At 64.0% G+C, this 56555-nt stretch carries 56 protein-coding genes and 1 pseudogene (1 of these 57 only partly in view); 25 read left to right on the forward strand and 32 right to left on the reverse strand.

Annotated features, from left to right (window positions below; genetic code table 11):
• Positions 1–1965: the 3' portion of an arylsulfatase gene (locus tag NLN62_RS34765; protein ID WP_254111777.1), read on the forward strand. Its footprint begins 534 nt before the window's first position; only the last 1965 of its 2499 coding nucleotides appear in the window; its start codon lies beyond the left edge, outside the window; it ends in the stop codon at positions 1963–1965.
• Between the two features lie 299 nt (positions 1966–2264).
• Here the strand turns inward: NLN62_RS34765 and NLN62_RS34770 are convergent, their stop codons facing one another.
• Positions 2265–2819, reverse strand: a complete 555-nt coding sequence (locus NLN62_RS34770) for a transposase (protein WP_254111778.1) — start codon at positions 2817–2819, stop codon at positions 2265–2267.
• Positions 2820–3094: 275 nt separating this feature from the next.
• On the reverse strand, positions 3095–3808 hold the full coding sequence (locus NLN62_RS34775; protein WP_254111779.1) for a hypothetical protein: 714 nt from the start codon (positions 3806–3808) through the stop codon (positions 3095–3097).
• Between the two features lie 204 nt (positions 3809–4012).
• On the opposite strand from NLN62_RS34775, the gene NLN62_RS34780 reads away from it, so the two are divergent.
• Together NLN62_RS34780 and NLN62_RS34785 are read left to right on the forward strand one after the other, a co-directional pair.
• Positions 4013–4342 (forward strand): hypothetical protein, encoded by a 330-nt coding sequence (locus tag NLN62_RS34780; protein WP_254111780.1) that lies wholly within the window; start codon positions 4013–4015, stop codon positions 4340–4342.
• Between the two features lie 71 nt (positions 4343–4413).
• On the forward strand, positions 4414–4944 hold the full coding sequence (locus NLN62_RS34785) for a gamma carbonic anhydrase family protein (RefSeq protein ID WP_254111781.1): 531 nt from the start codon (positions 4414–4416) through the stop codon (positions 4942–4944).
• 9 nt (positions 4945–4953) lie between these two features.
• Here the strand turns inward: NLN62_RS34785 and NLN62_RS34790 are convergent, their stop codons facing one another.
• Both NLN62_RS34790 and NLN62_RS34795 read right to left on the reverse strand, forming a co-directional pair.
• Positions 4954–5124, reverse strand: coding sequence for a hypothetical protein (locus tag NLN62_RS34790; protein WP_254113889.1), 171 nt, complete (start codon positions 5122–5124; stop codon positions 4954–4956).
• Positions 5121–5345 (reverse strand): hypothetical protein, encoded by a 225-nt coding sequence (locus NLN62_RS34795; protein ID WP_254111782.1) that lies wholly within the window; start codon positions 5343–5345, stop codon positions 5121–5123. Before NLN62_RS34795 ends, NLN62_RS34790 begins: the two co-directional genes overlap by 4 nt.
• 258 nt (positions 5346–5603) lie before the next feature.
• On the opposite strand from NLN62_RS34795, the gene NLN62_RS53690 reads away from it, so the two are divergent.
• The gene (locus NLN62_RS53690; protein WP_371933057.1) at positions 5604–5828 is read left to right on the forward strand and encodes a hypothetical protein; all 225 of its coding nucleotides are present in this window, start codon (positions 5604–5606) and stop codon (positions 5826–5828) included.
• Between the two features lie 224 nt (positions 5829–6052).
• Here the strand turns inward: NLN62_RS53690 and NLN62_RS34805 are convergent, their stop codons facing one another.
• The 6 genes from NLN62_RS34805 to NLN62_RS34830 all read right to left on the reverse strand — a co-directional run bounded on the left by NLN62_RS34805 (position 6053) and on the right by NLN62_RS34830 (position 11604).
• Positions 6053–6550, reverse strand: a complete 498-nt coding sequence (locus NLN62_RS34805) for a hypothetical protein (protein WP_027526453.1) — start codon at positions 6548–6550, stop codon at positions 6053–6055.
• Positions 6551–6713: 163 nt separating this feature from the next.
• Positions 6714–7445, reverse strand: coding sequence for an aspartate/glutamate racemase family protein (locus NLN62_RS34810; RefSeq protein ID WP_254111783.1), 732 nt, complete (start codon positions 7443–7445; stop codon positions 6714–6716).
• 4 nt (positions 7446–7449) lie between these two features.
• Positions 7450–8328 carry an ABC transporter permease gene (locus NLN62_RS34815; RefSeq protein ID WP_254111784.1) on the reverse strand — a complete coding sequence of 293 codons (879 nt, stop codon included), beginning with the start codon at positions 8326–8328 and terminating at the stop codon, positions 7450–7452.
• Positions 8328–9284 (reverse strand): ABC transporter permease, encoded by a 957-nt coding sequence (locus NLN62_RS34820; protein ID WP_254113796.1) that lies wholly within the window; start codon positions 9282–9284, stop codon positions 8328–8330. Before NLN62_RS34820 ends, NLN62_RS34815 begins: the two co-directional genes overlap by 1 nt.
• The gene (locus NLN62_RS34825) at positions 9284–10573 is read right to left on the reverse strand and encodes a PotD/PotF family extracellular solute-binding protein (RefSeq protein WP_254111785.1); all 1290 of its coding nucleotides are present in this window, start codon (positions 10571–10573) and stop codon (positions 9284–9286) included. Before NLN62_RS34825 ends, NLN62_RS34820 begins: the two co-directional genes overlap by 1 nt.
• 44 nt (positions 10574–10617) lie before the next feature.
• Positions 10618–11604, reverse strand: a complete 987-nt coding sequence (locus NLN62_RS34830) for an ABC transporter ATP-binding protein (protein WP_254111786.1) — start codon at positions 11602–11604, stop codon at positions 10618–10620.
• Between the two features lie 288 nt (positions 11605–11892).
• Here NLN62_RS34830 and NLN62_RS34835 point away from each other — a divergent pair, with 288 nt between their 5' ends.
• Positions 11893–12612 (forward strand): GntR family transcriptional regulator, encoded by a 720-nt coding sequence (locus NLN62_RS34835; protein WP_027526459.1) that lies wholly within the window; start codon positions 11893–11895, stop codon positions 12610–12612.
• Positions 12613–12889: 277 nt separating this feature from the next.
• Here NLN62_RS34835 and NLN62_RS34840 read toward each other — a convergent pair whose 3' ends face one another.
• The 7 genes from NLN62_RS34840 to NLN62_RS34870 all read right to left on the reverse strand — a co-directional run bounded on the left by NLN62_RS34840 (position 12890) and on the right by NLN62_RS34870 (position 20119).
• The gene (locus NLN62_RS34840; RefSeq protein WP_156944662.1) at positions 12890–13174 is read right to left on the reverse strand and encodes a hypothetical protein; all 285 of its coding nucleotides are present in this window, start codon (positions 13172–13174) and stop codon (positions 12890–12892) included.
• 356 nt (positions 13175–13530) lie between these two features.
• Entirely contained in the window at positions 13531–14160 is a 630-nt protein-coding gene (locus NLN62_RS34845) for an FMN-binding negative transcriptional regulator (RefSeq protein ID WP_027527898.1), read from the reverse strand.
• Positions 14161–14219: 59 nt separating this feature from the next.
• Positions 14220–15713, reverse strand: a complete 1494-nt coding sequence (locus tag NLN62_RS34850; protein WP_254111787.1) for a PLP-dependent aminotransferase family protein — start codon at positions 15711–15713, stop codon at positions 14220–14222.
• Positions 15714–15979: 266 nt separating this feature from the next.
• The gene (locus NLN62_RS34855) at positions 15980–16606 is read right to left on the reverse strand and encodes a transglutaminase-like cysteine peptidase (protein WP_027527897.1); all 627 of its coding nucleotides are present in this window, start codon (positions 16604–16606) and stop codon (positions 15980–15982) included.
• A 330-nt stretch (positions 16607–16936) separates the two neighbouring features.
• Positions 16937–17548: a PilZ domain-containing protein gene (locus NLN62_RS34860; RefSeq protein WP_027527896.1), complete on the reverse strand. Its 612-nt coding sequence runs from the start codon at positions 17546–17548 to the stop codon at positions 16937–16939.
• Positions 17549–17641: 93 nt separating this feature from the next.
• The gene (locus tag NLN62_RS34865) at positions 17642–18802 is read right to left on the reverse strand and encodes a CynX/NimT family MFS transporter (RefSeq protein WP_254111788.1); all 1161 of its coding nucleotides are present in this window, start codon (positions 18800–18802) and stop codon (positions 17642–17644) included.
• Between the two features lie 72 nt (positions 18803–18874).
• Complete coding sequence (locus NLN62_RS34870) at positions 18875–20119, reverse strand: MFS transporter (protein WP_371933058.1); 1245 nt, start codon at positions 20117–20119, stop codon at positions 18875–18877.
• A gap of 137 nt (positions 20120–20256) precedes the next feature.
• On the opposite strand from NLN62_RS34870, the gene NLN62_RS34875 reads away from it, so the two are divergent.
• Complete coding sequence (locus NLN62_RS34875; RefSeq protein WP_254111789.1) at positions 20257–21408, forward strand: zinc-binding dehydrogenase; 1152 nt, start codon at positions 20257–20259, stop codon at positions 21406–21408.
• 108 nt (positions 21409–21516) lie between these two features.
• A complete protein-coding gene (locus NLN62_RS34880; protein ID WP_027527893.1) occupies positions 21517–22029 on the forward strand; it encodes a hypothetical protein in 513 nt (170 codons plus the stop codon).
• Between the two features lie 23 nt (positions 22030–22052).
• Here the strand turns inward: NLN62_RS34880 and NLN62_RS34885 are convergent, their stop codons facing one another.
• A complete protein-coding gene (locus NLN62_RS34885) occupies positions 22053–22406 on the reverse strand; it encodes a cupin domain-containing protein (RefSeq protein ID WP_254111790.1) in 354 nt (117 codons plus the stop codon).
• A 716-nt stretch (positions 22407–23122) separates the two neighbouring features.
• Between NLN62_RS34885 and NLN62_RS34895 the strand changes: the two genes are divergently transcribed.
• From NLN62_RS34895 to NLN62_RS34920, 6 genes are all read left to right on the forward strand, one after another.
• Positions 23123–23314, forward strand: a complete 192-nt coding sequence (locus tag NLN62_RS34895) for a hypothetical protein (RefSeq protein ID WP_035665056.1) — start codon at positions 23123–23125, stop codon at positions 23312–23314.
• Positions 23315–23328: 14 nt separating this feature from the next.
• Positions 23329–23583: a hypothetical protein gene (locus NLN62_RS34900; RefSeq protein WP_254111791.1), complete on the forward strand. Its 255-nt coding sequence runs from the start codon at positions 23329–23331 to the stop codon at positions 23581–23583.
• A gap of 1314 nt (positions 23584–24897) precedes the next feature.
• Entirely contained in the window at positions 24898–25299 is a 402-nt protein-coding gene (locus tag NLN62_RS34905) for a helix-turn-helix domain-containing protein (RefSeq protein WP_254108196.1), read from the forward strand.
• Entirely contained in the window at positions 25296–26153 is an 858-nt protein-coding gene (locus NLN62_RS34910) for an IS3 family transposase (RefSeq protein WP_254108197.1), read from the forward strand. Before NLN62_RS34905 ends, NLN62_RS34910 begins: the two co-directional genes overlap by 4 nt.
• Before the next feature lie 64 nt (positions 26154–26217).
• Positions 26218–26739 carry a DUF5680 domain-containing protein gene (locus tag NLN62_RS34915; RefSeq protein WP_254111792.1) on the forward strand — a complete coding sequence of 174 codons (522 nt, stop codon included), beginning with the start codon at positions 26218–26220 and terminating at the stop codon, positions 26737–26739.
• Positions 26740–26841: 102 nt separating this feature from the next.
• Complete coding sequence (locus tag NLN62_RS34920; protein WP_254111793.1) at positions 26842–27261, forward strand: VOC family protein; 420 nt, start codon at positions 26842–26844, stop codon at positions 27259–27261.
• Positions 27262–27309: 48 nt separating this feature from the next.
• On the opposite strand, the gene NLN62_RS34925 is transcribed toward NLN62_RS34920, so the two are convergent.
• The 4 genes from NLN62_RS34925 to NLN62_RS34940 form a co-directional block, all read right to left on the reverse strand.
• A complete protein-coding gene (locus NLN62_RS34925) occupies positions 27310–27807 on the reverse strand; it encodes a hypothetical protein (protein WP_254111794.1) in 498 nt (165 codons plus the stop codon).
• A gap of 135 nt (positions 27808–27942) precedes the next feature.
• Entirely contained in the window at positions 27943–28269 is a 327-nt protein-coding gene (locus NLN62_RS34930; RefSeq protein WP_254111795.1) for a hypothetical protein, read from the reverse strand.
• Positions 28270–28421: 152 nt separating this feature from the next.
• The gene (locus NLN62_RS34935) at positions 28422–28931 is read right to left on the reverse strand and encodes a GNAT family N-acetyltransferase (RefSeq protein WP_254111796.1); all 510 of its coding nucleotides are present in this window, start codon (positions 28929–28931) and stop codon (positions 28422–28424) included.
• Between the two features lie 29 nt (positions 28932–28960).
• Positions 28961–29515: a PAS domain-containing protein gene (locus tag NLN62_RS34940; RefSeq protein ID WP_027525656.1), complete on the reverse strand. Its 555-nt coding sequence runs from the start codon at positions 29513–29515 to the stop codon at positions 28961–28963.
• Positions 29516–29972: 457 nt separating this feature from the next.
• Here NLN62_RS34940 and NLN62_RS34945 point away from each other — a divergent pair, with 457 nt between their 5' ends.
• Both NLN62_RS34945 and NLN62_RS34950 read left to right on the forward strand, forming a co-directional pair.
• Positions 29973–30779, forward strand: coding sequence for a rhomboid family intramembrane serine protease (locus NLN62_RS34945; protein WP_027525655.1), 807 nt, complete (start codon positions 29973–29975; stop codon positions 30777–30779).
• A 190-nt stretch (positions 30780–30969) separates the two neighbouring features.
• A complete protein-coding gene (locus NLN62_RS34950; protein ID WP_027525654.1) occupies positions 30970–31398 on the forward strand; it encodes a CBS domain-containing protein in 429 nt (142 codons plus the stop codon).
• Between the two features lie 3 nt (positions 31399–31401).
• Here NLN62_RS34950 and NLN62_RS34955 read toward each other — a convergent pair whose 3' ends face one another.
• Positions 31402–32505: a patatin-like phospholipase family protein gene (locus NLN62_RS34955; RefSeq protein ID WP_254111797.1), complete on the reverse strand. Its 1104-nt coding sequence runs from the start codon at positions 32503–32505 to the stop codon at positions 31402–31404.
• 234 nt (positions 32506–32739) lie between these two features.
• On the opposite strand from NLN62_RS34955, the gene NLN62_RS34960 reads away from it, so the two are divergent.
• Both NLN62_RS34960 and NLN62_RS34965 read left to right on the forward strand, forming a co-directional pair.
• Complete coding sequence (locus NLN62_RS34960; RefSeq protein ID WP_027525652.1) at positions 32740–33801, forward strand: hypothetical protein; 1062 nt, start codon at positions 32740–32742, stop codon at positions 33799–33801.
• A gap of 447 nt (positions 33802–34248) precedes the next feature.
• Positions 34249–34443, forward strand: coding sequence for a hypothetical protein (locus tag NLN62_RS34965; protein WP_027525651.1), 195 nt, complete (start codon positions 34249–34251; stop codon positions 34441–34443).
• A gap of 71 nt (positions 34444–34514) precedes the next feature.
• Here NLN62_RS34965 and NLN62_RS34970 read toward each other — a convergent pair.
• Positions 34515–35262, reverse strand: a pseudogene (locus NLN62_RS34970) (zinc-binding dehydrogenase); the annotation flags it as partial.
• 146 nt (positions 35263–35408) lie between these two features.
• Here NLN62_RS34970 and NLN62_RS34975 point away from each other — a divergent pair.
• On the forward strand, positions 35409–37871 hold the full coding sequence (locus NLN62_RS34975) for a bifunctional diguanylate cyclase/phosphodiesterase (RefSeq protein WP_254111798.1): 2463 nt from the start codon (positions 35409–35411) through the stop codon (positions 37869–37871).
• On the opposite strand, the gene NLN62_RS34980 is transcribed toward NLN62_RS34975, so the two are convergent.
• From NLN62_RS34980 to NLN62_RS34990, 3 genes are all read right to left on the reverse strand, one after another.
• Positions 37857–39131 (reverse strand): serine hydrolase domain-containing protein, encoded by a 1275-nt coding sequence (locus tag NLN62_RS34980; protein ID WP_371933141.1) that lies wholly within the window; start codon positions 39129–39131, stop codon positions 37857–37859. The genes NLN62_RS34975 and NLN62_RS34980 overlap by 15 nt on opposite strands.
• Before the next feature lie 126 nt (positions 39132–39257).
• Positions 39258–39821, reverse strand: coding sequence for a nitroreductase (locus tag NLN62_RS34985; RefSeq protein ID WP_027525648.1), 564 nt, complete (start codon positions 39819–39821; stop codon positions 39258–39260).
• 112 nt (positions 39822–39933) lie between these two features.
• Entirely contained in the window at positions 39934–43293 is a 3360-nt protein-coding gene (locus NLN62_RS34990; RefSeq protein WP_254111799.1) for an autotransporter domain-containing protein, read from the reverse strand.
• 267 nt (positions 43294–43560) lie between these two features.
• On the opposite strand from NLN62_RS34990, the gene NLN62_RS34995 reads away from it, so the two are divergent.
• Positions 43561–44475, forward strand: a complete 915-nt coding sequence (locus NLN62_RS34995) for a hypothetical protein (protein ID WP_027525646.1) — start codon at positions 43561–43563, stop codon at positions 44473–44475.
• Here NLN62_RS34995 and thrS read toward each other — a convergent pair.
• A complete protein-coding gene (thrS, locus tag NLN62_RS35000) occupies positions 44472–46514 on the reverse strand; it encodes a threonine--tRNA ligase (protein WP_254111800.1) in 2043 nt (680 codons plus the stop codon). The two genes, NLN62_RS34995 and thrS, sit on opposite strands and share 4 nt — an antisense overlap.
• A 224-nt stretch (positions 46515–46738) precedes the next feature.
• Here thrS and NLN62_RS35005 point away from each other — a divergent pair, with 224 nt between their 5' ends.
• From NLN62_RS35005 to NLN62_RS35015, 3 genes are all read left to right on the forward strand, one after another.
• Positions 46739–48088 (forward strand): hypothetical protein, encoded by a 1350-nt coding sequence (locus tag NLN62_RS35005; RefSeq protein WP_254111801.1) that lies wholly within the window; start codon positions 46739–46741, stop codon positions 48086–48088.
• 49 nt (positions 48089–48137) lie between these two features.
• The gene (locus tag NLN62_RS35010; RefSeq protein ID WP_254111802.1) at positions 48138–49316 is read left to right on the forward strand and encodes an MFS transporter; all 1179 of its coding nucleotides are present in this window, start codon (positions 48138–48140) and stop codon (positions 49314–49316) included.
• Between the two features lie 104 nt (positions 49317–49420).
• Positions 49421–49816, forward strand: coding sequence for a hypothetical protein (locus tag NLN62_RS35015; protein WP_254111803.1), 396 nt, complete (start codon positions 49421–49423; stop codon positions 49814–49816).
• A 35-nt stretch (positions 49817–49851) separates the two neighbouring features.
• Here the strand turns inward: NLN62_RS35015 and NLN62_RS35020 are convergent, their stop codons facing one another.
• Both NLN62_RS35020 and NLN62_RS35025 read right to left on the reverse strand, forming a co-directional pair.
• A complete protein-coding gene (locus NLN62_RS35020; protein WP_254111804.1) occupies positions 49852–50244 on the reverse strand; it encodes a GrlR family regulatory protein in 393 nt (130 codons plus the stop codon).
• Positions 50245–50340: 96 nt separating this feature from the next.
• A complete protein-coding gene (locus NLN62_RS35025) occupies positions 50341–51651 on the reverse strand; it encodes an alpha/beta hydrolase (protein ID WP_254111805.1) in 1311 nt (436 codons plus the stop codon).
• Positions 51652–52004: 353 nt separating this feature from the next.
• On the opposite strand from NLN62_RS35025, the gene NLN62_RS35030 reads away from it, so the two are divergent.
• Positions 52005–53372 (forward strand): APC family permease, encoded by a 1368-nt coding sequence (locus tag NLN62_RS35030; RefSeq protein WP_254111806.1) that lies wholly within the window; start codon positions 52005–52007, stop codon positions 53370–53372.
• Between the two features lie 2 nt (positions 53373–53374).
• Positions 53375–54589, forward strand: a complete 1215-nt coding sequence (locus NLN62_RS35035; RefSeq protein WP_254111807.1) for a hypothetical protein — start codon at positions 53375–53377, stop codon at positions 54587–54589.
• Between the two features lie 111 nt (positions 54590–54700).
• On the opposite strand, the gene NLN62_RS35040 is transcribed toward NLN62_RS35035, so the two are convergent.
• Positions 54701–54871 (reverse strand): hypothetical protein, encoded by a 171-nt coding sequence (locus NLN62_RS35040; RefSeq protein ID WP_198031851.1) that lies wholly within the window; start codon positions 54869–54871, stop codon positions 54701–54703.
• 104 nt (positions 54872–54975) lie between these two features.
• Positions 54976–55314 (reverse strand): membrane protein insertion efficiency factor YidD, encoded by a 339-nt coding sequence (gene yidD / locus NLN62_RS35045; protein WP_027525638.1) that lies wholly within the window; start codon positions 55312–55314, stop codon positions 54976–54978.
• Between the two features lie 228 nt (positions 55315–55542).
• Between yidD and NLN62_RS35050 the strand changes: the two genes are divergently transcribed.
• Positions 55543–56442 (forward strand): hypothetical protein, encoded by a 900-nt coding sequence (locus NLN62_RS35050; protein ID WP_254111808.1) that lies wholly within the window; start codon positions 55543–55545, stop codon positions 56440–56442.
• Positions 56443–56555 lie beyond the last annotated feature (113 nt).

The raw sequence follows: 56555 nt of genomic DNA on the forward strand, positions 1-56555 counted from the left end.
TTCGGCAAGAACCACAACACGCCAAGCTATCAGTACGGCGCGGCGGGACCGTTCGATCAGTGGCCAACCGGGATGGGCTTCGACTACTTCTATGGCTTTATGGGCGGCGAAACAGACCAGTGGACGCCCTACCTGTTCCAGAACACCACGCAGATTTCCCCGTGGGTCGGAAAGCAGAACTACAACCTGACGACTGATATGGCGGATGAGGCTATCGCCCATATGCGACGGCTCAATGCTGCCGCGCCCGACCAGCCGTTCTTCGTCTACTACGTGCCCGGCGGCACCCATTCGCCGCACCAGCCGACCAAGGAGTGGGTCGACAAGATCCACGACATGCACCTATTTGACGACGGCTGGAACGCCCTGCGCGAGAAAATCTTCGCCAATCAGAAGCGGCTCGGCGTGATCCCCGCGAACACCCAACTTACCCCTTGGCCAGACGACCTGCAAAAATGGGATGCGCTAACGGCTGATGAGAAGAAGCTGTTCGCGCGCCAAGCGGAAGTGTTCGGCGCTTATGCCGCTTACACCGACCACGAGATCGGTCGCGTGATCCAAGAGGTTCAGGACGAAGGCAAGCTCGACAACACCCTGATCATCTATATCTGCGGCGATAACGGCACCAGCCCGGAAGGCACCACGCGCGGCACGCCGAACCAATACACTGCTTATAACGGCATTCTGGATTTGCCCATCGCTGAACAGTTGAAGGCCTACGATGTTTGGGGGTCAGCCGCGACCTATCCGCATATGGCGGTGGCGTGGTCGTGGGCGTTTGACACTCCGTTCAAGTGGACGAAGGAGGTGGCGTCGCACTTCGGTGGCACTCGGCAGGGCATGGCAATCGCTTGGCCCAACCGTATCAAGGATGCCGGTGGTATTCGCACCCAGTTCCACCACATGATCGACATTGTGCCGACCATCCTTGAAGCAATCGGCATTCCGGCGCCGGTGATGGTCAACGGGATCGCGCAGAAACCGATTGAAGGCGTCAGCATGGCGTACACTTTCGACAAGGCGAACGCCAACGCGCCGTCCACGCGCACCGCGCAGTATTTTGAGATGTGGGGCAACCGCGCAATCTATCACGACGGCTGGTTGGCTGCGACAACGCCACCTGCGCCGCCGTGGCTTCTTGGTACAGCCAAGCTGCCTACGGACCTTGTGAATGGGTACAAGTGGGAGCTCTACAACATCGCGGAGGATTATTCGGAGAATAACGACCTCGCGGCCAAGATGCCGGACAAGCTGCGAGAGATGCAGGAACTGTTCATGGTGGAAGCGGCGAAGTACAACGTCTTTCCGCTGGACAACTCGGTCCTTCAGCGCATCATCGCGCCACGGCCAAGCGCGACCGCAGGGCGGGACACTTTCACGTACTCGGGCGAGATGTCAGGTCTGCCCGAGAGCGATGCGCCCAGCATCCTGAACAGGTCCTATACGATCACTGCCGAGGTGGACATTCCAGGCAGTGCCTCCACCGTTGGCCGCGCGGGCACGCAGGACGGCAACGAAGGGATGATCGTCACCCTCGGTGGCCGTTTCGGCGGCTACGGCCTGTATTTGCTCAAAGGCAAGCCCGTGTTTCTCTATAACCTCGTTGACCTCGAACGCTTCCGTTGGGAAGGCAAGGACGCGCTCGCGCCGGGCAAGCACACTATCGTGTTTGACTTCAAATATGATGGAGCCGGCTTCGGCAAGGGTGGCACGGGCGTCCTGAAGGTGGACGACAAGGAAGTTGCGACCAGCAAGGTCCCGCACACCACCCCATTCCTCATGACCATTGACGAAACCTTCGACGTGGGTGTCGATACCCGCACCCCTGTTGAAGACAAGGATTATCAAGTCCCGTTCCGCTTCTCCGGGAAGATTGACAAGGTCACCGTCAAGCTCGGGCCGGTGCAGCTAACCAGTGATGAACATCGGGTCATTCGGCACGCCCGCGCTGATGCGAATAACTAACTTTCGGCGGAGCCCCGAAGTCCACGGACCGCGGGGCTCTCGACGATGTTTTGCACGTTGGTGAGCTGGTAGGATGGGTGGAGCGCAGCGATACCCATCATCTCGCCATCCGCTCCGGCAGAACGTTCATCGAATGCATCGTCGAGACCGAAGCAGTCGCCGGCCCGGTCTTCGGGATGGACTCCGAGTCTGACGAGATCAGCACAGCGTGGCGTGATGGGTATCGCTGCGCTCCACCCATCCTACCGGGCTCTACTCCAACGCGACTCGTAGGATGGGTGGAGCGGCAGCGATACCCATCATCTCGCCCGCGGCTCCGGCGCTCGTTCGCCGAACGCATCGTCGTGACCTGAGGCGTTGCCGGCCCAATCCTCGGGATAGATTCCGAGCTTCACCATGCGATGAAAGGATGAATACGGCCAATCCCGCACCCGTGTCACCAGCCCATGCTTGACCGGATTGATGTGGACGTAATCGACGTGACTCGAGAAATCGTTTTCGTCCTGAATCGTGTGCTCCCAATAGCGCCGCTGCCAGATGCCGCGTTCGCCTTTGCTCGCGCGGCCACCCGAGATTCGTTCTCCGTTGGGCAGGCGCCGCGAAAAGCCGGTTTTGATCAAGCGCCAGCGCGTGGCGAAATCGGCATCGCCCTCGGGCATTGTCCAGACGGAGTGGAGGTGATCGGGCAGGACGACCATCGCCTCGATCGTGAATGGATGGTTTTGACGCGTCTCCCTGAACGCGATCCGCAATACCTCAATGTGCTCCGTCAACAGCCGCAGGCGGCGCTCCGCCAGGTTGACGGTGAAGAAGAAGTTGCCTCCGGCGACGAAGTTGCGGCGGTAGTCGGTCATGGCGGGAGGTTAGCATAACCTGGCTTGATGGGTATCGCTGCGCTCCACCCATCCTACCGGACTCCCGCCCCAGCAACTGGGCGCCGGGTGGGAGATGTGTTGCCGCATCATTCAAATCGATCACCGCGATGATGCCAACTTGCACCTGATTTGCCCGACGCGTCAAGTGTTATTCGCATAATACGAAATTCGGTATCGCGGCTCCGGCTACTTTGCATGGGGTTGTTTTCGACGTTTTTAGAGGGAGGCTCCCCGCCAGGGCAGTGCGGCCGCGCTCAGCCCTTTGGCCCGCGCAGCTGCGCCGCCAGCCTCTCCATCGCTTCCGCCACGTCGCGCCACTGCGACAGCCAGCTTCGGGGAAATCGGAAGGTGAGGTCGGCGCCGTCGACGCGGCGCTCCGAAAGGCACATGCCGGGGGTGGCCGCATCGCGCGTGCAGCGCGCGGTCAGCGCGGGGCTCGTTGCGGAGAACAGGTCCTCGCTGCCGTAGGGCGTCTCGGTGCGGAACATCCGCATCGTCAGCCCGTCCTCCGGCGAGGTCGCGGCCTGATCGAGATAGCGCGGATAGATGGTGCTGACCCGCAGCTCCGGCGCGAGCGCGTCGTGATGGGCCGCGATCGACAGGAAGATGCGGTCGATCGGCTGCAGCGTCGCGTCCTCCACCGCATCGGCGGTGACATGCTTTGGGGCGCCCGGCACTTCGAGCGAGGGGAAGAGGAAATCGATGTCGATGCGCTCCTGCGGTCCGGAGTGCCGCTGGATCTTCATCCGGATCGCCGCCGTCGGCACGTTGAACAGCGTGCCGCCGACGCTGACCGGCAACCTGTCCGGCGCGCTCGCGCCGACCACCGGCCCCCAGGTCGGCCACAGGAGATAGGCGACCACCGCCACAGCGCCGGCCGCGAACACGCCGCCGAGCACGAGCGGGGCGAGGTGCGCCCTGGTCCGGCCCTGACGGCCGCGGGAAGAGGTTGCCGAGAACACGCTCATTAATGGGTCGCCACAAAGTCGGCCGCTGGCCGACGAATCAACGGCGAATATGCCACGCGGCGGCGGTTCCGCGCATCCGGCCGCTCCCCATGGGGGGATGACTCAGGCGGGGCGCTCCGTTAACCTTTTCTTAAGGCTAATGTAGCGTTAAGCGGCACTTTTTGTCAGAGGAAGGGGCCAGCGTGCGTATGGACGGAACTTCCGATGACTCCTGAGACCTTGAATTCCTTCTTCTCCATCTGCATCGGCTTCGCGCTCGCGGGCGCGCTGGTGAATGGGTACCAGGCCCTTTCGCAGCGGCCCGCCGGCTTCGGGCTGTTGCAGGAGGGTGTGGCGCCGAAGGCCTTTGCGGCCGTGCCATTCCTGGTGTTCGCGGCGCCCTTCATCATCATGCGCAACACGCTGCGCGGAGCACGGCTGGAAAGCCGCCGCATGGAATTCGTGATGATGGCAACCATCATCGCGGGCTTCTGGAGCATGATGAGCGGCACGTTCTTCCTGATGACGTTGCGCGCCGCCGGCGTGCTGGCCTGAGCGCGCGCCTCGCGCCCTTTGCCTGAACGTCGCAGCTCCGCTATGCCAAGGTTTCCTGACAGGAGACCTTCATGGCGATCTACGAGCTTGACGGGCAGGCGCCCGACCTTCCCGCCGACGGAAACTACTTCATCGCCGACACCGCAACCGTGATCGGTCGCGTGCGCCTCAAGCCCGGTGCCAGCGTCTGGTTCGGCGCGGTGCTGCGCGGCGACAACGAGTGGATCGAGATCGGCGAGGGCTCCAACGTGCAGGATGGCTCGACCTGTCACACCGATCTCGGCTTTCCGCTTCAGATCGGCAGGAACTGCACCGTCGGCCACAACGTGATCCTGCACGGCTGCACCGTCGAGGACGGCGCGCTCGTCGGCATGGGCGCGATCGTGATGAATGGCGCGAAGATCGGCCGCAACAGCATCGTCGGCGCGGGCTCCGTCATCACCGAGGGCAAGGAATTTCCCGAGCGCTCGCTGATCATCGGCTCGCCGGCGCGCGTCATCCGCACGCTCGACGATGCGCAAGTCTCAAGGATGGGCAGCGCGGCGAAGTTCTACGTCGCCAACGGCCCGCGCTTCAAGAAAGGCTTGAAGCGGATCGGCTGACGTCGCTCGTCAGCTTCCTTCGGATTCCCGGGCCTCGCGGGATCCGGCGATCTTCTCATGACCCGCGGCCCACAGTGCGTGTTCATCGCTGCCGTCCTGATAGGGATTGGCCTCTGCCGGGATGTTCTCGCGCGCGGCGCGCTCGCCTTCGGCGAAGGGATCAGGATCCGTCGTCATCATTTTGCCTTTCCGGCTCTTGAACGCGCGGTCCGCTGGGCGTTTGCCTGATCGAGCTTGGCACTCTTGCGCAGTGCGTCCTTCAGGTCGGCCGGTATGCCGTGCTTTTCCAGGAGGTCTGCGAAGGCCTCGTCTGCCAGATCCTGAAGGGTCTCCATGCGATCGCGCGCAAGCTGCTTGAGCTTGCCGAACGTGTCCTCGTCGAATGCGATCAGCTTGCGCATGATCGTCGCTGCCTCCCTTTTCAAATCGTACGTGACGGAATTTGTTCCGGAACGCGCCTGTGCGCCCATCGTTGGTGGCGAAAGGGAGAGTTTCCGATGATGAGATTGCCTGCAACAGTTTCGGCATCGATAGCTGCATCGGTCCTTGGTCTGGCGGTCCTTGCGATGTCGACGACGTCATTCGCGCAAACGAGTGGAGGCGGCACGGGCGGAAGCAGCAGCAGCAGCGCAACGTCCGGTGCGACGGGGAGTGGCTCCGTGACTTCAGGTACGGCGGCGGGAACGTCCGCTACCGGTCCCGGCAGCGCCGGGTCGACGGGGCAGGCCACTCTGCCGCGGGGGACGAACAGCCTGGGCACCGCACAGTCCTCCGGCGGGACCGTCGGTATGGGATCCGGTGGAGACAAGTCAGTCGACTCGGCGGTCGATGCGGAGAACAAGCAGATGGACAAGACGGTGAAGAGCATCTGCCGCGGCTGCTGAGCCGGGAGGGAGGCCGATCCCTTAAGTGCTTGAAAAGCAGCCGCAAAAAACAAGGCCGTTGACGCAATATACCGCCAACGACCTTGCCAGCCCCGGATATTGAAATTGGCTCACGCCATCCGGTAACCGGGAGCATGGCGCGGAATCATACGGGGGAATGTGATCTAGTTCACATGCCACAAAATTTTGGCGCGTCAGGCGGGAACGAATCGCTGCCGGCCGGATCAGCTTCGCGATTTGCTTCGCCTGCGCAGGCTGGCGTGGCGGCGGGCCGGCTTCCGGCGGGTAACCGACGGCGTCTCGGTCTCCGCGGCCTGCGCGCTGGCGTAGGACTGTTTGAGCCCGTCGATGGATTCGGTCAGGGTCGCGACCTGCTCCGACAGGCGCTTGGTGTCGGCCTGCTGCGAGGCGAGCAGGCGTTTGACCGTCGAAAGCTGGTCCTGCACCACCTGGAGCTGGTCGATCGATTCCTGCTGGGTGGCTTCCAGCCCCTTGGTTTTCTCCACGAGCTGCTCGGAGGCCTGCGCGGTGCGGGCCTGCAGCAGCCGGGCGGTGACCACCCGGTCGGACTCCGGGGCTGTGCCGGTATAGACGCGCCAGATCGCGATCGAGGTGACCCCGGTGATGAGCAGGAGCAAGGTCGCAGCCGCGAGCGCGATCGGCTGGCTGCCGAGGCGGGTGAAGGCGCTGGTTCGCGTATCGCGCGGTGCGAGATCGATCATCGCTGACAAAGCCCAAAAAATGAACTGAAGTGGCGAAGACCAGCGGCAACGGCCGCCGGGGCGTCCCGAAAACGTTACGTTTCGGCAGGAAATGGGACCAAAAAGAGGCTGAGGGCTGAAAAAGGGCCGTTGCGGCCGCAGAAGGCCGCTTGGGCAACGGGATTCAGGGCTGAAAGCCGCCAAATGGCCCCGAATACGTCTTCGCCCGCGGCGCCGCATAGGGCCCGAGTCGCGACGTCGTCAGCCCGAGTCGCACCAGAGCCTCGGCGAGTGGCACTGCGGCGGCGACGCCGTCGACGACGGGGAGGCCATGCTTGGTCGCGAGCTCGCCGGCGAGGTCGGCCATGCCCGCGCAGCCGAGCACGATGGCTTCCGTGCGGTCCTCGCGGATCGCGGCCGTGATCTCGCTGGAGATCTTGCCGAGCGCATCGGCATTGCGCTCCTCGAGCGCGAGCACGGGGACCTCGGCGGCGCGGACGCGCGCGCAGCGCTCGGCGAGGCCGTATTTCCGCAAATTATGCTCGATCGGCACGATGGAGACACCGAGTGTCGTCACCACCGAGAAGCGCACCGCAATCAGGCTCGCCATATGGAAGGCGGCTTCGCCGATGCCGATCACCGGTGCCTTTGCGATCGCACGCGCCGCATCGAGGCCGGTGTCGTCGAAACAGGCGATGATGTGGGCGTCCGCGCCATCGCGGTCGGCGTCGCGGATGCAGCCGAGCATGCCGGGCACCGCAAAGGCCTCGTCGTAGAAGCCCTCAATCGAGACCGGGCCCATCGTGGGCTGGCGGGCATCGATCAATGTGTCCGGCAAGGCGACGGCACGCGCTGCCGCGGCGATCTTCGCCGTCATCGCAGCCGTGGTGTTGGGATTGACGATGTGGAGCCGCATCAGGTCACACCAGCCCTTTGCCGGCATCCGAGCCCTTTGCGGCCTGCCGCTTGTTCAGCACGTGGATGGCACCGAGCGAAAGGGTGATCACCGCGAAGGATACAGCGGAGATGATGGTGCCGAGCGCGTAGATGTCGGGCTTGGTCACCGTGGTGGTGAGGCCCTGGAGATCCAGCGGCAGCGTGTTCACCGAACCGATCGCCTGGCTTGAGCGGGCGAGCTCGTCCCAGGACAGCGTGAAGCCGAACAGCCCGATGCCGATCACCGAGGGCAGGATGATCGGCAGCACGACGTGACGGAAGGTCTGCCAGGGCGTTGCCCCGAGATCGCGCGCGGCTTCCTCGAGCCTGGGGTCGAAGCGGTTGAAGATCGCGAACATGATGAGCAGGCCGAACGGCAGCGTCCAGGTCAGATGCGCGCCTAAGCCCGAGGTGAGCAGGCCCATCGAGGTCTCGAAATTCTCGTTCCAGTGCGCCTTAATGAGGTCGTCGATGATGCGGAATTCCAGGGAGATGCCGAGCGAGGTGATGATGGAGGGAACGATGAGGCTCGCGATCGCCGAATAGAACAGGATGCTCTGCGCCTTGAACTTGCGGCGGAAGGCCATCCCGGCGGCAACCGACAGCACGACGGTGATCGCCATCACGACGAGCCCGAGCAGCAGCGAGCGGCGGAAGGCGGCACCGAGATCGACGATGCCGGTGCCCTGGAACAGCTTCGACAGCCAGTAGGTCGAGACCCCGTTCATCGGGAAGGTGAGGCCGCCCTGCGGCCCCTGGAACGACAGGATGTAGATCGCGATCATCGGGCCGTAGAGGAACAGCACATAGGCCGCGAAGAACACGGCGAGCACATAGAAGCTGCGCGGGCGTCCATCTCGCATCACAGCTCCTTCCTGATGTCGACGATGCGCGACATCATGGTGATGATCAGGAAGGTGATCGCGAGCAGGATCACGGCGTTCGCCGCGGCCGCCGGGAATTGCAGCGCGTTGAGCCGGGTCTCGATGATCTTGCCGGCGGCGGCGATCTGCTGGCCGCCCATCACGCCGATGGTGATGAAATCGCCCATCACGATGGTGATGACGAAGATCGAGCCGATCACGATGCCGGGCTTTGCCAGGGGAATGATGACGTTGACGAGGGTCTGGAACCCGGTGGCGCCGGCGTCATAGGCGGCCTCGATCAGCGACTTGTCGATGCGCACCATCGAGTTGAAGATCGGCACCACCATGAAGAACGTAAAGAGGTGCACCAGCGCCAGCACCACGGAGAATTCGGAATAAAGCAGCCATTCGACCGGCTGGTCGATCACGCCGATCTTGAGCAGCCCCGAATTGACGAGGCCGTTGCGGCCGAGCAGCGGAATCCAGGCGATCATGCGGATCACGTTCGAAGTCCAGAACGGTATCGTGCAGAGCAGCGACAGGCCCATCTGCCAGGTTTTGGATCTGATGTGGAAGGCGAGGAAGTAGGCGACCCAGAAGCCGATGAACAGGGTGATCGCCCAGACCATGAAGCACAGCTTCAAAGTCTTCACATAGGTCTTGCCGATCGTGCAGAGATCGGGGAGCTGCGCGATGCAGCCTTCGAACGTGTCGGTGTAGCCGCGCCCGGAGAAGGTCGGCAGCAACTGGTATTCGTTGTAATCCCAGAACGAGACGATGACCACGAACACCAGCGGGATCAGGAAGAAGGCGAGAAAGACGAGCATCATCGGCCCGGCCTGGAGCCAGGAGATGAAGGAGGGCGACAGACGCGCCGCGTTCTGGCGCGTCAGTCCCAATCCCCGGGCGAGGCCCGGGGATGCCTGTTGCAGGAGCTCGTCGGACGTGTCCATCACGCTGCGATGAACTCGTTCCACTTGCGGACCATGTAGTCGTTCTCGTCCATGACCGCGTTCCAGCAGGCGACGCCGCCCATGCGGTCCTCGTACGAGCCGCCGTCGCGCACTGCACCGGCCTTCTCGAGCAGCGAGCCGTCGGGCGCCTTGATGTCCTTCTCGGCGGGCTTGCCTTCCATCCAGTAGGCCCACTCGTAAGGCTCCATGTGCGCCTTCGCGGTCGAGAGCACCGCCGAGTAGTAGCCCTGGCGGTTGAGGTACGCGCCGGCGTAGCCGGACAGGAACCAGTTGACGAACTCGTAGGCCCAATCGAGCTTCGCACCCGACACGCCCTTGGAGACGCAGAAGCCCGAGGCCCAGGAGCGGTAGCCTTCCTTCAGCGGCTGGAAGGTGCAGGGGATACCCATCGAGCGCACCTTGGTGACCGCCGGCGACCACATCGACTGGATGACGGTTTCGCCCGAGGCCATCAGGTTGACGCTCTCGTTGAAGTCCTTCCAGAAGGCGCGGAACTGACCGGCCTTCTTGGCTTCGGTCATCACCTTCATGGTGAGATCGATCTCTTCCTTGGTCATGTTGCCCTTGTCGGCATATTTGTACTTGCCGGTGGCTTCCACGACCATCGCCGCATCCATGATGCCGATCGAGGGAATGTTGAGGATCGAGGCCTTGCCCTTGAACTCGGGATTGAGCAGCTCGGCCCAGGAGCTGATCGGCCGCTTGATGAGATCGGGGCGGATGCCGAGCGTGTCGGCATTGTAGACGGTCGGGATCAGCGTCACGAATTCGGTCGCCGACTTGGCGAAGGTCTTGGAGTCCTTGCCTTCGAGATAGAGCACCTTCCAGGGTGCGGTGCCCTGATTGCCGATCTTCTTGCCGCCGGGCGTCTCGCCCTTGGTGAAGACGGGCGTGATGTTGTCGAATTCCTTGATCTTCTTGGCGTCGAGGGCAAGGATGTTGCCGGACGGCACGAGCTTCTTCAGCGAGAAATACTCGGTGTCGAGCACGTCGAAGGAGTTCGGCTGGGTCATCACGCGCTTGGTGACGTCGTCGGTCGTCGCGGTGATGTATTCGATCTTGATGCCGGTGTCCTTCAGGCACTGCTTCGAGATGTCATCGCCCTCGTTCACGGCGGTGCCGAGATAGCGCAGCACTTTCGGCTCGGCCGACATCACGTAGGGAAAGCCGGTGATGGCGCCGGAGCCGGCGGCGAAACCGGCGAGGCCCGCGGTCCCCTTCAACAATGTGCGGCGGCTGACGCCGGTCTTCCTCGTCGTCTCTGTCATATCAGTCACTCCTCTGTGTTGCGCATTTTCTGGACTGGATGGCGCTATTGCAGACGCTGCGCCTTGGCGGGATCCCAGGTGGCCAGCACGCGATCACCCGGACGGAAGGGGTGGGCGTCGAAGGTGGCCTCGGGAACGTGGGAGAACAGGGCGGTCCCGTCGTCGAGCGTGAGCGAGACGGCGACATAGGAGCCCTGGTACTCGGTTTCCGTCAAAAACGCCGGCGCGCCGAAGGCGCCATCCGCGATCGGCTTGATGCAAAGCTGATCGGCGCGCACCGCGATCATCTGGCCGGCATCGGAGAGCACGTTGTGTCCGCCGATGAAGCGCGCGACGAACTCGGTGCGCGGATGATGGAAGATGTCGCGGGCGCTGCCCTGCTGCTCGATGCGTCCCTGGTTCATCACCACGATGTGGTCGGCGAGCGCCATCGCTTCCTCCTGGCCGTGCGTGACCTGGATGAAGCTGATGCCGAGCTCGCGCTGCAGCCGCTTCAACTCCCCGCGCATCCTGACCCGCAGGAACGGGTCGAGCGCGGAGAGCGGCTCGTCGAGCAGCAGGATTTGCGGCTCGGTGATCAGAGCGCGAGCCAGCGCCACGCGCTGCTGCTGGCCGCCGGAGAGCTGCGCCGGCAGGCGCCCGGCATAGGGCGTCATTGCCACCAGTTCGAGCAGCTCGCCGGCGCGCTTGTAGCGCGTCGCCCGATCGATGCCTCGCATCTTCAGCGCGAAGGCGACGTTGTCGATCACGGTGAGGTGCGGAAACAGCGCGTAGGACTGGAACATCATCGCGGTGCCGCGCTTGGCTGGCGGCAGGCCGGTGACGTTGTGGGGGCCGAGGATGATGTCGCCCGCGCTGACCGCCTCGTGCCCGGCGATCATGCGCAGCGTCGAGGTCTTGCCGCAGCCGGAGGGGCCGAGCAGGCAGCAATAGGTGCCGGCCGGGATCTTGAGATTGACGCTGTCGACCGCCAGCGTCGTGTCATAGCGCTTGGTGACCGAGACCAGTTCGAGGGCGGCGGGAAGGGCCATGGGGCTCCCAGGGAAAGAGCGATTTACCGCTTTCCTCGGCAAGGCCCGTGCCAAGCGGAAGTCCGCGGCATTTTTTCGGAACTGCGTAGCAATGTCAGATCGTTAGCCCGGAGACGGCAAATCCGGGCGTCGCGGCGGTGGCCGCCATGGAGCATTATGCACACAAAATGGTCAGGGATTGTATAAAGTTTCGCCTGTTATTGGATACGGCTGGTCGACTAACCTTTGGAGCCTGCTTTGACGATCGAGCCCCAAATCAACGAGCCCACATCCAACGAGCCAAAGTCCATGGCCGCCAAAGCGCAACCGAAGTCTGACACGTCGCTCGCTGCCGACAATGGCAGCGACCGCGTCAGCCGTATCCGGGAGGGTGTGACGACTGCGATTCTCGAGCACCGGCTGCTGCCGGGGACGAAGCTCGGCGAGGACGAAATCGGTGAGATCTACGGCGCGAGCCGCACCCTGGTCCGCACCGCACTCCACCAGCTCGCGCATGAGGGGATCGTCAGCATCGAGAAGAATCGCGGCGCTTTCGTTGCGCGGCCGACGCCGGCCGATGCGCGCGAGGTGTTCGAGGCGCGGCGGCTGATCGAGCCGTCGATCGTCGATCACGCCATCGACGCAGTGTCGCCGGATTGGCTCGAGCGCCTGCAGCAACATCTCGCCGAAGAGCATGCGGCAGAGACCCGCGGCGACGCCAGGGCCTCGATCCGGCTGTCCGGCGAGTTTCACCGGCTGGTCGCCGAGATGTCGGGTCACAGCATCTTTGCCGGCTTTCTCAAGGAGCTGATCGCGCGCTCCTCGCTGATCATCCTGCTCTATCGCCGCCACGACACACCCGCCTGCGGCACCAGCCATCATGCCGAGATCGTCACTGCGATCCGCAGGCAGGACAAGTCGCGGGCACGCGAGCTGATGCTCTCACATCTCACGGAAATCGAGGCCGAGCTGTTTCTGAAAGAGCCGGCGGCTGACGAGCCGCGGCTCTCCGACGTGCTTGGCGCCTGAGGCGCGGATCGCAGCCTCCGCCGGACGGGTAGGACTGGCCTGGGGCTCGCGCGTCAATGCAAGCTTTCACTTTCGACGGCGAGCTGTCCGTCTTGTGTGATCTCGTATTCGTCGTCTCGCTTCCTCATCCACCCGGACCTGACCATCTCCCGCGCGGTCTGAACGGAGCAAATCGGATGGTTGCCTCCGGGGTGATACAGCCTGTCATTTCGGACGATCAGATGCCCGTAGAGCTGAGCCTGACGCAGTGCCCTGCGCATTCCGGGCGAAGGATTCTTCATATCGCCTCAAGCTCGTGCGCGATTTGCGTGGGCTCAAAGCGAGCGACGCGTCGAAAACCCTGCCAAAGCTCTATCACCTCGTGATCTGCCAATAGCTCCGCTCTCAATTTCGCGGTTGCGTCATCTGCGCATGTGAGATCGATGCGGCCGGCGATATGTTCGCCAGGCTCCATCACATAGGCACGATAGTCGATCCACCCCCATGTCCTCGGCACTTTGTGCTTCAGGAGGTCCAACGAGATGCGCAACTGCTTGAGCGACAGGGCGATGTGCTCGTCCACGATGCGGCTGCGAGGCTCAGTCGGACTGCGAGGCGGCACGCAATCGATTACGCGCATGGTGGAGATCCTCCAGCCGCAATTGAACGATCTCGGAGGTCGGCTGTTCCATTCTTCGGAACAGTTTTCGAACTGGCGTCAAATGATGCCAAACAGGATGAAAAAGCCGACCTCGACCAAGAAAACGAGACCGGTGATCATCGACATCAGAAACACGTCACCCGGCGACAGGAACTGCATGGCTCGCCCTCACACCACTCGCGAGCCCCCATTGGCAATTCACCTATGTTAAAAAAGTTTCGGTTCCAAGGTGCATAACGAACGCGAAAGCGCGGCGACCTTTCGCCGCCGTCCGCGCCCTAGGTCTCTACCCGAATAAGGGAAGCCACTTCCCGATCCCGCGGATTTTCGCTTGCTGCAAGGCCGGCAGCAACGCCGGTGCGGTCGGCGGCGGGACGGTTCTGGCTCATCTTGCGTTTGCCTTCGAACCGGCTGACGGGAATGCGCACACCGACGATCCCGCGCAGCTGCGCGGCGATGAAATCGGCAGGCGCCTCGCCGACAGCCCAGGGATTGGTACGCGGCGCCTCGTGCAGGTTCGTCAGCCGCGTGACCACCTCGAGCAGACGTTCGCTCTCCTCGAAGAACTCAACCGGGCCATAGGCGTGGACTGCGATGTAATTCCACGTCGGCACCACCTTTCCGGTTTCCTGCTTGGTGGCGTACCAGGAGGGCGTCACATAGGCTTGCGGGCCCATGAAAATCGCGAGAGCTGCGCCGATGGGCGCGGCACACCATTGCGGATTGGCCCTCGCCAAGTGCCCGTACAGCACGCCGCGCTCGCCTTCGGTCTCATCCAGGAAGAGCGGCAGCGGTGTCGCGACCGGCCCCTCCGCAGTGGCCGTCACCAGATTGGCGAGGCGGGCGGAGCGGATAGTGGCGCGGATGCTCTCGATATCGTCGTCCCTGAAGGCAGGGGGCACATACATGGCGTTTCTCCGTTGTCGGCCGAGAGATGCCCCCAAACTGGTAGGCTGGAAACTGCCAGTTATCGAAGATTTTGGTGGTCCAGTTGCCGCGACCTGCGCCGATTTGCGGCGCGCATCGAGCGCAGCTGATCCACCACTTGGGCCAGGAGCTCACAGCCCCGCTCGATCTGGCGGGCCTCCAGCGCGGCGTAGCCCATGACGAGGCCGACGACATCCGGCCGATGCTGGCGAGCCTGGCGCCGCTGATCGAACAGGGACGAAACGGGGTAGATGCCGACGCCTTTGGCGAGGGCAGCATCGATCAATGTCGCTTCCGACGTTGCGGGCAGATCACGAAACCAGACCACGACATGCAAGCCGGCCGCGGCGCCATCGATCCGGATCCGGTCGCCAAATCGGCGGTGCAAGGCATCGAGCAGAGCCTGCCTGCGCTCGCCGTTGCGCCGTCGGACGCGTCTGACGTGGCTGTCATAGACGCCGGTCTCGATCATCGTTGCGAGCGCGTCCTGCTCGGCCAGCGGCGTGTGCCTGTCCATGATCTGCTTGGCTGCGGCGAATACCGACTGAAGCTCTGGAGGTACGACAAGATAGCCGATCCGCAGCGTGGGCGAGAGCGTCTTGGATACCGTCCCGAGATAGATGACGTTCTCGCTGCCTTCGAGAGCGTGCAGTGGGGGAACAGGCTTGATGTCATAACGGTGCTCGCTGTCGTAATCGTCCTCGATCACGTAGGCGTCGAACTTTCGCGCCCAGGTGAGCAATTGGTGCCGACGCCCGATCGGCATGACGCCGCCGAGCGGATACTGATGCGATGGCGTCACGTAAGCGAGTCGTGCTTCGGAATTTGCAAGCTGCCCGGTATCCAGTCCGTCCACGTCGACTGGAATTGGGATCGCGAGCGCCCCCGTGGCCGAGAAGACGTGACGCGCCATCAGGTAGCCGGGATCTTCAATCACGAACCGATCGCCGCGGTCGAGCAGGAGGCGCGCGCACAGATCGAGCCCTTGCTGCGAACCGTTCACGACGATGATTTGATCGACCTCGCAGCGGACGGTCCGCGTGCGCCAGAGATAGGCTTGCAGTGCCGTCCGCAGCCGCCGTGAGCCGGATGGATCATCGTAGCTCAGTTTTGTAGGCCTCCGCGTCATCGCGGCGACCACCGCTCTTTTCCACGCGAGCACGGGAAAGTCCGCTGGCGAGAGATCACCGTAGCGAAAGTTTGCAATGAGGTTGCGAGATTGTTCGCGCGGACGCGGCGCGACTTGGCTCAATCGCTGACCGTACGCCGACAGGCGTGCCTTCCGCGACGACGGGCGTGACTTGGTGTCGGGGGCCGGCGCTTCGGCAACAGCCTTTGCGACGCGTGGCCTTGCCCCATGTCGAACGTCGATGAAGCCTTCCGCAGCGAGTTGCTCGTAAGCGACGGTCACTGTCGAACGCGATACGCCGAGTTCGCCGGCGAGCGCGCGCGAGGACGGTAGCAGACCATCGGTGCCATACACGCGTTTCAGGATCTGGTCCCTGAGCGTTTCGTAGATCTGCCGAGCGCCCATTTTCCGGCCCCGCTTCTGAGAAGACGCCTTGATCTGGACCATTGAAAATTCACAAAACCGGCTATTTGGCGATGCCAGTCTGCGGCCATCCGATCCCAATGCCAAGCGGTTCCGATGCACGACGGAGCTGCGGGAGCTCTCATCGCTTCCGGGGGCCCCAAAAAAGATTGCGGCCAGCCATTGGGGGATGGCTGGCCGCGCGCGAACCGGTCTGGGACGGGGAGGGGTGGGGATGTGACCGGGTCGCGTAACTCGTTCCTTGCTAACTACTGATCCTTGGCGCTGGCGGTGGAGACCGCCGGCTTGGTATCGCCGAGCGAGACCCAGACGTTGGGATCGCTCTGCGACTGGCGCTTGACGAAGCGGTAGCCGGTCTCGGTCCAGGCGACGACATTCTCGTTCTGATTGTCGAGAATGAACTCGCCCTTGTCGGTCTTGACCGTCAGCACCGCGTGTCCTTCACCCTTCTTGTCACGCACGACGGTGATCAGCAGGGCCTCGCGGGGCCATCCGGCATCGATCAGCATCTTGCGCTTCAACAGCACATAGTCCTCGCAGTCGCCGTAGCCGTCGGTCGGCAACGACCACTTCTCGATCACGCCCCAGTGCTCCATGTCGGTCAAAGGCTTGACGGTCTCGTTGACCCAGCGATTGACCTTGAGCAGATCGCGCCATGCCGTCTGCGACATCACGATGTCGCGCGGCTGCGACGGACCGCCCTGGCATTGGGCAGCATTGTCGGCACAGAACTCGACCCAGCCGATCGGCGCACGCGTGTTGTCGCCGAGGCTCGCGTAGAGCAGGCGGCCTTCGCCGGCCTGCACCGTCGCACTGATCCCGAAGAGCATGGCGGCAATCGCCAGCCCTTTCCCCTGTCCCCTGAAGTCGAACATCGCGGCCCCCGTTTCTTGTTGGGACCACAATTCGCACGAAGCTTTTGCGTTGCCGCTAAGTGAGCCAAGTCAAGTCGAGACGAATACAAGTAAAACGAGCGCTGAATTCGATTTATACTTGAGTAGAGTTCGACTAAAATTTGAGAATACTGCAATTGAATAAAATTGTAGGCATTAACGCGCGAGCCTCGGGGAACTCAGCGTTTTCGCGCCGCGCGGCGGCCCGCGTTAACCGGCAGGCGCTTGCGCGCGAGATACGAAAAAGGCGGCGTCCGCGTTGCGGAGGCCGCCTTTTCGGCTCAATTGCTGGATTTTTCAGGCGGTTGCGCTTTACCGCGCGGTAACGCTCTCTTCGAGAGTCTCGACCGGCTGCTCGTGGACGAACTCGAGCGCGAAGCCGTCTTCGAGATTTCTGACCACGCGGCCCTGGACGCGGCCGAGCATGACCTGCGATTTCAGCGGCGGCCGGTTCTCTGCGGCAATGGCGGCGCCGGACAGCGACAGGTCGATGATCCGGCAGGTCATCTTGGTGCCGTCCTCGAGCGTGAGCACGGCGATCGGGTTGCGCGGCACGATACGGTCGTGGCGGCGATCCTCCGGCAGATTGAGGATGTCGCGGTTGGCGAGCCAGGTGAGCTGGGCGGCCAGCTTGTCGCGCTTGCGCGGCGTTGCCCCGATCGTCATGGCGAAGCCGTTGTCGATGATCCGGGTGATCTTGCCCTCGACGCGGCCGATATGGTCGAGATAGGCGACCACGCGGTCGCCGACATTGCCGATGCCGGGGGCGAGCAAAGCGAGGCCGCCCGGCGACATGTTGATCACCTGGCAGGGGAATTCACGGCGGTCCGGCAGCATATAGCGGCCGAGCAGATGTACTTTCACCCGCTGGAAACGCCGACGTTCCTCGGCGGCAGGAAGAAATTTTTTGTTCGCCAACGCCATTTTCACTACCCGACCCCCGGGCGGAGTCCCAGCGACCCTAAGGCGCACAGGGTTAACGCGCCGTTAGCGGGACGTGCGAGAGTTACGGATAGGTCAGGCGGGTTGTGGGCGGTTTTCTGCAATGCGCTCAAACAGCCACACCAGCAGCGGGCAGACGAGGACCACGAGCGCGCCGAGATCGAGCGCTGCGGCCGCACTTCCGGTCCAGCTCGCAAGGCGCCCCGCGATCACCGGTCCGAGCATCATGGCGGCATAGAACACGGTGAGGAAGATCCCCATGCCGATCGCGCGCGTTTGCGGTGCCAGCACCCGCGCCGGCAGGCTCATGATCGGGCCGGCCGGCTGGCCGGAGACGAGCCCAAGGGAAACGACGATCGTGATCACGGCGCTGGACCGCGTCAGCAGCGCCAGCAGCAAGGCGAGGAGGAAGCTGCCGACGACGACAAGGGTGAGCGGTCGCCGGGTTCGATCGGCGAGCACGCCGCCGAGTGGGACAGAGACCGCCGAGATCCACAGCGCGAGGCTGATCGCGGAGCCCGCCGCTGCCACGGTCCATCCGCGCTCGACCAGCAGCGACGGCCCGAACGACAGGATCATGGCAAAGCCTACGTTGAACAGGCCCCAGATCGCACCAGCGATCATCACCGCTGTCACCGTCTGCCGATCGAGGCGAGCGGACGCCGACGCCACTGTTCCGCTCGCTGGGGGCGGCCGGTAAAGGAACATCAGCACGATGCCGGCGGCGACGACCGCGCAGACGGCGAAGAACACGGCAGGCGCACCGCCCGCCGTGCCGATCGCAGGCAATGTCAACAGCGAGAGCGCGATCCCGGCCGGCCAGGAGTTGATGACGATGCCCATGGCGGTTGCGATTTCCTTGCCGGCGAACCAGTCCGTCGTCATCTTGGTGAGCTGCACGCTCAACAGCACGCCGCCGATCCCGGCAACAAGCCGTCCGGCGATCTGAGAGCTCCACCCATCCGTGAGCGCCATCGTCATGCTGCCGCTCATCATCAAGGCGAGCGCAGCGAGTGCCGTGGCCTTGTCGCCGAATCGCGCGCCGATCGCGCCGCCCGGCAGCGCCAGAAACACGCCCGGCGTGAAGTAGAGGCCGATCAGGAGTCCTATGTCCGCAAGGCCCACACCAAACGTCTTTTCCAGGAGGGGCGCGACCGCCGCCACGCTCTGAAACTGGAACGCCATGGTGAGGCGCACGAAAAACAGGATCGCAAGAACGCCCCAGCGATTGCGCAAGGTCTCACCTCCCGGTCTTGCCGAGCGTGCGGTGGCGAGACGTCAGTGTCAACCGACGGCTTCTGCGGCCAGCTATGCCTTCTTCGTCGTGCGGTGATGCAACAGGAGCAGCAGCGCGGCCAGGACAGCGGCCGAGAGGCCGAGCGACCAGTGGATGCCGATCGCGGCGCCGAACAGGCCGACGGTGATGCCGCTGAAGGCCCGCATCCCGAGCCCGGCCATGTTGAAGAGGCCGACGACGCGGCCGCGGATGTCGGCCGGCGCGTTGAGCTGCACCAGCGCCTGCGCCATGGTGTTGAACGACAGTTCGAAGAAGCCCGCGGCAAACAGCAGCACGATCGCCAGGGGATAGATCCGCACCGATGCGAAGGCGAGCAGCGAGACGCTCCACAGCATGGCCAGCGTGATCGCGGTCCGCGGTGTGCCCTTGAGCCGTCCCCACGATTCAAGCGCGATACCGGCGAGCAGCGCGCCAGCGGCGTCGGCCGCCAGAAGGACGCTGTAGGACACGCCGGGATCGCCATGGCAGAGATCGCCGGCAAAGCCCGGCATCTGCGCGTGGTAGGCGTTGCCGATCATGAAGGAGGTGAGCCCGGCCAGCCACGTCATCGCAGTCAGCACCGGCTGCGTACCGATGGAGCGGATCGTCAGCACGATATCGGCAAGGCCGCGGACGGCGAAGCGTCGCGCGGCGACGCTTTTGTCCCGCGCCGGCGCCCGGAACAGCCAGAGCAGCATGGGCAGGTAGAACAGCGTGTTGAAGATGATGCCGTGCGAGGTGCCCAGCGTCAGCATGATGACGCCGCCCACGGCAGGGCCGACCAGGATGCCGAGATAGCGCGCCATCGCGTTCAGCCGCACCGCGCTCGGCAGATCGGCAGGTCCGACGAGGTCGTAGAGCAGGAGCTGGTTCGGCGTCTGCCATAGGACGCCCGCGCAGCCATGGATGACCAGCAGCAGCATCGCGTGCCACATCTGGATCGTATCGGTGATGAAGAAGATACCCCAGCCGGTGGAGGCGACGATGAACAGCAGCATCCCGCACTGGATGATGCGCCGCGGATCGACGCGGTCGGCGAGGCTGCCGACCGCGACGGAGAACAGCAGGAACGGCAGCCAGTGCGACAGCACCGCAAAGCCCGCGAGCGCCGGCGAGTGGAATTTCTGGAACACCACCCAATAGCTGATCACGTGCTCGATATTGTCGGCCATCATGGCCAGTACGTAGGCCGCGAACTGCGCGCGATAGGGTCGCGACTGCATCGCTGCGAACGAGCTCGGTGCGGCCGCCGGTTTCGTCGACGTGTGGATGTTCAATCGATGACCTGGGTAAGAACTCGGCCGGCTCGGGGTTACGCCCTGACGTCGTTCGTGGTTGGCATCACGCCCGACCTCACATAGGCTCGGCCGCAGCCCGCGACATTCAACACAAGACGGGCAGTGAGGAAATAGCCATGGAGTCAATCCGCGTATGCACACACGCTGGGCCGGGCGCTGAACCCGTCATCCGCACAGTGCCGTGGCCGATGGTCGGGAGGAAGGCGGCGCTGATCAAGGTCGGCGCCTGCGGCGTCTGCGGCACCGACCTCCACATTCTCAGGGGACATTGGCCGAAACCGCTGCCCTGGCCATTCACGCTCGGACACGAGCTCGGCGGCGTCATCGTCGAATGCGGTGACGAGTTCACCGAAGATTTCATGAGCAAGCCGCTTCACGTCGGATCGAAGGTGATGATCCCGCCGCTGATGCCCTGCGGCCGCTGCTACTACTGCATCCATTATCCGGCAACGGCCAACAAGTGCCTGACGCCGGTCTATTACGGCCGCTATCTCGGTTTCGACAAGGCGCCTCATCTGTGGGGCGGCTGGGCCGAATATGTCTATGTCGATCTCGACATGCTGCCGGGCACCAAGATCTACAAGCTGCCCGACGAAATGTCGCTGCGGCTGGGCGCGCTGTCCGAGCCGCTGACGTCCTGCATCCGCGCCTTCAACCGCGCGAGTCGCGCCGGCGGCTTCACCTGGGGCGACACGGTCGTGATCCAGGGTTCGGGTCCGATCGGCATTCTTGCGGTCGCGGCTGCACGGGAGATGGGGGCGGGGCGCGTGATCTGCGTCGGCGCGCCGGAAGAGCCGCGGCTGAAGCTCGCGCGTGAGTTCGGTGCGGAGGCGACGGTCAATATCGAGGCGCTGAAGATGCCGCAGGATCGCATCAAGGCCGTGCGCGACATCGTCGGCGGTTTCGGCGCCGATCTCGTGATGGACTGCTCGGGCCATCCCTCCGCCGGCCCCGAAGGCATCGAGATGCTGCGCGACGGTGGCACCTATGTCGAGATGGGCCAGTTCACCGATGCCGGATCGATCGAGACCTCATGGCACCGCATCTGCACCAAGGATCTCAACGTGCTCGGCTCCTGGGGATTTACCGGCAACGATCTGCCGCTCGGCGTCGACATGCTCTACCGCACGGCCGGCAAATATCCGTGGCTGAAGATGCAGACGATCTATCCGTTCACGGAACAGGGCGTCGCGCAGGCGGTGGCGGATGCGATGGCGATGAAGACGGTGAAGTCGACCATCGTGCCGTGGCCGGAATTGGTAGAGTAGGGCAGGAGCGACCTGTCGCCCAAAAAGTTCCATCAGGAATCCGCGAGATATCCACGCTGAGGTGAAACTTAGGTCCAAGTTCCGGCTTTAACTTTGCGGGAGATGACTGTGAAGCGAATCCTGGAACCCGTTACTTACATCCTGGCCGCCGTCTACTTCCTGGTGGACGCGGTTTTCATGGCCGTGGCGAGGCCCATATCGCGCTGGCTGGGCCGGCATCTGGAATTCAAGCGGTTGCGCGCCTGGATCAGATCGCTGCCGCCTTATCCTTCGCTCGCCCTGTTTTCCGTGCCCGTGATCATCCTGGAGCCAGTCAAGCCCATCGCAGCCTACCTCGCCGCAACGGGCCAGATTGTCAGCGGCGCGGTGGCTTTCATCATCGGCGAACTGCTCAAGCTCGTGCTGGTCGAGCGTCTGTTCCATCTTACGCGTGACAAGCTGATGAGGATTCCGGCTTTCGCCTGGGCTTATGGGAAGTTCGCCGAGGTGAGGGCATGGCTGCAAGCAACCGAGGCGTGGCGGGTCGTCCGCGCATTGAGCCGCGCGGCGCGGGACTATGTCGCGCAGGCCAAAGCAAGGCTGGTCGGCAGCTTCAGCAAGCTGGCGACCTTTCGGGATTAGCGTCAGATAGAACAATCTGCCGTTCAGGCGAGCTTGCGCGGGGCCGCGGTCGCCTTGTCACCGGTGTTCGGCGTGCCGGTCGGTTCCATCAGCAGAAGATGCACCTCTTCGCGCGCCACGGGCCGATGTTCGACGCCCTTGGGGACGATGTAGAGCTCGCCCGGCTTGAGCGTCACCGTGCGATCGCGCAATTCGATGTCGAGGCTGCCTTTCAGGACGAGAAAGAAATCATCGGTGTCATCGTGCTTGTGCCAGGTGAACTCTCCCTTCACCTTCACCACCATCACGTCGCAGTCATTGAAGGTGGCGACAGTGCGCGGAGACCAGAATTCCTGGAATGTCGCGAGCTTGTCGGCAAGGGATATCTTGTCGGCCATAGGTCACCCGTGTTGCGTTGATTTCTTGCAGCCCAACAGGTTCGTTGACCTAGGTCAACATTCTCAGAACCGGAAGCATCCCAATCTGCCCCACCATAATCTTGCCAGCGGATCGGCATCACATTCGTCGAGCGAGCAACATGAGACTTCCGGCAGGGGTCGTCGCGGGAATGCTCTTACTCACTGGCACGGGGACGAGCCATGCCGTGGTTCGCATTACGAATGATCGAGGCGGGCAGATTGGCTACTATATCGAACGATACGAGAAATTGCGCGCCTCGCGTCAATCGGTCGTCATCGACGGCCTTTGCGCTTCCGCCTGCACGATCGTCCTTGCAACCATTGCTCCGGATAACATCTGCGTAACCTCCAGAGCGAGACTTGCCTTTCATGCTGCATGGGACTTCGGCAGGAACGGGCGCACATTCACAGATCGTGGGGCGACCCGGATGCTTTATTCGATGTATCCCTCGCCAATTCAACAGTGGCTCGATAGTCGCGGAGGTCTAACTCCCCGCACAGTTTTCCTCGAAGGCAAACGGCTGCATGGGATGTATCGGGGGTGCGATCTTGGTTCCCGGCCATCCGCCACACGATGAGCGACGCGATTCCCTCTGTATCCTCTCCCTGTACCAAAGGCCGATGGCACAAAGTACACTTGCCGCACGTGGGGGTTGTGTTCTGAAATGACGACTCAATACCGGCAGGATTGAGTGATGGTGGAGAAGACACAGGATTTGCCCCCCGACATCGCAGAATTGTTTGCGGCTGCAGAAAAGCTGCCGTTGGGCAAAGAACGCGACAGCTTGCTTTGGAAGGCGCTGGAACTGGAAGCCAGATTGAACGTCGAGCGCTGGGTCGGTGCGCCCGGGCTGCGGTCGCCGCGCGGAACGGCAGGCAAGGACTGATTGGCTGCATTGCCATGTCCCTGCAGTTCCACCGTGCCGTCGAGCACATCGAAATATGGAGCGCAAGCAGCGACGGCTTTTCGTTCGTCATCAGCTTCGAAAGTCGCAATGGGACCGGCTTTCACGGAAGGCCCGGCTATGTCGCGTCATGGCGTCCAGTTTACCAGAATCGTGGCGCGATCAGGATTTTCGGCTCGCCGTTCCAGACATTCAATGAGGCCGAGGCTGCCTGCGATGCCATGCTGGACCAACTGACGAATGAAAATTGAGCGCCTTTTGGGGCCGCCGACCAAGACGCGCGGGATTGCTCCACCTCATCCGGGCACAGGCGGCTATGTCGGCGCGAATTCTCACCAACCGGGTTTCACAACAATGACGCGCCGTTGCCGCATCCTGCACAAGATCAAATGCGGTCATTGCCAGGTCTAGGATCGTAGCGAGGGCTGGCGGATGTACCCAACCTCACAGGTCCGAAACGCCCCCGGAGTTCCAACTCCGGGGGCTTTTTCCTGGTCGGCCGGCTCGCCCAGTTGGAGCGTAGAGCAACAGTTGGTTCCTTGTCAGGAACAGAGCCAAATAATGACCAAAGCCATCGGCAGACCCACACCCAAGGCTCCGACAATCATCAGCGCAAAAGCCGAAAGCAGGTTGGCCTCGGGCTGCATCTCACGCCCGCGCATTTCGTCTCCTCCATCGAGCCCCGCCCAAAAGGATGAACGATCCCCACCAGGGACAAGGCTGGACGCGCATGGTTAAGAAAAAGTTAACACGCTCCCACAATGCACAACGGCGCTCCGTGCGGCAGCGTCTAAGCGCCGAATAAGACAGCTTCGCAAACACGTGGAGGCGGTGAGCCCTCTGGCGCCACCGCCGTCAACACGGGCATCTCACCAACAAACGTTCACCGGGACGACGCGCCATCCCCAGCCCGTCCAGACCCGACGCCATCTCGTACAGCTATCCCATCCGGCATAGCCCCAACCCGGAGCACCCCAGCCAGGCCCCCAGGCCGCCGCACTGGCGAGCCCTAAGCCGATGCCCAAGCCCACAGCCGGTCCGCGCCAGCCCCAGCCGCCTCCACGCCACCCACCGCCCCAGCCGCCGCCGTGCCATCCTCCCCCTGCAAACCCGCCATGAAAGCCGCGTTGTGCGGAAGCTGTGCCCGGTGCGAGAGCAAGGATCGCAGCAACACCGAGCGCAAAAAGCGCCTTCTTGACCATGAGAACCTCCGTAGGTCGAGGAATTGCGCGAAGTAAACGGCTTACCGTCTCGTTGGTTGCAGTCCTGCCGCCAGTCCCGCGCTGGACCACGCGTATGGCGACCCGCGGCGTGCGCTACATTCCCGCGATCCCACGGCCAACAAGCTGCTGCTCGCTGCGGCCTGGCCGCGCGGCACCAGCGACCCCGTTGCGACGAGATGCTGGCGATGATCAGGGCAGGGCTTGCGGCTTACGTGAATGAAGCGCGAGCTTGCGTCTGCGAAATTGATAGTATCGAAAGGCCTGCGTTGCGGTGACAGATTTGGACTGCACCCCTTAAGTGAGACACGATAATTCCTGTGACAGGCATTTTGAGGATGACCTGTGGCAGGAAGAGGAAAGAACCGTCAGTTTCCGACGGCCTACAAATTGAAGGCGATCAGGCGGGTTGAGCGGGGCGAAGGCGTTCTGCCTGTGGCTCGCGAACTTGGGATATCACGCAAGATTCTGCACGACTGGATCAAGGCGTGGAAAGCGCATGGGCCGGAGGGACTAAACCGCAAGCCCGGACCCAAGCCTGGTCCCCGGAAGCTCAAGCCTGTACCGACGTATGACGACAAGCGTTCTGCGCTCACGCGTGCGAATGCCCGCATCGCCGAGCTCGAGCGGCTGGTGGGCCGCCAGCAGATGGATATCGATTTTTTTCGGAAAGCCTTGCGCGCATTGGAGCGGCCGGCAGCGCAAGGCAAACCCGCATCCGCATCGTCGAAGTCATCCAAGCCATGACGTCGGAGACGACCAATTCTCACGCCGACGTGCAGCGCCTCTGCTATCTGGCGGGCCTGCCGCGCGCGACGTACTACCGGCATCTCAACAGGCGCAATCGTGCGACGGCCGAGTGCGAGCTGCGCGACCAGCTCCAGCGTATTTGCCTCAAGCATCCTTTCTACGGCTATCGACGCGTGGCAGCCACCCTCCGGCGCCAAGGCATGGTCGTAAATGCCAAGAAGGTTCTGAGGCTTATGCGCGAGGACAATCTTCTCGCGCAGCGCAAGGCGCCGTTCCTGAAGCCACCTGCGGAGCGACCAGGGCGCGTTCTCGTCGTCCCCAATCTGGTGCGGGGCCTGGTGCCGTCCGCGCCCGATCAAATCTGGGTCGCCGACATCACCTATGTGCATCTCGCCAGAACCTTCGCCTATCTCGCTGTCATCCTCGACGCCTTCTCGCGCAAGGCCGTCGGCTGGGCTTTCGAGAACACACTCGATGCCTCGCTCGCGATCGCCGCGCTCGATATCGCTCTCCAGGCCCGTAAGCCGCAACCCGGCAGCCTGATCCACCACTCCGATCGCGGCGTGCAATACGCCTCCATCGCCTATCGCCAGCGATTGGCCGATCGCGACATCACCATCAGCATGAGCAGGCCCGGCAATCCCTTCGACAACGCCAAGGCCGAAAGCTTCATGAAGACGCTCAAGGCCGAAGAGGTCAACGGAAAGGCATTTGCCGACCTCGGCGACGCCCGCCGCCGGATCGATAGCTTCATCGCAGATGTCTACAACAAGGAGCGCTTGCACTCGGCGCTTGGATACCAATCGCCTCTTGAGTTCGAAACCGCGTTCGCGCAAAACAAGATACGATAACGTCGTGGCAACCGCACTGTCACAGGAATTATCGTGTCTCACTTAAGGGGTGCAGTCCAGATTCGTGGATCAATTCGCAGCTGAGGGGTGGAACGAATTGATCTCGCATCCGGATACTCTGAGCGATCTCGCCGCCTTCCTCGTCGAGGCCAAGCGGCGCACCTATGCCGGTCTCGATGACGACGCGACCATCGCGGCGCCTCTGCTCGCCGGCTCGAAGCAACTCGAGCATCGCGCACCGCCCTACGCCTATCGCGACATCTATTTCGGCATGGAGTTCTTCGTTGGCCAGGAGACCGTGTCGCGGGACGACAAGATCATCTGGTCGATGTGCTACAGCGGGGGTGCGCGCAGCGATGTCCGTGATCACGACACGCTGCTCCGGATCTACAAATTCCTGCGACAGGCGCTGCTTGGCGTTAGCGTCGAGTTGCCCTATCGGGGACCAACTGCATTCGCCGCTGACGGCATGACCTATCGTAACGAAGCCACGGGTTCGCTCGACCGCTTCCACGGCGTCGAGGTGATCGCGCAGGGTGGCGGAATCCTGTACGAGCTGCGCTACAGTGGCGGGTTGGTGAGATAATGTAGATAACGTAGGCCGGATGAGCGGAGCGACATCCGGGTACTCTTGGTTGAAGCTTTCCCGCATGTCGCTGCGCTCGTGCGGGAAACAGGAATAGCTTCAGTGAGCGAACAGACACCTCTACACCGCACGACATCGCCCTTCAGTGCCATCCGCGCGATTGACTACACCGTCATCTTCGTGCGCGACATGGTCGCCATGCGTCGCTTCTACCAGGATCTCCTCGGCTTTTCGTTGTTGCGCGAGCTCTCTCCCAACTGGATCGAGTATCGGGTCGGCGGCAACACGCTGGCCCTGGCGCGGCCAAGCCGAACCGCAGGCGATACGCCGACGCCGAGCGGCAGCGCATCGCTTCAATTGGCTTTTAAAGTGTCCGCGCCCGAGGTCGATCTGTGCGCCGATGAGCTTGTGAGACAAGGAGTCGCGCTGCTCTCGCCGCCGACGGACCAGCCCTTTGGGCATCGCACGCTGTTCTTCCGTGACCCCGATGGTAATTTGCTCGAGGTGTTCGCGGAAATCTAGAAGTGCACCGGTACCCGTCTGGCTTGTCGCCGCTACGTGCGTCCGAGGTCAGTCTCCTTCGCCACCGTCGCGCCCACCACCTTGGTGCCGTCGAGTTTCCGCACGATCCGTTCGTCCGGACCGACGATACCCAGATCGAAACTCCCGATCCGGCGTAACGAGAATCATCCGCTGGCCGACGATCACGACCACCGTCATGTCGTTCGTCTCACCCGCGACCGCCCATTCACGGATTTCGGCGGCGTAGGGCTGCTTGCGCCAGGCGTTGGGAAAGCCCGGATCGCACCTGACCTCGAGGCCGTCTTCCGACGTTGTCAGGACGAGCTTTGACCTGCTCGGCTTCCATTGCTCGTCGAGGAGGTCATTGACGAGCCAGAGGCAGCTGAAGCTTTCGCATTCGGGCGGCCGTTCAGCGTAGATTGCGCAGCCGCGGCCGGGCCGGCAATGTGCGCACCATACATTCACGGGTTTGGACAGCGCCTCTATCGCCATCACCTTGCAGCAGAGCGTGCAGTCGCCGCACTGCCGTTTGATGGAGGAGGTCACGCGCGCGTTCCTGCAATATCCGGTTGCGCACAGCTTACAGGAGGGGACGATGAAAAGCTTCCACCTTGTCATGACCGAAAGTAAGCCTCCGCCGGAGCACACCGGCGGCGTCGTGTTCGGTCACGTCAGGTGAACTCAGCGGCCGCCACCACCGCCACCACCACCGCCGCCACCTCCGCCTCCGCCGCCGCCACCACCTCCGGCATTATTCATCGCGGAGTTGTAGCGGGAATCGGACTGCTTCATGTAGGTCGGGGACGTGTCGCGAGGAGGCGTCGGCAGACGAACGATGCGACGGCCTTCCGGGGTGACGGTCGGAAGAATTTCGCCACACCCCGCAAGGAAGAAGACGTCGCAGGTCGTAACGCGCTGGTGGAATGCGTTGGCGTTGGTCGTGGCCATCGCGGTCGTCACAGCGAAACTGATCAATGCAATTGCTGTCAATCTGGATTTCGTAAACATAAGAATTCTCCAGTCTTCGGTTCAGCGAAGCCCGGAACGGCCCGCTCAGCCGTTGGACGGGAGCTGATGAAGACCGGTTCGAGAGGCTACACGGCAACGTGAACGATCCGCGGCGGCAGCAGACCTGCACGCTGCGCCGCACTAGGCGCCGTTCAACCGCGCTGATCGAGATCGCGGATCATGTATCTCGCGCCTTCGCCATAGGACGCCAGCTTGATGCGCGACGCCGCGTCGGGCGCGATCACGCGAAAACCATGGCGCGCCCAGAACGGAGAGGTGTCGTAGACGGAGACGAGCGCGAGATGTTCGATTCCGTTCGCGCGCGCCAGGCGTACGAGCATCTCGATGTACGATGTCGCGACGCGACTGCCGCGTGAGGCAGGCATCACCGCGACGTCATGCACGTAGAGGCAGTCCGGCGCGAGCGGCAGTCTTTGCAGGAAGTCGTCGAGCGGCGGAATCCGGTGGAGCGTCCAGGGATGAGCAATGCCGTAGCCAAAGACATCGTCGCCCGCGATGAGCACCCCGCAACCTTCCGAAAACAAGCTCATCTTCTCCGCAAGGACGTCGGCGCGCTCCGGCAGATCGGGATGGATGGCCGTCGCGATCGCGATGATCGCCGGCAGATCGGAGGGCTTGGCGCGGCGCCAATGTGATTGCACGTTGTTTCCCGCGCGCCCGAAGCGGGCGTCTATCTCAGCCCCTCATATACCATCAATCCGCGCGCGATCTGCAGCTTGCGGATGGCGCGAGGCAACAGCTTCTCCGGCTGGTGCAGATAGCGCCAGGAGGTGAGGGCGAATTCGCCGAGCGCGCCATATTCGTCGTCGAACGGGGCGAGCACACCGGTGACGCTGACCGGCGTATGCGGGCGCGCGTTGAAGGGCAGCAGCAAGAGCTCGAGATGGGCGCGCGTTCCGTCCTGCCGCGTCGCGGTGAGGCCGGCGATGGCGCCGAGCGTCTCCTCGGCGACGATGGCAGTGATCTCCTCGATCTCGGTGCGGCTTTCGCGCGTAAAGAGCGCGGCAAAGCTCTGGTCCTTGAGGTCACGTCCGGCGAGTGCGCAGACGCGCGTGCCGGCGACGCGGAAGGGGAAGCCGAGCGTCGGCTCGCAGGACAGGACAAAGATGTCGCCGAGCAGCCCGCGGACGGCGGCCGGATCGATATCGGCACGGTCAGGCGCCCGCGCGGTGCCGCGCTTGTCGTCCCAGTAGGCGAAGAATTCGCGGCTTGACGGATGTTTCATGACTCTACGCTCGCCCCTCGGCTGCACGTCGTGGGACAGACTTGTCCCGCTTCAGTGCACCTCGGGTCCCCTTCTTTGTTGTGCAGGAGCGGATCTGCAGCGTCCATGCCGCAGGCGCGTTTTTGGCCCCCAGGGACGGGCCTTTGCGTCGTTAACGTTAAATTAACGATGGGCTTTAACCCGTTCGCGCGGCTGCTATGGTCGCCGTGGTCGCAAGCCTCGCTGCTTTACTCCAGGTTCTCGGCGGGGCCTGTACACAAGGCGTCAAACAGTTTGGTCACGGGCCGTGGGGAGGGGTGGGGATACACCTTTTTCCTCCAAGTCCCGGAAGGCCGACACGGACAGGGAGGGCTTTCCCAGGGCCCTCCCTTTTCCTTTTGTGCACTTGCACGGGGTGGGCAAAGGCGACTATCTCCACGCTTGTCGCACTGTTCGCGCTTTGAAAGCCAAAAATCCCTTGGACGCCCCGCCAAATTCTCCGCCGGATGAACCGGCCGCACTTCAGGACGCGCGGCGCGAGCCGGTTTTGACGCTGCCGGGCGCGCTGACGGCCTACATCGCGCTGCTGGCGGTGATCCATCTGCGGGTGCTGCTGCCGCCTGAGCTCGAAAACTGGACCATCGACGTCTTCGGCTTCATCCCGAAGCGCTACGATTCTTCGCTGCTCAACCTGGCGATCCCCGGCGGCGCCGGTGCGAAGGTATGGACCTTCGTCACCTATTCGCTGCTCCACGCCAATCTCACCCATCTCGGCTTCAACGTGCTGTGGCTGTTGCCGTTCGGCAGCGCGCTGGCGCGGCGCTTCGGGCCGGTGCGCTTCTACCTGTTCCTGGCGGTGACGGCGGCGGCCGGCGCGCTTGCCCATCTGCTCACCCATGAGCATGCGGTGGCGCCGATGATCGGGGCGTCGGCGTCGGTATCCGGCGCCATGGCGGCCGCGATCCGCTTTGCGTTCGTGCGCGGCAGCTTCCTGTCCTTCAGCCGCAGCGATGCCGACACAGCGGCAAAAGTGCCGGCGCTGCCGCTGTCGCGGGCGCTGCGGGACGGGCGGGTGATGGGTTTTCTCGCGGTGTGGTTCGGCGTCAACATCATCTTCGGCATCGGGGCCATCGGGGTCGACACCGAGGGCGCAACCGTCGCCTGGCAGGCGCATATCGGCGGCTTCTTCGCAGGCCTTCTGCTGTTCTCGCTTTTCGATCCCGTGCCGCGCGCGCGCCCCAATGCTGCAGATGCGTCATCACAGGACATTTCAGACCGCGTTTGAAGCGACGCTTGCGGGATGGGGCGATTTCATCCATCATCGCATGCGAAGAATGTCGTGATGCGACAAGCCGGTAGCGGCCCTGCTTCGCGCAGCGCCTGAGAATGAAACCGGCATTGAGACTGTTAGTTGAAGACTCGCGAACAAGTCCGGCCCAAGCTTAGAGGGCCGGGTAGGATTCAGGGAGGCGGCAATGACGGTACGTTCTATCCTCGACACCAAGGGCCACCAGATCATGACCGTCGAGCCCGACGCAAAGATGTCGGCCGCAATCAAGCTGCTCGGGGAGAAGAAGATCGGCGCGGTGCTGGTGATGAATCAGAGCCGGCTCGAAGGCATCCTGTCGGAACGCGACATCGTGCGCGTGCTGGGCGAGCGGGGCGCCGGCGTGCTGGAGGAGCCGGTCTCGAGCGTCATGACCCGGAAGGTCGTGACCTGCAAGGACACCGACACGGTCTCCGCGATCATGGAGATGATGACCACTGGCAAGTTCCGACATCTGCCGGTCATCGATAATGGCAAGGTGGTTGGCCTGATCTCGATCGGCGACATCGTCAAATGGCGCGTGCGCGAATACGAGACCGAGCAGGAAGCCCTGCGCGACTACATCAAGACGGCCTAAGCCTCATTCGCTGACTTTCTCGGCCTTGTTTTGATCAGTCTTGTTCTGGTCAGTCTTGGGCGCGGTGCCTTCCGGCGCCGGCGCCAGCACGTGGATCGCCTCCTGGATGGAGTCGATCGCGCGCTCGGCGGCGCGGGTGCCGAAGGCGATCAGATCGTCGGCGCGGTGGAAGTCGAACCAGCCGATCTGGCCGACCCGCGGCGTGATCAGCATGTCCGGCGGATCGCCCGCAAGGCGCGCGCGGGTGATGCGGTCCTGCATGATGTTGAAGGCATCCACCATTACCGAGGAGATGCCGGGCCGTCCGCCGCCGCCGAAGAACTCGCGCTTCACGGTGCGCTCGGGCGAGAAAAATCTCGGGAAGCGCCGCTTGGCGGTATCCTTGGCGCCGTCCTTGGCCGCCGCGTCCTCGGTTGCTGCCGGCTCGACCGGGGCGGCCATCGCGCCGTGTGAATAGATGGTCGTGGAATGGGTGAAGATGTCGCTGGAAAGATTTGCGGCGATGACGATTTCCGCGCCCAGCGCCCGCGCCGCGGAGACCGGCACCGGGTTAACCAGCGCGCCGTCGACCAACCAGCGGTCGCCGATCAGCACCGGCGCGAAGATGCCCGGCAGCGCGTACGAAGCGCGCATCGCCTCGACCATGCGGCCGCGAGTCAGCCAGATCTCGTGGCCGGTGCGGACTTCGGTGGCGACCGTGGCGAACTTGATCGACAGATCCTCGATCAGGGTCTGGCCGATCGCTGCCTCCAGTCGGGTTGCGAGCTTCTCACCGCCGATCAGGCCGGAGCCATTGAGGCGAATGTCGAGATAGGAGAGGATGTTGCGCACGCCCTGGAAGCTGCGGGCCCAGTCCTCGAGCGTGTCGAGATGACCTGAGGCATAAGCGCCGCCGACTACCGCGCCGATCGAAGTGCCGACCACGACGTTCGGCACTATTCCGTTGGCGAGCAGCGTTCTCAAAATACCGATATGGGCAAAGCCACGCGCCGCACCGCCGCCGAGCGCAAGGCCGATGACCGGACGACGAATGCTGCCGAGCCCCACCTTTTCGCTGTTCGCACCGTTGGAGCCGTTCGCGCCGCGACCCTTCAACATATCCAGCACCGAAGATCTCCTACGACCCGACTGACGCTAACCAGACTAGGCACCGCGATCCAGCCCCGCCAGAAACACAGCGAAGCATGGTTTATGCCGCTTTGGGGAGGGCACTGGGCAGGAGTATGGCGATGGCTGGTTGCCGCAAGACTAACCATTTGAGGTTCCGCCCGTTCCAGAAACAGGTGTTTCCCGGGGTTCCGGTGGCTTGAATTTGCCGCGTTTTCGGTGAAAAGCACGTACATGATTTTCGGGGGTGACGGCATCAGACGGTGGCGGCGCGGCGGATGGCTGCTGCCGGCCGTTTTGCTTGCCTGCTTCCTCGGCGATGGCGCCGCTCACGCGCAATTGTTCTCCGACCGCCCGCCGCCGGTGCCACCGGCCGCCGTGCCCGATCCCGGTGCGGCCGTCAGCCTCGCGCCGCCCTCGGGCCCGGGCGCGGCGCCGCCGAGCCTGCCGCCGACGCTGACGCAGCCGGCATCTCCCACCATCCCGCCCTCGGTCGCGACCGTCCCGCCGGCCGCGCCCATGGGAGCTGCTGCGCCCGGCCAGGCCGTGCTGTCGCTGACCGCTAAATACGGCAAGGATCTGCCGCCGATCACCAGCGGGCTGGTGTGGCGGGTGTTTGCCGACCGCCCCGACGAGAACGGCACGTTCAAGCTGATCCGTGAGGATCGCAACGCCACGCCCAACATCGTGCTGCCGCCCGGCAATTACGTCGTGCACGTGGCCTTCGGTCTCGTCAGCGCCGTGCGCACGGTGAGCCTGAAAGCCGAGACCGACCGCGAGGCCTTCGTGCTGCCGGCGGGAGGCCTGCGCATCGAGGGCCGCGTCGGCACCAGTCGCATTCCGCAGAACCAGATCTCGTTCGCGATCTACAAGGGCAGCCAGTTCGAAGGCGGCGAGCGCTCCTCGTTGGTGCCGAACGTTGCCGCCGGCGACGTCGTGCTGCTGCCGGAGGGCACCTACTACATCATCTCCAACTACGGCGACGCCAACTCGGTGGTGCGCTCCGACATCCGCGTGCAGGCCGGCAAGCTCACCGACGTGACCATCACCCACCGCGCCGCCGTGATCACGCTGAAGCTCGTCAGCGACAAGGGCGGCGAGGCGCTCGCCAACACCGCCTGGTCGGTGCTCACCCCCGGCGGCGACGTGATCAAGGAATCGATCGGCGCCTTCCCGAAGGTCGTGCTCTCCGAAGGCGAATACCGCGCCATCGCCAAGAACGAGGGCAAGGTCTATGAGCGCGGCTTCAACGTCGTCAACGGCGTCGACGGCGAAGTCGAAGTCGTCGCGCGCTGACGCGTTCAGTCTGAACGGGACAGCGAAGCCTTCTTACCTCGCCCGCTTCTCATCCAGCGCACGAAATGCCGGCCAGGCGCTCGTCGACCGCTCGGCGCGATCGCGAAAGCTATACCGTCTCGAAGCGAGGGCAATCGTTATCCCGCGCATTTGCAGGCGCGAGTCGGCGGCTGAGATTTTGGCCTGGATGACCGGTGAGTCTCTCCTCACCGCACCTCCAGGCGTGAGTTCCGATTTGCATGCGCGTGCGAAAGCGCTACCAAAATCGTCTTCAGGCGCAAGGCCTGGGGAAACACCGCACCAGCAACGCAATTCCGATAATCAATTTTGTTCTCTTTCGCTCCTGCTGCGTTATATCTCTGGCATCCGTCCAAGGGGGCCGGATGCGCGGGTCGTCTGTCTTCGCCTCGCGTGGCCGGCAACGAGCAGGGGGCGCAACCCATCGGCATGTTCGAAGTGGTCCTAACGAGACGCAAGCGATTTGGCTGGCGGTGGCAGGTTTGCGACCAGTCAGGCAAGCTGTTTGCCGATGGCTTCGAGCGCACCCGTCCGGCGGCCAAGTATCAGGGTGAACGCGCGCTGTTCTTCCTGCTGTCCCAGGCCTATCTGAACAACCGGTCGGCAGCCTCGAGCGAGGACTAGCGGGCGGCAGCCTACCCGGCCTCGGAAGGGCGCGGGACCATGAAGCGCGACGAGATTGTCATCTCGCCGGCTCAGGGCCCGACGATTAGCGTGCCCTTTGCATCGCGGTCGCGGATCAGCGCGTAGGCGTCCGCGACGGTCTGAAGCGTGAAGCGGCGGGCATCGAGCAGCGACACGAGCTTGCCCGCTTCGGCAAGGCGGGTCGCTTCCGCCAGGATCTCGCCGTGATGCGCGCGGCCCTCGCCGCTGAGCAGAGGCAGCAGCGTGAACACGCCGGAATAGGTTGCGGCACGGAACGACAGCGGCGCGAGCGCATGCGTGCCCCAGCCGAGCGCGCTCACTTCATGGCCGAAGCGGCGCACGGCAGTGAACGAGGTGTCGAGCACGGTTCCGCCGACGGTGTCGTAGACGAGATCGAAACCGCGCCCTGCCGTGTGCCGCGCAACGTAAGCCTCCACAATATCGTCGCGGTCGATGAAGGTTGCGCCGACACTTTCGATGTACGTTTGCTGCGCCTTGGAGCCGGTGGCATACACCTCAGCACCGGACGCACGTGCGAGCTGGATCGCGATATGACCGACGCCGCCGGCACCGCCGTGGATCAGGACCTTGCTGCCGGGTGAAATTCTGGCCCGGTCGGCCAGGCCTCCCAGGCGGTGATGAAGATGAGGGCAGGGCGGCCGTCTCCCGCATACTGAGATTGGCAGGCTTCAGCGCCAGCAGGTCTGCATCCACTGCGGTGAATTCGGCAAGCGATCCCTGGACGCCACCAACGCCACCCGTCATCCCGTACACTTCATCGCCCGGACTGAAGCGCGTACGAACTGTCACAGTCGCTAATGCGCACTAACCATCGCCTGACTTAAAACTGTCATAATCGCCCCTCGAGCGCCGCAGGCAAAAACCTTTTACACGCCATTAAGTGCGCCTGCCTTGGATGCGTTGGGATAGCGTTGGGGACTGCAATGAGTGCCGCGAAGAAGATGCCGGGCAAACCGGCCACCGACATGTTTGACGACATCCCGGTGCTTCAGCGCAAATGGCACGCTGCGTTACGGCCGGGCGAACGGTTGCCGCGCTACGAGGATGTGATGCTCGGCAGCCTCGGGCGGCTCGCCGACCACATGGCGCTGCTTCGGGCCGACGGTGCGCTCGAACTGTCGCGCAGTGGACGCTACGTGCAGACATGGCTCGGCGACGAGCGCTGGGACGTTCCGGTGGCAGCCTTGGCGCCCGATTGCGCAACTGCGCTTACGGAAGTCGCGGCGAACGCGCTGCGGAACGGCCGCCCGCATCATGCGCGCGCACATTGCGTGCGCGACGGCATGGTCAGGACCTACGATGTGCTGGCGCTGCCGACCGCCTCGCGCTGGGGCGCCATGCTGATCGGGACTTACGTCAACGAGCGCGGCGCGCAATATAATCTCCTCGATGCGATCTTCTCTGCGACCGACGATGCGGTGGTGTCGCTGGCCGCGCTGCGCGATGCCGATGCGAGGGCCTTCGACTTCCAGATCGTGCATCACAACAGAAGCGCGGAGGTGCTGCTGAAGGCAGCGAGCGGAAGCCTGTTATGGCGCCGGCTCGGAGAGGGCGGCACGATCCTTGGAACACCCGGCGTCGTGGAGCTTCTGCATGCAGCCATCTCGGGCGGCCGCAGCGAGCAGCGCGAGATCGAGCACGATGGACGCCATCTCCGGCTCTGCGCCACCGCCTTTGCCGACGTCGTGTCGCTCACGATCTCCGATGTCACCGCGCTGAAGCAGCGCGACGCATCGTTCCGGCTGCTGTTCGACAACAACCCGATGCCGATGTGGGTGTTCGACGCCGAGACGAAGCGCTTCCTGGGCGTCAATGACGCCGCGGTCCAGCACTATGGCTACGACCGGGACGCCTTCCTGCGCATGAGCCTGCTGGAGATCTGGCCGCACGACGAATGGGACAGCCACTCCGAGGCGCTGCAGCGCCTTGGCGACACCTATCACTCCTCGCGCAACTGGCGGCACCTGCGCGCCGACGGCAGTGAGATCGAGGTCCTGACCTTCGGCCGCCGCGTCACGTTCGAAGGCCGCGACGGTTATCTGGTCGCTGTGGTTGACATCACCGAACGGCGCAAGGCCGAGGCGCGCATCGCCTACATGGCCCATCATGACGGGCTTACCAATCTGGCGAACCGGGAGCATTTCCAGGAACGCCTGAAGCTGGCGCTCGATCAGGCCGGGGGCAAAAGGGTCGGCGTGCTCTGCATCGATCTCGACCTGTTCAAGACCATCAACGATTCCTTCGGCCATCCCATCGGCGACCGTCTACTGAAACACGTCGCCGAGCGCCTGGCGATCGCGATCCGCGGCGCCAACCTTGCCGCTCGCGTCGGCGGCGACGAGTTCGCCGTAATCCTCGCAGCCGACGTGTCGCCGAACGAGGCCAGCGCTTGCGCCAGCCTCCTGATCGAGATGCTGAGCGCCCCCTACGAGATCGACGGCCTGGAGCTGGTGATCGGCGCCAGCATCGGCATCGCGCTGTCGCCCGGCGACGGCGTGACATCGGAGGAATTGATGCGCAATGCCGACATGGCACTCTACCGTGCCAAGTCCGACGGCGGCGGCGTGCATCATTTCTTCGAGAAGGAGATGGATCTGCAGGCGCAGCGGCGGCGCGACATGGAGCTCGACCTGCGGCGTGCGTTCGCCAATGGCGAATTCGAGCTGCACTACCAGCCGCTGGTCTCGATCGCTTCCGACCGCATCTCGGGTTTCGAATCGCTGTTGCGCTGGCGTCATCCGGACAAGGGCATGATCTCGCCGGCCGAGTTCGTCCCGGTGGCCGAGGATATCGGCCTGATCACCCAGCTCGGGGAATGGGTGCTTCGCGAGGCCTGCAGCGAGGCGGTGAAATGGCCGCGCGAGATCAAGGTCGCGGTCAACCTCTCGCCGGCGCAATTCCGCAGCCGCAACCTGGTCCAGGTCGTGATCTCGGCGCTGGCACGATCGGGCCTGGCGCCGAAGCGGCTCGAGCTCGAGATCACGGAGTCGATCTTCCTGGCCGAGACCGATGCCAACCTCGCCACTCTGCACCAGCTCCGCGAGCTCGGTGTCGGCATCTCCATGGACGATTTCGGCACCGGCTATTCCAGTCTCAGTTATTTGCGCAGCTTTCCCTTCGACAAGATCAAGATCGATCGCTCCTTCGTGAAGGATCTCGCGGAGCGCCCCGACTGCGTCGCCATCGTTCGCGCGATCTCGGGGCTCGGCCGCAGCCTCAACATCACGACGACGGCGGAAGGCGTCGAGACCGAGGACCAGCTCGACTGGCTGCGCGCGGAAGGCTGCAACGAGGTTCAGGGATTCCTGTTCAGCGCGGCGCGCCCCGCGGGCGAGATCAAAGAGTTGCTGACGACGATCGGACAGCGCGCCTCACGGGCGGCGTAGCCCGGGAGGGTAGGCGTCGTAGACGAGGGCCTTGAAGGCAGGCGTGATGCGGCCGCGCTCGTTCTGGGTCTGTTGCATCATGACGTAGACCATGTCGAGCTTGGGATCGACGCCGAAATAGGTGCCGCTGCCGGAATCCCACTTCAATTCGCCGATCGAGCCCGGCGGCGGTGGTTTGGCATTGCCGGGATCGGTGCGCACCGCAAGGCCGTAGCCATAGCCGAAGCCGTCACCCGGGAAATAAAAGTAGTCGCGATCGACGCCCGAGCCTGGCCCGATGTGATCCGTCGTCATGTCCTTGAAGGCGGCGGGGCTGAGATAGCGCTTGCCGTCGAGCTCGCCGCCGTTGAGCAGCATCTGCGCAAAGCGCCCGTAGTCGGTGATGGTCGAGAGCAGGCCGCCGCCGCCGGATTCCCATTCGGGATGGGCGAGACGGTCGCGCTCGGCGTCGAGCAGAATCGTGTCGTTCGGCAGCGGCCGCGCCATCCGCTTGAACTCGTCGGGCGTCGTCAGCACGAACTTGGTGCTGGTCATGCCGAGCGGATCGAGCACGTTCTGCTTGAGGAACTGGTAGAGCGTCTGCCCCGAAACGACCTCGATGACGCGGCCGAGCACGTCGGTCGAGTGGCCGTAGCGCCACAGCGTGCCGGGCTGGCGCGCCAGCGGCAGTCTTGCGATGCGCTCGGCGAACTCCCTGTTGTCAAAATGGCCTTCGAAGATGTTCGCGGCCATATAGGCCTCTTCGATCAGCTCGCCGCCGATATATCCGTAGGTGATCCCGGAGGTATGCCGCATGAGGTCCTGAATGGTGACCGGCCGGATCGGGGCCACGATCTTGAGCACATGCAATCGCTCGGCGGCCGGCGTGTCGAGCCCGACTTTCACGCTGGCGAAGGCCGGGATGTATTTGGAGACGGCATCGGACAGCGACAGCTTGCCGGCGTCGATCAGCATCATCGCCCCTAAGCTCGTGATCGGCTTGGTCATGGAATGGATGGAGAAGATCGTGTCCGGCGTCATGGAAAGGCCGGTCCGGACGTCGCGCACGCCGATGGTCTTCAGATACAGCGGCTTGCCGTGCTGCTGAACCAGGATGATCGCACCCGGCAGCCGGTGGGCCGAGACCTCGTTGTCGAAGAATGCCGTGATACGCTCAAGCTGGTCGGGCGAGGGCGCAGGGATGTCTTTCGCGCGGCTGCGCATGGCGGTGCCGGCGAGCAGCGCTGCGCCGGCGAGGAATGTTCGTCGCGTGGTGATCATGGCATGAGCCCGCGCAGCGTCAGGCGGCGGCACGGGCGTGAGCAAGCGTCACTTCGGTATCCTGCCCGGTCGACGCAACGGGATCAAAGCCGGAAGATGAGCGGTCCGTCAACTGGGTGAAGTCGACTAAAACCGCGTCACGATCTCCGAGAGTGCCGGGCGAGGGCGGTCTTCGCTTGGCTTGGTCGGCCTGCCGATGTGCACGAGGCCGGCGAGCTTCTCATCCGGCTTCAGCCCGAGCCCTTCCAGCACGTCGCGGTCGAAAGCAAACCAGCCGGTCAGCCAGCACGCGCCATAGCCGAGCGCGGTCGCGGCCGTGACGATGTTCATGGCGCTGGCGCCGGCCGACAATTCCTGCTCCCAGGCCGGCACCTTCGGATGCGGCTTGGTGAAGCTGACGATCCCGATGACGAGCGGCGCGTCAGTGAGCCGCTTCCTCTCGACCTCGATCTCGGCCGCCGGCGCGCCCGGATTCTTGCGCGCGAACACGCGCGCGATCACTTCGCCGGCGCGCATCCGGGCTTCGCCCTCGAAGACGATGAAGCGCCAGGGCGCGAGCTTGCCGTGATCCGGCACCCGCGCGCCGATGGTCAGGATCGTCTCGAGCTCGGACGGCGAGGGGCCGGGCCCAGCCATCTCGCGCGGCTTGACGGAGCGGCGGGTCTTTAACAATTCGATGGCGTCGGGCACGGGTATCTCTTTCATGGGGCCAATTTTGGCCATCGCATTAGCACGCGATCCTGCTGGCCACGAGACCGTAGACCCCCCATCTAGACGGATTGTGATCTGCGCCCGTTGCAGTTCACCAAGCGTAGCGCACCGCACCCTTGCCGGCATAGGAGCGCGTGACGGCGGAGAGCTCACCTTCGAATGTCGCGGCGGCCGACCAGCCGTTGGACCATTTCAGTTCGGCCGACGTCGTCGTGAGCGCGGCGTTGCGCGCCTGTGCCGCGCCGTTGACTACAAAGCTTGCGCCCGGCAGCGACTGGAAGGTCGCCGCGACCGAGCGATCCGGGTTGAAGTCGTACATCCAGGCGAGGCGGCCGCGCAATGTCAGGATGCCGTCAGGCAGGGCGACGGACTTGTCGGTTCGAAGGCCGAGCTCGCTGCGGGCGTCGGTCACGTTCTTGCTGGCGTAGCTCAACGCAAAGGTCGACGCGCCAGAGACGACCTGTTCGGCGTAAGCCGGCAGATTGAAGGTGGTCGCCTGGGCTGCTGCGTAGGGCGTGAGGCCAATACCGGTGCCCACAGGTGCGACAAACCGGTAGCCGCCTTCGACGCGGCCCGAATAGGCATTGGCGTTGAACTCGGCGCGCAGACGGTCGACGCCGACGCTGCGGTCGGTGGTGATGTCCTGCCATCCATAGGCGAGGGCGGCAGAGATATACGCCGGTCCCTCGATGTGGCGCAGGTAGGCGCCGGCCTGGAACAGGTCGGAGCGACCCGAACCGAGACCGGTCACGCCAAAATTGGTGCCGCCGCCTGCCAGCGCAAAGCCGGCCAGCGTTTGCGGCGAGAAGCGATAGTCGGCGCCGACCGCGGTGCCCAAGATGCGGCTTGTCGTGTCGTTCGAGCCCAGGGCTGCGTTGCCGCTGGTCGATTGCGAGCCGCCAAAACCGCTCGCCCACGCGTTCCAGCGCTGGGCGAAGGTGTCTTCGCGCGGGTGGGGCAGCATTGCGAAGGCGTCGGTTGGCTTGCGATTGGCGCGCGTGGTCGCGGAATCGTCCGCCGCAAAGCCGCTCGTGCCGTTCGATCCGCCCGGCCTGTCGATCCATTGCATGGAGGGATCCATGAGCAAGCCGATGAATCCATTCATCGCGTTGAACGTGGTCTGCTGCGAACCAGTCCCGAGTTCGCCGGACGCCTGCGTCAGGCCCGCCGGCGTCATCGCGCCATAGACCAGCGGAATGCCGCCGTTCGCATTGAAGAAGTTGGTCAGTGCGTTGCCGACCGCCTGCTGATTGCGGTTGAGGCCGCTCGGAATGGTGTAACTCAGGGTCAGGTCGAGGAAGACGTCGTTGGCGTCATAGCTCAGGCTGGCCGCGAAATTCGCAGGCAGATTGGTGTTCACTAGCGAACTGAAGGTGCCGGAGATGCCGGCATCTGCGGTGAGGATGGTATAGGTCTTGCTGACATAGCTGCCATTGGCGAAGACCGCTTTCACGGTTGCGCCGCCGAGTGTCGCGCCACTGGTTACGTTCGTGGACGATGCCGCCGCCGGATCGAGCTGCACCAGATAGATCGCGCCGGATTGCAAGGCGAGGTTGCCGATGATCGTGAACGACGAGCCCGACGTACCATTGCCCGGCGCGAGTAGGCCGCCGGCATTGACCGTCAGAGTCTGCGGCGCGAGGGTGCCGGCGCCGGTCAGGGCGCCCCCGGCGTTGACGGTCGCCGCCGAGGTGGTGATCGTGCCCTCGACGTCGAGCACGCCGGCATTGACTGTCGTCGCGCCGGAATAGGAACTGATGCCGGCCAGCACGAGCGTCCCGCTGCCGATCTTGGTTAGACCTCCGGCGCCGCCGATTGGGCCATCAAGCGTCGCGTTGAAGCCGTTGGTGTCGAACGTGCCGCCGCCCGCATTCAGCGTCACCGTTCGAGCGGTGGAAAATCCAGCCAGGAATTGCAGCGTGCCGCCGTCGAGGGAGAGGCCGCCCGACGCCGCGCCGAGGCTCGAGTCGGAAGCAACGGCGAGAGTGCCGCCGTTGACGGCCGTCCCGCCGGAGTAGGAGTTGACGCCGGTCAGCGCGAGAGTTCCGTTGCCGATCTTGGTGAGGCCGCCGGTGCCGCCGATGGCGCCATCGAGTGCCGCGTCGTAGCCGTTGGTGTCGATCGTGCCGCCGCCCGCATTCAGCGTCACCGTTCGACTGCTGGAAAATCCCGCTAGAAATTGCAACGTGCCGCCACCGAAGGCGAGCCCGCCGGATGCCGCGCCGAGGTTGTCGTCGGAGCTGACCGCAAGCGTGCCCTGATTGATGCTCCACGGCGTCGTCGCCGTCGTCGTGCCTGTCAGGGTCCAGGTGCTGCCGCCGGTCTTCACGAAGCTCGAAAAGGCTTGATACTGCGCAGTCGAGCCGATGCCGGAGACGTCGAAGGTGCTGTCGGTCGAGCCGCCGAGCCGGAACGTATCGGTGCCCGTGCCGACGACGTTACCGTTGATGACCGAGCCGGCCCAGAGTTCGAGGATGTTGCTGCCCCCGGTGAACGTGATGGCGTTGGCGTCGACCGCCGCGCCGAGGTTCACGCCGGCCGAGATCGTGCCGCTGTTGATGATCGTGAGATTGGCGCCGACGACGCCGTCGCCGGCCGAGCCAGCCTCCCCGTCACTCTTCACGCCATTGGGTAAGCTTGAGGAGGAGCCGGCACCAGGCGCGCCGGACGTGCCGCCGGTGATTGTGCCCGAATTGATCAGCGTGCCGCCGCTGGCGAAAGTGACGGCGGTGCCGCCGTTGCCGCCGTCGCCGCCGGCCGAGTTCTGGGTGCTGGAGGTTGCGTTTCCGCCGCCGCCCCCGTTTCCGCCCGCGATGGTCCCGGAATTGCTGAGGATGCTGCTGCCGGTCAGGTAGACACCGTATCCGCCGTCGCCTCCGTTGCCGCCAAAGCCGTTGCCAGTGGTATTGGCGCCGCCGTTTCCGCCGTTACCGCCGCCGATGGTGCCGTTGTTGGAGTAGGTGAGGACGCTGCCATCGACCACGACGCCATAGCCGCCGGCGCCTCCGCCGCCCCCGCTCGCGGTGCCCGTGCTCGAACCGCCATGACCGCCCGCGCCGCCCGTTGTCGTTGCGGCGTTGACGGTGTCGACGGTCACGACGTCGCCATGCGCGCCGCCGCCACCTCCGCCGCCGCTATTGCCACTGCTGCCATTGCCGCCGCCGCCCCCGCTAAGCCCCGCACCGATGCCACCATTGCCGCCGACCGCGCCGCCGGAGCCCGATCCGCCGCCGCCGCCCGACGCCCCGGCGCCGCCGCCGCCACCGCCGCGGATGACCGCCGGCGAGTCGCCGCCGTAGCCGCCCTGGCTGGTTGCCGAGCTCGTGCCGCCATTCGAAAAGGCAGAGCTGCTGCCGCCCGCGCCGCCTTCGGTCGCCTGCGCGAAGGCAGGGCTCGCTGCAGCCAGTGACAGCGCCGTCGCCAGCCAAAGCTGCTTCGTCGCGACCAGCACTTCACCCCCATTGCATCAAGACGCATCCGGTGAATCCGACCTGCGACCAAGGACGGGTAGCCACCAAGAGGGCTTGCGAGAACTGCGACTTTTTGGGTGGATTCCGCAGATCGTTATCGTTCCAGCGCGCCGTGGCTTGCGTGCAACACCGGCGATGCCGCCTCTGCATTGCCGCCGTCATCAAGAGCGGTGGCAATTGTAAGAGTGTGCGTGAATTGCTAGTTGCCAAAGCGCGGCAGGAAGATCCGCATGTGATGTGAACCGGGAATGTCGGACGCCGCGTTAACTCCTTCTCCCGATGCCGTTGCCGCCTTGCGCGGTCATCCCGCCTTCGCCGCTGCCATCCGGGCTTGTGCGCAAAGTTCGGTCTCGCTCTACCGGGGCGACCGCATCCTGAATGCGCTGCTCAACGACCGCGCCCGCGCTGTGCTTCCGCACGTTGCCCTCTATCTTCATTACAGCCGACGGCGCGCCACAGAGCCGGGGCTGACCGTCGGTGCCATGAAGGACCTGTGCGTCCGCCTAGGCCTGTGCAGCCGCGGACGCTGCGAGGCCATGCTGGCGTTGATGCGTGCGGCCGGGTTGCTTTCGGCCGCGCCGGACCGTGACCGGCGCCGGCGGCCGCTGGTGCCGACCGAGAAGCTGTTGACACTGCACCGGGTCCGATGGAGCGCCCATTTTGATGCCATTGGCATGGTGATCCCGCAGGCGAGGGCCTATCGGGCCGCCGTCGATGATCCCGCTTTCGTGGGTGCATTTGCGATCGAGCTCGGCCGCCGCTTTGTCGCGGGCTTGCGCGTGCTCGATAACGCCCCCGAACTCGAACTCTTTGCCGAGCGCAGCGCCGGAATGATGGTCTTGTTCAGCCTGGCGCTGGCGGGTCCGGCGGACGAGTCGTTTCCGCCGGTCAAGCCCGTGCCCTTGTCCATGAAGGCATTGGCGACACGGTTCTCGGTGTCCCGCAAACACGTGTTCACGCTGTTGCGGGACGCCGAAGCGCAGGGATTGCTGCGGCGGGGCGGGGCCGCCAATGATGAAATCACCATCCTGCCGCGCGGGCGCGTGGCCATGGAAGGGCTGCTCGCCACCATGTTCCTCTATCTGGCCGAATGCGCTGAAGTAGCCTTGCCGGGAAGTGCCGCCGCCGGACGCCCGGTCGCGACGGCGGCACCGGTGGTTTAGGCAGCGCCGCGTGCCCGCTTGACGTCAGGCGGGCTCGCCTCGTCGACCAGCGCGGCGATCGCCTCGTCGGTCGGCATCACCTTCTGGCCGTCGCTGCCGAGCCGGCGGACGGAGACCGAGTGCGTCTCGGCCTCCTTCTTGCCGACCACGAGCAGCGCCGGGATCTTGGCCAGCGAGTGCTCGCGGACCTTGTAGTTGATCTTCTCGTTGCGCAGGTCGATCTCGACCCGCAGGCCGGCGCGGCGTGCCTGCTCCACCACCTGCTTGGCGTATTCGTCGGCTTCCGAGGTGATGGTCGTGACCACCACCTGCACCGGCGAGAGCCAGAGCGGGAAGTTGCCGGCATAGTGCTCGATCAGGATGCCGATGTAGCGCTCCATCGAGCCGCAGATCGCGCGGTGCACCATCACCGGCGGTTTCTTGCCGCCGTCATGGTCGATATAGAACGCGCCGAACCGCTCCGGCAGGTTGAAGTCGACCTGCGTGGTGCCGCACTGCCAGTCGCGGCCGATGGCATCGCGCAGCACGTATTCGAACTTCGGCCCGTAGAAGGCGCCTTCGCCCGGATTGATCTCGGTCTTGATGTGATTGTTCTGCGACTGGATCTCGCGCAACACCGTCGCCATCACGCGCTCGGCATGATCCCACATCGCATCGGTGCCGACGCGCTTGTCGGGGCGGGTCGACAGCTTGACGGTGAGGTCGCCGGTGAAGCCGAAATCGGCATAGGTCGACAGGATCAGGTCGTTGATCTTCAGGCACTCGTCGGCAAGCTGCTCCTCGGTGCAGAAGATATGCGCATCGTCCTGGGTGAAGCCGCGCACGCGCATCAATCCGTGCATGGCGCCAGATGGCTCGTAGCGATGCACCACGCCGAACTCGGCGAGCCGCATCGGCAGGTCGCGGTAGCTCTTCAGGCCGTGCTTGAAGATCTGCACGTGGCCGGGGCAGTTCATCGGCTTGAGCGCAAACCAGCGCTTGTCCTCGGCCTCGTCTCCGGCCGACTGCGCCGCGAACATGTTCTCGCGGTACCAGCCCCAATGGCCGGAGGTCTCCCACAGCACCTTGTCGAGGATCTGCGGCGCGTTGACCTCGCTGTAGTCGCCGGTCAGGCGCCGCCGCATATAGGCGATGAGCTGCTGGAAGATGGTCCAGCCCTTGGGGTGCCAGAACACCACGCCCGGACCTTCCTCCTGGAAGTGGAAGAGGTCGAGCTCTCGCCCGAGCTTGCGATGGTCGCGCTTCTCGGCTTCCTCGATCTGCTTGAGGTAGGCGTCGAGGTCCTCCTGCTTGGCGAAGGCGGTGCCATAGATGCGGGTCAGCATCGGGTTGTTGGAATCGCCGCGCCAATAGGCGCCCGCCACCTTCATCAATTTGAAGGCGTTGCCGATCTTGCCGGTCGAGGTCATGTGCGGGCCGCGGCACAGATCGAACCAGTCGCCCTGGAAATAGATCTTGATCGGCTCATTGCCGGGAATGGTGTCGACCAGCTCGACCTTGAAGGCCTCGCCCTTGTCGCGGAACACCTGCTTGGTCTTCTCGCGATCCCAGACTTCCTTGGTGAAGGGTTTGTCGCGCGCGATGATCTCGCGCATCTTCTTCTCGATCGCGGCAAAATCTTCCGGGGTGAACGGCTCGTTGCGGAAGAAGTCGTAATAGAAGCCGTTCTCGATCACCGGGCCGATGGTGACCTGAGTCCCCGGCCACAGCGCTTGCACGGCCTCGGCGAGCACATGCGCGGCGTCATGCCGTATCAATTCCAGCGCGCGGGGATCGTCGCGGCCAACGAACTCGATCTTGGCATCGGACTCGATGGGATCATTGAGATCGGCGAGCGCGCCGTCGAGCGCCATCGCCACCGTGCGCTTGGCGAGCGACGGCGAGATGCCCTTGGCGATGTCGAGGCCGGTAATGCTCTTGTCGAATTGGCGCTTGGCGCCGTCGGGGAAGGTGAGGGTAACCTTGGCGGCCGGGGTCACGGGCTTCAAATTGCTGAGGCTGTACTGGAAACCGGATTCGGACTTGTGGTCGTCGGACATGGCATTTCTCCTGAAGCTCACTCCTGCGAACGAGCGCAGGTAAGCGGGAACGAGCGGTATATCAGGCGATTCGGCCTGCGCAATCGGGCAAAACGAGGAAATTGCCTGCAAACATCCCGTTTCCGAGCCGGACGCCAGACGCACCTTGACGTTGCATGCGTCCACAGGTTGTTGTTTCATGAGACTTGTCGGGAATGGGCTGCGGTTTTGGGGTTAGTTGCTTCGTGACGTTCGTTGGATCGACTTGCCTCAGGGGCGGCGCCGGCATTGTCCTCGTCACATTTCTGACATTGGTCGGCGGGCCGACGTTGGGTCCTGCCTGGGCCGCACCGGCCGCGAGCCGCGTCTCGCAGGCCCCTCTGACGCCGCAGCCAAGTCAGCCGTTGCCGGGACGCCCGCTGCCACAAATGCGGCCAAAGACGCCGCCGACCTCGCAGCGGCCAATCACGTTCTATGTCGTCAAAGGAGGGCCCGATGCCTGCGGCCGCGGCTGCGACCGCTGGATCGCTGCAGAAGGCACTATCGACGCCGGAGCCGCGCCGCGGTTTCGCAAATTCCTGCAAAAGGTTCCCGATCGCCGCCTGCCGATCTATTTCGCCTCACCCGGCGGCAATCTGGATCAGGCCGTGGTGATGGGCGCCATGCTACGGGAGCGGGCCGCGGTGGCGCGGGTCGGGCGGACGATGGCGGAAGAGTGTGGCTTCGAGGCCCAGGACAGTGACGTATGTCTGAAGGTGAAGGCCTCGGGGCGCGAATTGCATGGTGACCTCTCCACCCGCGGGGCAGTCTGCGCCTCGGCCTGTCCTTATGTGATGCTGGGAGCTGCGACACGGGAGATTGCACCCGATGCCGTGCTCGGGGTGCACTCGCCGAAGGTCGTGACGCACTTCCGGGTCGAGGCGCCGACAGCGGAGATGCGCGCGGCAGCCACCAGGCGCGGCCTCGATCGGGCCGAGCAGTTGCTGACGAGTTACATCACAAAAATGGGCGTCGACCTCGCCCTGCTCAGGCTTGCCGACACCGTGAGATATGAGGACATGCACATGCTCACGCGCGATGAGATCGTGCGGTTCGGCATCGACCGGCGCGAGCACGTGGAAACGCCGTGGCTGTTCGAATTCGGCATGCGCAGCATGGTCCAGAAGGTTGTCGCCGAGCGGAATGACACCGACAAATCCTTTCGCCTGATTGCCTGGCGCCTCACATGCTTCGACCTCGATCGCTTCGCGCTCGAGTTCCGGCGTCCTGCGGCGTCCGCGGCCAGCCCTGCCTCGGTTCGCGTGGCGCTGGGAAGCGCAAACTCGCTGGCGCTCATCTCGATTCCAGTCAAGCTGCAGGGATTTGAGTTCTGGGGCACGCAATTCAGGAAGGCCACGCTGCTTTCGCTGTCGGATGCGCCACACTTCGATTTCACGGAGGCGGCGCAGGGGCCGGACGGCGCCGGGCCATCCCGCACCAGCCGGCTCTCGAACGAAGGGCTCACGGTGGCACTCGACCGGCTGCTCGCTACCTGCGCGCCGGCGAAGGTGAACACGGCTGGTGCGCGCAGCGACATCGTGGATCCGGCGAAATAGACATGGTCGGACCTTCCGCGCCGTGCCGATGCTACCTACATGCACCTGCATGAAATCCGATCCCGCTTCCCGCCGCTTCGCGCCAACCGCCCTGATGCTTGGAAATGTCGTCACCGGCTGCGCGGTGCTCGCGCCGGCCGGGATGCTCCCTGAATTGTCGTCGGAGCTCGACATCAGCATCCGCACAGCGGGCCTTCTGATCACCTTCGGCGCCATCACGCTCTGCATCGGCTCGCCCCTGACGGCGTGGCTGACCAGCCGGATCGAGCGGCGCATGCTGCTCACCGCAACGCTGGCGTTGCTTGCCGTCGGCAATATCGGCTCGGCCCTCGCACCCGACTATACGAGCCTGCTCGCCATTCGCCTGTTGATGCTCGCGATCGGCGCGCTCTATACCCCGCAGGCCGCAGGCACTGCGGCGATCATCGTGCCGGTCGAAAAGCGTGGCAGCACGATCGCCTATGTGTTTCTTGGATGGTCGATTGCCGCGGCCGTCGGGCTGCCGCTGATCACCTTCATCGCCAGCCGTTACGGTTGGCGGGCATCCTACGGCGCGATTGGCGCGCTCGGCTGCCTCAGCTTCCTGCTGTTGCTGTGGCGGCTGCCGGAGGGGTTGAAGGGCACGCCGGTCGATCTGAAGACCTGGGGCGAAGTCGAGCGCAATCGCACCATCGTGCTGCTGCTTGCGATCACCATGCTGCAGATGTCCGGGCAGTTCGTGATCTTCACCTTCATGGGGCCGCTCCTGAACAAGCTGACGGATGCCAGTCCCGATGCGGTCGGTCTGGCCTTCGGCGTCTACGGTATCTGCGGCTTCCTCGGCCTCCTCATTGCCACGCGGATCGTCGATACCTGGGGGCCCTACAGGACCTCGGTTCTGTTCACGAGCCTGTTGCTCGCGGGTATCGCCGGATGGGCGCTCGGCGCCGGCAGTTTGGCACTGATGATCCTCTCGGTCGCGATCTGGGGGCTGGGCTTTGCCTCGACCAACTCGATGCAGCAGGTGCGCCTGGTCGCGGCAGCGCCGTCGCTGGCGCCGGCCACCGTCTCGCTCAATACGTCCGTGCTCTATGTCGGGCAGGCCGTGGGCTCCGCAGCGGGCGGGGCCTTGTTCGCGCGCGATCTCTTGCACACCATCGGCTTCGTGGCGGCCGGCTTCGTCGTTCTCGCGCTTGCCGTTGTCGGGTTGACCCGGCCCCGGCAGGCCGTGGCGACGGCCGCGGCATAGTGCAAAGCCCGTCACATCCGGCTTTTCTCCTCAGCGGACGCTTGGCAAACCGCGCAGGAGGGCGCTAGAAGGCGAGGGTTGGGGACCAACGAGAGCTGACTGACATGAGGATGATTCTGGCGCTTGTCGCGGTGCTGTATTCGGCCGCCGCTTTTGCGCAAACCGACACGCCGATGGTTGGCGACAAGCCGCTGGTGCAGGTCAAGCCCAAGGGGGCCAGCAAGGGTACCATGGAGGCGGCGGCCAAGGGCAAACCGGAGGCGGCCGCGCCCAAGGGCAAGCCGCAGTCCACCGCGGTCAGGCTGCAGGCCTGTCTCGATCTCGACGACGGCACCAAGGACCGGCTCAACTGCTACGACGGGGTGATCCCGCCCCAGCCGAAGCCGAAGCCCGCAAAGGCGAAGGGCGTCGCCGACTGCCGCTTCTTCAAGGAAGAGGACGAGCGCTTGGCCTGCTTCAACGGCTTTGCGGAAAGCATCCCGAAGCTCCCCAAGAACTGATTGGTGCCTGATCAGAGAAGCGTGCTGACCCGCGGCTAGTCGCTGATCCGGGTCAGCACGGCCCGGAATGCGACGCCGGGAAGCTGCAGAGCGCTGCCCTCGAATTCCGCCATCTCGCCGTCTTCCCGGCCGCTGAGCGTGAGGGTGATCCTGTCCGTTCCGAACAGCGGGCGGAAGGTCGGGTCGTCGTTGTAGCGCTCAGTCGAGATCTTGACCTTGATGCTCTCGCCTTCGCCCGTATACGTGCCGATGAAGGCGAAAGCGGAATTGCCGCCGCGGAGCTTGCCGTCCGTCACACAGAGCACGCCGCACCCGGTGCCGTGCACGGTGTGAAAGTTGGCCTTATAGAGTCCCTCACGCAACTTCAGGCCCTCACCGAATCCCCAGCCCACGTTATGGGCATCGTCAGGGGAAACAATCCCGGACATTCCGGGGGCTCGGGCCATCAACATCACATTTTGATCAGCAGGCGGCACCTTGGATACAGCGCGGGCGTGTGGCGGCGCGCGCAGCGATCGCCGGTGCTAGCGGCTCGATAAGGATTGCGCACTCGCGGCCACGCGTGTCAGCGCCAGCGACGGTGTCGCCGACATCTTGACGAGCACGTCCTTCAGGGGATTCTGCGTCCAGGCGCGGGTCACGTAGTCGCGATGCCTGATGCCGTCGCCGGTCTCGACGAACACCACGCTGCCGGGACGCAAGGGGCCGTCCATGTCCTCCGAGACGCTGATGCCCTTTTGTCGGAGCATGCTCATCAGCTCGCGATCGCGCCGCGCGGTGTAGTGGGTGTACGAGCTGACGAAGAAGCCGGAGCGGTGGCTCTCGATCCAGGAGGCGAACTTGTCGAGCTCGCCATAGACCGCGTCGAGCAGCACGACGCCGCGAACGCGGTCGCTGATGCCGCCGACATCGAGGCTCCAGGCGGTCGGCAGGAAGCCGCCGCTGTAGCCGACGATGACGATCGGCATGTTGGCGAAGGCGCGCGCGCTGTTCGGATCGCCATAGAGGCGGGCGAGATGCTGGCTCGACTCCTCCATGAAGCGCTTGAGCCCGCCGGGCTGCCAGAACTTGCCGGCGCTGGAATCGGCGGCGTCGACCGCCATCTGCGGTGCAAGCAGCACGGCGTTGGCGCCGGACTCGGAGATTTGCTGCGGCACCAATTGCCGGTCGCGCACGTCGCGCTCGAGCGTCGCGCCGTTGCCGTGGAAGAACACAACGATCACGCCAGGCTTGCGCACGTCGAAATGCTCGGGAACGTGCACGAGCACGCGGTTGTCATTGTAGGTTTCGTCCTGCCAGAACACCCGTCCCGAATAGCTGCGATGGCCGCGGCGATCGCCCTTGGAGATGTTGAGGAAGGGCGCGTCGGAGGCGGGATTGTTGCCGAAATACGGGAAGGCGGACGATTTCATGCTGACGAGCGTCGTCAGGTCGTCGCGTTGCGGACGTTGATAGGGCACCTGCGGCTCGAGCGAGGCGACCTTGTAGCGGGCGGGCGCCGGCTCCTGCACCGCGCGCTTCGGCGAGAAGTCCGACATCTGCCGTTGCAGAAAGCTTTCGCTTGCCGAGGGGAAGCGCTCCTTGAACTGCGGGGCCGGGAAGCGATCCTCGAACGTGTCGCCGCTTGCGACTTGCGTGCTGGTCTTGGCGACGATCTGGGTATTGGCCTCGGAGGTTGCCTGGGAGTTCGCCGCCAGCATCGCCGGGTTGGGCGCCTTGCCGCATTGAACCAGCGTCAGCGAGAGCGGCACCAGGACTGAGGCGAGGCCGATCCGGCAGGCAAATCGAAACGCACGACGATGCATGCCGGGCGATCTCGCCCGGTCAGCACTCATGGCTGTTTCGACTCTCGGATCGGCCCCGACCATCCACCCACTAACCCCAAGGCAATCGGCTATCTTGAGCTAGTTGAGCCGACTGGCGTTTAGGCGACGTTAAGCTTAAGCTTCCGGAGAAAACTCCCCACATCCGGAACGCTTGAAATGACCACGCAATCGTGTCGCGATTGTGGGGAGGGGGAGCCGGCCTTCGCAGCTCCGCAGCAGATTTATTGCATGGCAAGGTACATGTGTGGTGCTGAGATACCGCGTTCGATTGCCTCATTTAGCCCTTGTTAACCCTGCTTGAATTGACTGGACCAATCTGCACGATGCTTGGGAGAGGCGCGAGGCCTCAGCTAAGGACGGCGATGACGGCATCAGATGCGGGAAGCGCGGCGTGGACGGGCCGGCGTCTCGGAAGCGGGGCCGGCGTTTCCGTCCTCGTGGCGACTGCGATTGTCGTCGCCGACATGGTCGGCGTCGGGGTGTTCACGAGCCTCGGCTTCCAGGTCAAGGACATCCCGTCCGGCTTCTCGATCCTGCTGCTGTGGACGGTCGGCGGCATTGTCGCGCTATGCGGTGTGTTCTCCTACAGCGAACTCGGCGCGATGTTTCCGCGCTCGAGCGGCGAGTACAATTTTCTCGGCCGCGCCTATCATCCCGCATTCGGTTTTCTCGCCGGCTGGGTCTCGGCGACCGTCGGCTTTGCCGCACCGGTCGCGCTCGCGGCGATGGCGTTCGGCCAATATGCGAAGTCCGTCATTCCGGCCTTGCCGCCGATTCCGCTGGCCATCGGCGTGGTGTGGCTGGTGTCGATCGTGCAGCTCACCGGCGTCAAACACTCATCGACCTTTCAGCTCGTCTCGACGATTCTGAAAGTCATTCTGATCGTGGCTTTCCTGGTCGCGGGCTTTGCGATCGGGGTGCGGCAGCCGGTATCGTTCGTGCCGGCGGCGGGCGACTTCGGCCACATCACCAGTGCGCCTTTCGCGATCGGGCTCGTCTTCGTGATGTACTCCTTCTCCGGCTGGAACGCGGCGACCTACATCATCGGCGAGCTGCACATGCCGCAGCAGAGCCTTCCGCGCGCGCTGCTAGCGGGCACGCTGATCGTGATGGTGCTCTATGTGGCGCTGAACGCGGTCTTTCTCTACGCAACCCCGATCGACAAGCTCGCCGGCCAGCTCGAGGTCGCGAGCATCAGCGGCGCTGCCATCTTCGGCGACCTCGGCGGCCGCATCGTCGCCACCATGATCTGCATCGGCCTGATCTCCTCCATCAGCGCGATGATGTGGATCGGTCCGCGCGTCATGATGACGATGGGCGAGGACATTCCTGCGCTCCGCGTGTTCTCCCGGAAATCGGCGAGCGGCGCGCCGGCCTATGCCATCCTGTTTCAGCTCGCGGTCGCCAACCTCCTGCTCTTCACGCGCAGCTTCGAGGCGGTGCTCGACTTCATCCAGTTCGCGCTGTTGTTCTGCTCGTTCTTCACCGTGCTCGGGGTGATCAAGCTGCGCTTTACGGATCCCGCCTTGCCGCGGCCCTACCGCGCCTGGGGGTACCCGGTCACGCCGGTGGTTTTCCTGCTCGTGACCGCCTTCATGATGTACTATCTGCTGACCGAGCGGCCGGTTCAGTCGCTGTCGAGCATGCTGATCATGCTCTCGGGCCTGTTGATCTACGCCATATTCCGCAGGCGGCCGGACGCCGCTGCAACCTCACACAATCGCGAATAGACATGTTTCGACCCATGAAGATCGCGGCTGTCGCCTTCACCTTGTTGTTCGCGGTCGTAACCCCCGCACGTGCGGCCGGCACCGTCACGGCCGACGACACGGCGCGCTTCCTCGCGGGCATGCAGCCATCCGCGGAGTCTCCGCTTGTGGCGCTGACCAGGGATCCATCCTGGCAGCGTCACGCCAAGTTCTTCGACGGCGCCTTCGCCCAGCTCGAGCAGCGCCAGCTTTCGAAGATCCGCGCCTGGTCCGACGTCAATCTGGCCGCGCCCAGGCCGACCATGTTCTACATGTTCTCGGGGCCGGATTTCCTCTACGCCGACGCATTCTATTCCAAGGCGAGCACCTACGTGCTTGGCGCGCTCGAGCCGGTCGGCAACGTTCCCGACCTGACGCATGTGCCGCGGGGCGCGATCGCGCCCGCGCTCTACAATGTCGAGCGCTCGCTTGGCTCGATCCTCAGCTTCAGCTTCTTCATCACCAAGCACATGAAGGTCGACTTGCACGCCAACGAGGTCAACGGCACCTTGCCGATCCTCTACGTTTTCCTGGCGCGTTCGGGGAAGACGATCCGCAACGTCGAGATGATCTCGATCGACGACAAGGGCGGCCTGCATGTCGCAGGCGAAAACGTAGGTCCGAACGCCACCCACGGCGTGCGCATCACCTTCGCCGGCAGCGATGGCGAGGCGCGGACGCTGTATTACTTCTCGACGGATCTCTCCAATTCCGGCGCGCGCGCGGCCGGCTTCCTGAAATTCTGCGAGACGCTCGGACCCGGCAACAGCCTGCTCAAGAGCGCGTCGTATCTCCTGCATGCCGGGAACTTCACGACCGTGCGCGACTGGCTGCTTGCCAACAGCGCCACCATCATCCAGGACGATTCCGGCGTTCCGCTCGCGAACTACAATGCGCGGCAATGGCGGTTCTTCCCGTTCGGGCGCTATCTCGGCCCGATTGCGGAATTTCCAGGCCGCTATCAGGAACGCTATGCCGAGCTCTTCACGCGTGCCCAGCCGATCGATTTCGGCATCGGCTATCGCTGGCGCATGAACGAATCGAACCTGCTGCTGTCGGTGAAGGTGCCGGGAAGCGAGGCCGTGCCGGCCGAGACCACCTCGTGGGCTGAACCGCCGCCAAAGCCGGTCCGTCCGAAGCGGCCGCGTCCGCCCGAGCCGATCCCGCCGCCGCCCGGACGCTTCTTCTGGTTTCGCTAAAGCGCGATGAGATCGCGCTCCAGGTTATTTGTTTGAGCATGATCTCCGCGCAAACGCGTTCCGCGTTTGTCGCGAGGAAACCGCTTCACACTTTCCGGATCATGCTTCTAGCTACCAGTGAACGCTCTGGCTCGGAACGATGAAGGCCGTCGTGCTTGGCGGGGTTGCGAGGCTCGTTGCCAGGTACCAGCCGGAGCCGAGGACGAGGGTGAGCAGCGCGATGATGGCGAGCAGGTCGATGGTCCTGCTGTCGTGACCATGGGGGCTGATTTTCCAGCGCATTGTTGTTTCCTCCCGATTGGGAGCATCACAACAACGCGATCGTAGCATCCGCGGTTCCCTGCACGTCAGAGATGCAGGGCACGCTTGGAAGCGGTGCGACGAAATCAGGGAGCGTTGACGCCGCGCCAGCGTCCATAGCGCCAGGGCAGATACCAGCGTGCGCCTTGCGGGGCTGTCAGCGGCACGTTGTCGATGCCTGACGTTCCGAACGGGTGGCAGCGCAACAGCCGCGCGAGCGTCATCCAGCCACCGGCCCAGAGTCCGAAACGTTCGATCGCCTCATCGCCATAGGCCGAGCAGGTCGGCAGGTGGCGGCAGTTGTAGCCGACGAGCGGGGACAGCGTGTGTCGGTACAGCCAGATCAGCCCGCGTCCGACAATGCGCGGCAGCCGCAGCAGCGATGCGACGATGGTGCGATCCGGTTCTGACGCTGAACGCTTCATGTGCGCCTTGCTGCGAAGCTGTGCGAGGTGTTGCGCGGTTCCAGCGCAGGGAACAGCAAGCCGTTGCGCGGACGCCATATTTTGCATGCTTTTAGGGGGCAGTGCAGCAAGTACCTATGGACGATCTGTATTCCCCCGGATACATTTTTTGTGACGGCCGTGTGATACAGAGTCGGACGTTGCATGGGGCTTGCCTGATCGCTTTTGAGGCTTGGGGAAGGAACCACGTTGAGACTTCTGAAGTCGCTTGATCTTCGCGGCTGGTTGCTTGTGGGAACCGCTGCTTGTTGCGTCGCGCTGACGGGCGCGGTCGCGACCTTCAGCTCTTCCGCGCATGCCGGCGGTACGCTCGAAGAGCGCAAGCTGCCCATGAAATTCAATTGGATTGCATGCGAGCCGAACTGCCGCGGCTGGGTCAGCGCCGTCGGCATCATCACAGCCGATACGCCGAAGGATTTTGAGGATTTTGCCCGCGGGCGCCAGCTTGGCGGCGCGACCGTGGTGCTCGACTCCAGCGGTGGTTCCGTCAACGACGCGATCACGCTTGGGCGGCGCTTCCGTAACCTCGGCCTTTTGACCACCGTCGGCATCAGCGTGCAGAACCGCGGCGGGCAGGGCGCGCGTCCAGTAGTCGCGCCCGAGGCGTATTGCGAGTCCATGTGCGTGTTCCTGCTGCTGGCCGGCAAGACGCGTTTCGTGCCGGAAGCGGCCCATGTCCGCGTGCATCAGATCTGGATGGGCGACCGCGCCGACGACGCGCGGGCCGCAAGCTACAGCGCGCAGGACTTGATGATCGTCGAGCGCGACATCGGCCGGCTCGCCAAGTACACCTTCGATATGGGCGGCGCCGGCGACTTGCTGTCGCTCGCATTGAATGTGCCGCCGTGGGAAGATCTGCACGAATTGGATGCGGCCGAGCTCAAGCTCACCAATGTAGTAACGACGGATGCCGCTTCTGACGTGCTGCCGCATGTCGGCGTCTCGGCCCCTGCGATGGCGGACGCTGCGCCGAAGGCGCAGGATCGCTTTGCGGCGGAACCGGAGCAGCAGGTCAGGTCGACCAAGACGGCGGAAGCAATGGTGGCGACAGGCGGTGCGTCGGCGCCTGGCCCGGCGTCACAGAAGTAGTCTCATCTCTCAATGTCATTCCGGGGCGTCGCACAGCGACGAACCCGGAATCTCGCGCCCGAACCTCTGGATTCCGGGTTCGCGCTGGCGCGTGCCCCGGAATGACGTCGTTG

This window comes from Bradyrhizobium sp. CCGUVB23, assembly GCF_024199885.1.
Taxonomy (GTDB): Bacteria; Pseudomonadota; Alphaproteobacteria; order Rhizobiales; family Xanthobacteraceae; genus Bradyrhizobium.

Coding starts and splice junctions, on each gene's coding strand:
- NLN62_RS34795 (WP_254111782.1), bottom strand. CDS start 5,345: ATGCGCAAGCTGATCGCATTCGACGAGGACACGTTCGGCAAGCTCAAG.
- NLN62_RS34900 (WP_254111791.1), top strand. CDS start 23,329: ATGTCCCTGCAGTTCCACCGTGCCGTCGAGCACATCGAAATATGGAGC.
- NLN62_RS34930 (WP_254111795.1), bottom strand. CDS start 28,269: ATGTTTACGAAATCCAGATTGACAGCAATTGCATTGATCAGTTTCGCT.
- NLN62_RS35035 (WP_254111807.1), top strand. CDS start 53,375: ATGTTTCGACCCATGAAGATCGCGGCTGTCGCCTTCACCTTGTTGTTC.
- NLN62_RS34785 (WP_254111781.1), top strand. CDS start 4,414: ATGGCGATCTACGAGCTTGACGGGCAGGCGCCCGACCTTCCCGCCGAC.
- yidD (WP_027525638.1), bottom strand. CDS start 55,314: ATGAAGCGTTCAGCGTCAGAACCGGATCGCACCATCGTCGCATCGCTG.
- NLN62_RS34770 (WP_254111778.1), bottom strand. CDS start 2,819: ATGACCGACTACCGCCGCAACTTCGTCGCCGGAGGCAACTTCTTCTTC.
- NLN62_RS34910 (WP_254108197.1), top strand. CDS start 25,296: ATGACGTCGGAGACGACCAATTCTCACGCCGACGTGCAGCGCCTCTGC.
- NLN62_RS34810 (WP_254111783.1), bottom strand. CDS start 7,445: ATGCGGCTCCACATCGTCAATCCCAACACCACGGCTGCGATGACGGCG.
- NLN62_RS35010 (WP_254111802.1), top strand. CDS start 48,138: ATGAAATCCGATCCCGCTTCCCGCCGCTTCGCGCCAACCGCCCTGATG.
- NLN62_RS34965 (WP_027525651.1), top strand. CDS start 34,249: ATGTTCGAAGTGGTCCTAACGAGACGCAAGCGATTTGGCTGGCGGTGG.
- NLN62_RS34850 (WP_254111787.1), bottom strand. CDS start 15,713: ATGGGCGCTCGGCAGATCTACGAAACGCTCAGGGACCAGATCCTGAAA.
- NLN62_RS34845 (WP_027527898.1), bottom strand. CDS start 14,160: ATGTATGTGCCCCCTGCCTTCAGGGACGACGATATCGAGAGCATCCGC.
- NLN62_RS34805 (WP_027526453.1), bottom strand. CDS start 6,550: ATGATCGATCTCGCACCGCGCGATACGCGAACCAGCGCCTTCACCCGC.
- NLN62_RS34980 (WP_371933141.1), bottom strand. CDS start 39,131: ATGATCACCACGCGACGAACATTCCTCGCCGGCGCAGCGCTGCTCGCC.
- NLN62_RS34855 (WP_027527897.1), bottom strand. CDS start 16,606: ATGTTCGACTTCAGGGGACAGGGGAAAGGGCTGGCGATTGCCGCCATG.
- NLN62_RS35030 (WP_254111806.1), top strand. CDS start 52,005: ATGACGGCATCAGATGCGGGAAGCGCGGCGTGGACGGGCCGGCGTCTC.
- NLN62_RS34975 (WP_254111798.1), top strand. CDS start 35,409: ATGAGTGCCGCGAAGAAGATGCCGGGCAAACCGGCCACCGACATGTTT.
- NLN62_RS35020 (WP_254111804.1), bottom strand. CDS start 50,244: ATGTCCGGGATTGTTTCCCCTGACGATGCCCATAACGTGGGCTGGGGA.
- NLN62_RS34820 (WP_254113796.1), bottom strand. CDS start 9,284: ATGGACACGTCCGACGAGCTCCTGCAACAGGCATCCCCGGGCCTCGCC.
- NLN62_RS35015 (WP_254111803.1), top strand. CDS start 49,421: ATGAGGATGATTCTGGCGCTTGTCGCGGTGCTGTATTCGGCCGCCGCT.
- NLN62_RS34830 (WP_254111786.1), bottom strand. CDS start 11,604: ATGGCCCTTCCCGCCGCCCTCGAACTGGTCTCGGTCACCAAGCGCTAT.
- NLN62_RS34960 (WP_027525652.1), top strand. CDS start 32,740: ATGATTTTCGGGGGTGACGGCATCAGACGGTGGCGGCGCGGCGGATGG.
- NLN62_RS35040 (WP_198031851.1), bottom strand. CDS start 54,871: ATGCGCTGGAAAATCAGCCCCCATGGTCACGACAGCAGGACCATCGAC.
- NLN62_RS34885 (WP_254111790.1), bottom strand. CDS start 22,406: ATGGCCGACAAGATATCCCTTGCCGACAAGCTCGCGACATTCCAGGAA.
- NLN62_RS34825 (WP_254111785.1), bottom strand. CDS start 10,573: ATGACAGAGACGACGAGGAAGACCGGCGTCAGCCGCCGCACATTGTTG.
- NLN62_RS34875 (WP_254111789.1), top strand. CDS start 20,257: ATGGAGTCAATCCGCGTATGCACACACGCTGGGCCGGGCGCTGAACCC.
- NLN62_RS34790 (WP_254113889.1), bottom strand. CDS start 5,124: ATGATGACGACGGATCCTGATCCCTTCGCCGAAGGCGAGCGCGCCGCG.
- NLN62_RS34775 (WP_254111779.1), bottom strand. CDS start 3,808: ATGAGCGTGTTCTCGGCAACCTCTTCCCGCGGCCGTCAGGGCCGGACC.
- NLN62_RS34995 (WP_027525646.1), top strand. CDS start 43,561: ATGTCGGACGCCGCGTTAACTCCTTCTCCCGATGCCGTTGCCGCCTTG.
- NLN62_RS34940 (WP_027525656.1), bottom strand. CDS start 29,515: ATGAAACATCCGTCAAGCCGCGAATTCTTCGCCTACTGGGACGACAAG.
- thrS (WP_254111800.1), bottom strand. CDS start 46,514: ATGTCCGACGACCACAAGTCCGAATCCGGTTTCCAGTACAGCCTCAGC.
- NLN62_RS34860 (WP_027527896.1), bottom strand. CDS start 17,548: ATGGCGTTGGCGAACAAAAAATTTCTTCCTGCCGCCGAGGAACGTCGG.
- NLN62_RS34815 (WP_254111784.1), bottom strand. CDS start 8,328: ATGCGAGATGGACGCCCGCGCAGCTTCTATGTGCTCGCCGTGTTCTTC.
- NLN62_RS34835 (WP_027526459.1), top strand. CDS start 11,893: ATGGCCGCCAAAGCGCAACCGAAGTCTGACACGTCGCTCGCTGCCGAC.
- NLN62_RS34895 (WP_035665056.1), top strand. CDS start 23,123: ATGGTGGAGAAGACACAGGATTTGCCCCCCGACATCGCAGAATTGTTT.
- NLN62_RS34780 (WP_254111780.1), top strand. CDS start 4,013: ATGACTCCTGAGACCTTGAATTCCTTCTTCTCCATCTGCATCGGCTTC.
- NLN62_RS34950 (WP_027525654.1), top strand. CDS start 30,970: ATGACGGTACGTTCTATCCTCGACACCAAGGGCCACCAGATCATGACC.
- NLN62_RS35025 (WP_254111805.1), bottom strand. CDS start 51,651: ATGAGTGCTGACCGGGCGAGATCGCCCGGCATGCATCGTCGTGCGTTT.